This window comes from Clostridium sp. CS001 (genome assembly GCF_020443565.1).
GTDB lineage: Bacteria > Bacillota > Clostridia > Clostridiales > Clostridiaceae > Clostridium_AD.
Genome location: NZ_JAIZZN010000021.1, coordinates 1 through 57,671, shown reverse-complemented (window position 1 = coordinate 57,671; position 57,671 = coordinate 1). Strand labels below are relative to the sequence as shown.

Annotated in this window: 51 protein-coding genes and 1 pseudogene (1 of these 52 running past the window's edge); 11 read left to right on the top strand and 41 right to left on the bottom strand. The window is 34.2% G+C overall.

Annotated features, from left to right (window positions below; genetic code table 11):
• On the bottom strand, positions 1–880 hold the start of the coding sequence (gene abc-f / locus LGK97_RS13735) for a ribosomal protection-like ABC-F family protein (protein ID WP_226260320.1). The gene continues 983 nt to the left of window position 1, outside the view; only the first 880 of its 1,863 coding nucleotides appear in the window; its start codon is at positions 878–880; its stop codon lies off the left edge, out of view.
• A 783-nt stretch (positions 881–1,663) separates the two neighbouring features.
• On the opposite strand from abc-f, the gene LGK97_RS13730 reads away from it, so the two are divergent.
• Positions 1,664–2,299, top strand: a complete 636-nt coding sequence (locus LGK97_RS13730; protein WP_226260319.1) for a hypothetical protein — start codon at positions 1,664–1,666, stop codon at positions 2,297–2,299.
• Between the two features lie 164 nt (positions 2,300–2,463).
• Here the strand turns inward: LGK97_RS13730 and LGK97_RS13725 are convergent, their stop codons facing one another.
• Positions 2,464–3,594 carry a peptidoglycan-binding domain-containing protein gene (locus LGK97_RS13725; protein WP_226260318.1) on the bottom strand — a complete coding sequence of 377 codons (1,131 nt, stop codon included), beginning with the start codon at positions 3,592–3,594 and terminating at the stop codon, positions 2,464–2,466.
• 425 nt (positions 3,595–4,019) lie between these two features.
• On the opposite strand from LGK97_RS13725, the gene LGK97_RS13720 reads away from it, so the two are divergent.
• Positions 4,020–7,115: an EAL domain-containing protein gene (locus LGK97_RS13720; RefSeq protein ID WP_226260317.1), complete on the top strand. Its 3,096-nt coding sequence runs from the start codon at positions 4,020–4,022 to the stop codon at positions 7,113–7,115.
• 95 nt (positions 7,116–7,210) lie between these two features.
• Here LGK97_RS13720 and LGK97_RS13715 read toward each other — a convergent pair whose 3' ends face one another.
• Positions 7,211–7,372: a hypothetical protein gene (locus LGK97_RS13715; RefSeq protein ID WP_226260316.1), complete on the bottom strand. Its 162-nt coding sequence runs from the start codon at positions 7,370–7,372 to the stop codon at positions 7,211–7,213.
• 534 nt (positions 7,373–7,906) lie between these two features.
• On the opposite strand from LGK97_RS13715, the gene hisS reads away from it, so the two are divergent.
• On the top strand, positions 7,907–9,223 hold the full coding sequence (gene hisS, locus LGK97_RS13710) for a histidine--tRNA ligase (RefSeq protein ID WP_226260315.1): 1,317 nt from the start codon (positions 7,907–7,909) through the stop codon (positions 9,221–9,223).
• Positions 9,224–9,313: 90 nt separating this feature from the next.
• Here the strand turns inward: hisS and LGK97_RS13705 are convergent, their stop codons facing one another.
• From LGK97_RS13705 to LGK97_RS13690, 4 genes are all read right to left on the bottom strand, one after another.
• Positions 9,314–11,458, bottom strand: a complete 2,145-nt coding sequence (locus LGK97_RS13705; RefSeq protein ID WP_226260314.1) for a PAS domain-containing protein — start codon at positions 11,456–11,458, stop codon at positions 9,314–9,316.
• A 283-nt stretch (positions 11,459–11,741) separates the two neighbouring features.
• Positions 11,742–12,923: a cation:proton antiporter gene (locus tag LGK97_RS13700; RefSeq protein ID WP_226260313.1), complete on the bottom strand. Its 1,182-nt coding sequence runs from the start codon at positions 12,921–12,923 to the stop codon at positions 11,742–11,744.
• Positions 12,913–13,266 carry a hypothetical protein gene (locus LGK97_RS13695; RefSeq protein ID WP_226260312.1) on the bottom strand — a complete coding sequence of 118 codons (354 nt, stop codon included), beginning with the start codon at positions 13,264–13,266 and terminating at the stop codon, positions 12,913–12,915. Before LGK97_RS13695 ends, LGK97_RS13700 begins: the two co-directional genes overlap by 11 nt.
• A 153-nt stretch (positions 13,267–13,419) precedes the next feature.
• Positions 13,420–13,785: a YbaN family protein gene (locus tag LGK97_RS13690; RefSeq protein ID WP_226260336.1), complete on the bottom strand. Its 366-nt coding sequence runs from the start codon at positions 13,783–13,785 to the stop codon at positions 13,420–13,422.
• 203 nt (positions 13,786–13,988) lie between these two features.
• Here LGK97_RS13690 and LGK97_RS13685 point away from each other — a divergent pair, with 203 nt between their 5' ends.
• Positions 13,989–15,155 (top strand): AI-2E family transporter, encoded by a 1,167-nt coding sequence (locus LGK97_RS13685; protein ID WP_226260311.1) that lies wholly within the window; start codon positions 13,989–13,991, stop codon positions 15,153–15,155.
• Positions 15,156–15,187: 32 nt separating this feature from the next.
• Complete coding sequence (locus LGK97_RS13680) at positions 15,188–16,354, top strand: lipase/acyltransferase domain-containing protein (RefSeq protein ID WP_226260310.1); 1,167 nt, start codon at positions 15,188–15,190, stop codon at positions 16,352–16,354.
• A 62-nt stretch (positions 16,355–16,416) separates the two neighbouring features.
• Here the strand turns inward: LGK97_RS13680 and LGK97_RS13675 are convergent, their stop codons facing one another.
• The 5 genes from LGK97_RS13675 to LGK97_RS13655 all read right to left on the bottom strand — a co-directional run bounded on the left by LGK97_RS13675 (position 16,417) and on the right by LGK97_RS13655 (position 22,968).
• The gene (locus tag LGK97_RS13675; protein ID WP_226260309.1) at positions 16,417–17,862 is read right to left on the bottom strand and encodes a DEAD/DEAH box helicase; all 1,446 of its coding nucleotides are present in this window, start codon (positions 17,860–17,862) and stop codon (positions 16,417–16,419) included.
• A gap of 31 nt (positions 17,863–17,893) precedes the next feature.
• On the bottom strand, positions 17,894–20,038 hold the full coding sequence (locus tag LGK97_RS13670) for a diguanylate cyclase (RefSeq protein WP_226260308.1): 2,145 nt from the start codon (positions 20,036–20,038) through the stop codon (positions 17,894–17,896).
• 185 nt (positions 20,039–20,223) lie between these two features.
• Entirely contained in the window at positions 20,224–20,490 is a 267-nt protein-coding gene (locus tag LGK97_RS13665; RefSeq protein ID WP_226260307.1) for a hypothetical protein, read from the bottom strand.
• Positions 20,477–21,583: a hypothetical protein gene (locus LGK97_RS13660; RefSeq protein ID WP_226260306.1), complete on the bottom strand. Its 1,107-nt coding sequence runs from the start codon at positions 21,581–21,583 to the stop codon at positions 20,477–20,479. Before LGK97_RS13660 ends, LGK97_RS13665 begins: the two co-directional genes overlap by 14 nt.
• 470 nt (positions 21,584–22,053) lie before the next feature.
• Positions 22,054–22,968 (bottom strand): choline kinase family protein, encoded by a 915-nt coding sequence (locus LGK97_RS13655; protein ID WP_226260305.1) that lies wholly within the window; start codon positions 22,966–22,968, stop codon positions 22,054–22,056.
• Positions 22,969–23,379: 411 nt separating this feature from the next.
• Here LGK97_RS13655 and LGK97_RS13650 point away from each other — a divergent pair, with 411 nt between their 5' ends.
• The 3 genes from LGK97_RS13650 to LGK97_RS13640 all read left to right on the top strand — a co-directional run bounded on the left by LGK97_RS13650 (position 23,380) and on the right by LGK97_RS13640 (position 26,777).
• Positions 23,380–24,519, top strand: coding sequence for a 1-propanol dehydrogenase PduQ (locus tag LGK97_RS13650; RefSeq protein WP_226260304.1), 1,140 nt, complete (start codon positions 23,380–23,382; stop codon positions 24,517–24,519).
• Between the two features lie 297 nt (positions 24,520–24,816).
• The gene (locus LGK97_RS13645; RefSeq protein WP_226260303.1) at positions 24,817–26,010 is read left to right on the top strand and encodes a histidine kinase; all 1,194 of its coding nucleotides are present in this window, start codon (positions 24,817–24,819) and stop codon (positions 26,008–26,010) included.
• Positions 26,007–26,777, top strand: coding sequence for a helix-turn-helix domain-containing protein (locus tag LGK97_RS13640; RefSeq protein WP_226260302.1), 771 nt, complete (start codon positions 26,007–26,009; stop codon positions 26,775–26,777). The genes LGK97_RS13645 and LGK97_RS13640 overlap by 4 nt, the downstream gene beginning before the upstream one ends.
• Positions 26,778–26,888: 111 nt before the next feature.
• Here LGK97_RS13640 and cutC (LGK97_RS13635) read toward each other — a convergent pair whose 3' ends face one another.
• From cutC (LGK97_RS13635) to LGK97_RS13510, 26 genes and pseudogenes are all read right to left on the bottom strand, one after another.
• Positions 26,889–29,273 carry a choline trimethylamine-lyase gene (gene cutC, locus LGK97_RS13635; RefSeq protein WP_226260301.1) on the bottom strand — a complete coding sequence of 795 codons (2,385 nt, stop codon included), beginning with the start codon at positions 29,271–29,273 and terminating at the stop codon, positions 26,889–26,891.
• 250 nt (positions 29,274–29,523) lie between these two features.
• On the bottom strand, positions 29,524–29,808 hold the full coding sequence (gene eutM / locus LGK97_RS13630; RefSeq protein ID WP_226260300.1) for an ethanolamine utilization microcompartment protein EutM: 285 nt from the start codon (positions 29,806–29,808) through the stop codon (positions 29,524–29,526).
• 124 nt (positions 29,809–29,932) lie between these two features.
• Entirely contained in the window at positions 29,933–30,232 is a 300-nt protein-coding gene (gene eutM / locus LGK97_RS13625; protein ID WP_226260299.1) for an ethanolamine utilization microcompartment protein EutM, read from the bottom strand.
• A 20-nt stretch (positions 30,233–30,252) separates the two neighbouring features.
• Positions 30,253–30,903, bottom strand: coding sequence for a phosphate propanoyltransferase (locus LGK97_RS13620; RefSeq protein ID WP_226260298.1), 651 nt, complete (start codon positions 30,901–30,903; stop codon positions 30,253–30,255).
• A gap of 1 nt (position 30,904) precedes the next feature.
• Positions 30,905–32,476: an acetaldehyde dehydrogenase (acetylating) gene (locus tag LGK97_RS13615; protein ID WP_226260297.1), complete on the bottom strand. Its 1,572-nt coding sequence runs from the start codon at positions 32,474–32,476 to the stop codon at positions 30,905–30,907.
• 44 nt (positions 32,477–32,520) lie between these two features.
• Positions 32,521–33,150: a BMC domain-containing protein gene (locus LGK97_RS13610; protein WP_226260296.1), complete on the bottom strand. Its 630-nt coding sequence runs from the start codon at positions 33,148–33,150 to the stop codon at positions 32,521–32,523.
• Between the two features lie 31 nt (positions 33,151–33,181).
• Positions 33,182–33,883, bottom strand: a complete 702-nt coding sequence (locus tag LGK97_RS13605) for a cupin domain-containing protein (RefSeq protein ID WP_226260295.1) — start codon at positions 33,881–33,883, stop codon at positions 33,182–33,184.
• A 52-nt stretch (positions 33,884–33,935) separates the two neighbouring features.
• Positions 33,936–34,484 carry a BMC domain-containing protein gene (locus tag LGK97_RS13600; protein ID WP_226260294.1) on the bottom strand — a complete coding sequence of 183 codons (549 nt, stop codon included), beginning with the start codon at positions 34,482–34,484 and terminating at the stop codon, positions 33,936–33,938.
• Between the two features lies 1 nt (position 34,485).
• Positions 34,486–35,814, bottom strand: a complete 1,329-nt coding sequence (locus tag LGK97_RS13595; protein ID WP_226260293.1) for a 4Fe-4S dicluster domain-containing protein — start codon at positions 35,812–35,814, stop codon at positions 34,486–34,488.
• Positions 35,815–35,941: 127 nt separating this feature from the next.
• Positions 35,942–36,205 carry a EutN/CcmL family microcompartment protein gene (locus LGK97_RS13590; protein ID WP_226260292.1) on the bottom strand — a complete coding sequence of 88 codons (264 nt, stop codon included), beginning with the start codon at positions 36,203–36,205 and terminating at the stop codon, positions 35,942–35,944.
• Positions 36,199–36,504, bottom strand: a complete 306-nt coding sequence (locus LGK97_RS13585) for a BMC domain-containing protein (protein WP_226260291.1) — start codon at positions 36,502–36,504, stop codon at positions 36,199–36,201. The genes LGK97_RS13590 and LGK97_RS13585 overlap by 7 nt, the downstream gene beginning before the upstream one ends.
• Positions 36,505–36,519: 15 nt before the next feature.
• Positions 36,520–37,365: an ethanolamine utilization protein EutJ gene (eutJ, locus tag LGK97_RS13580; protein ID WP_226260290.1), complete on the bottom strand. Its 846-nt coding sequence runs from the start codon at positions 37,363–37,365 to the stop codon at positions 36,520–36,522.
• Entirely contained in the window at positions 37,347–38,021 is a 675-nt protein-coding gene (locus tag LGK97_RS13575; RefSeq protein ID WP_226260289.1) for an ethanolamine utilization protein, read from the bottom strand. The genes eutJ and LGK97_RS13575 overlap by 19 nt, the downstream gene beginning before the upstream one ends.
• 1 nt (position 38,022) lies before the next feature.
• Positions 38,023–38,481 (bottom strand): EutP/PduV family microcompartment system protein, encoded by a 459-nt coding sequence (locus LGK97_RS13570; RefSeq protein WP_226260288.1) that lies wholly within the window; start codon positions 38,479–38,481, stop codon positions 38,023–38,025.
• Positions 38,478–38,831 (bottom strand): BMC domain-containing protein, encoded by a 354-nt coding sequence (locus LGK97_RS13565; RefSeq protein ID WP_226260287.1) that lies wholly within the window; start codon positions 38,829–38,831, stop codon positions 38,478–38,480. The genes LGK97_RS13570 and LGK97_RS13565 overlap by 4 nt, the downstream gene beginning before the upstream one ends.
• Positions 38,832–38,874: 43 nt before the next feature.
• Positions 38,875–39,825 (bottom strand): choline TMA-lyase-activating enzyme, encoded by a 951-nt coding sequence (gene cutD / locus LGK97_RS13560; RefSeq protein ID WP_226260286.1) that lies wholly within the window; start codon positions 39,823–39,825, stop codon positions 38,875–38,877.
• A gap of 118 nt (positions 39,826–39,943) precedes the next feature.
• On the bottom strand, positions 39,944–42,493 hold the full coding sequence (gene cutC / locus LGK97_RS13555) for a choline trimethylamine-lyase (RefSeq protein WP_226260285.1): 2,550 nt from the start codon (positions 42,491–42,493) through the stop codon (positions 39,944–39,946).
• A 105-nt stretch (positions 42,494–42,598) separates the two neighbouring features.
• Positions 42,599–44,089, bottom strand: coding sequence for an aldehyde dehydrogenase family protein (locus LGK97_RS13550; RefSeq protein WP_226260284.1), 1,491 nt, complete (start codon positions 44,087–44,089; stop codon positions 42,599–42,601).
• A 54-nt stretch (positions 44,090–44,143) separates the two neighbouring features.
• Entirely contained in the window at positions 44,144–44,473 is a 330-nt protein-coding gene (locus tag LGK97_RS13545) for a BMC domain-containing protein (RefSeq protein WP_226260335.1), read from the bottom strand.
• Positions 44,471–44,758: pseudogene (locus LGK97_RS13540) on the bottom strand (BMC domain-containing protein); the annotation flags it as partial. The pseudogene LGK97_RS13540 and the gene LGK97_RS13545, both read right to left, overlap by 3 nt.
• Before the next feature lie 258 nt (positions 44,759–45,016).
• Positions 45,017–45,283: a hypothetical protein gene (locus tag LGK97_RS13535; RefSeq protein WP_226260283.1), complete on the bottom strand. Its 267-nt coding sequence runs from the start codon at positions 45,281–45,283 to the stop codon at positions 45,017–45,019.
• Between the two features lie 4 nt (positions 45,284–45,287).
• Complete coding sequence (locus tag LGK97_RS13530; RefSeq protein ID WP_226260282.1) at positions 45,288–46,370, bottom strand: hypothetical protein; 1,083 nt, start codon at positions 46,368–46,370, stop codon at positions 45,288–45,290.
• Positions 46,371–46,666: 296 nt separating this feature from the next.
• Positions 46,667–48,148 (bottom strand): pyridoxal-phosphate dependent enzyme, encoded by a 1,482-nt coding sequence (locus LGK97_RS13525; RefSeq protein WP_226260281.1) that lies wholly within the window; start codon positions 48,146–48,148, stop codon positions 46,667–46,669.
• Between the two features lie 28 nt (positions 48,149–48,176).
• Complete coding sequence (thrC, locus tag LGK97_RS13520; protein ID WP_226260280.1) at positions 48,177–49,415, bottom strand: threonine synthase; 1,239 nt, start codon at positions 49,413–49,415, stop codon at positions 48,177–48,179.
• Between the two features lie 258 nt (positions 49,416–49,673).
• Positions 49,674–51,431, bottom strand: coding sequence for a sigma 54-interacting transcriptional regulator (locus LGK97_RS13515; protein ID WP_226260279.1), 1,758 nt, complete (start codon positions 51,429–51,431; stop codon positions 49,674–49,676).
• A 168-nt stretch (positions 51,432–51,599) separates the two neighbouring features.
• Complete coding sequence (locus tag LGK97_RS13510) at positions 51,600–53,168, bottom strand: FAD-dependent oxidoreductase (protein WP_226260278.1); 1,569 nt, start codon at positions 53,166–53,168, stop codon at positions 51,600–51,602.
• A 163-nt stretch (positions 53,169–53,331) separates the two neighbouring features.
• Here LGK97_RS13510 and LGK97_RS13505 point away from each other — a divergent pair, with 163 nt between their 5' ends.
• Together LGK97_RS13505 and LGK97_RS13500 are read left to right on the top strand one after the other, a co-directional pair.
• Complete coding sequence (locus LGK97_RS13505) at positions 53,332–53,805, top strand: hypothetical protein (RefSeq protein ID WP_226260277.1); 474 nt, start codon at positions 53,332–53,334, stop codon at positions 53,803–53,805.
• Positions 53,806–53,826: 21 nt separating this feature from the next.
• Positions 53,827–54,315 carry a hypothetical protein gene (locus tag LGK97_RS13500; protein WP_226260276.1) on the top strand — a complete coding sequence of 163 codons (489 nt, stop codon included), beginning with the start codon at positions 53,827–53,829 and terminating at the stop codon, positions 54,313–54,315.
• A gap of 85 nt (positions 54,316–54,400) precedes the next feature.
• On the opposite strand, the gene LGK97_RS13495 is transcribed toward LGK97_RS13500, so the two are convergent.
• Positions 54,401–54,868: a spore coat protein gene (locus LGK97_RS13495; protein WP_226260275.1), complete on the bottom strand. Its 468-nt coding sequence runs from the start codon at positions 54,866–54,868 to the stop codon at positions 54,401–54,403.
• Positions 54,869–55,166: 298 nt separating this feature from the next.
• Here LGK97_RS13495 and LGK97_RS13490 point away from each other — a divergent pair, with 298 nt between their 5' ends.
• Complete coding sequence (locus tag LGK97_RS13490; RefSeq protein ID WP_226260274.1) at positions 55,167–55,988, top strand: EFR1 family ferrodoxin; 822 nt, start codon at positions 55,167–55,169, stop codon at positions 55,986–55,988.
• Positions 55,989–56,076: 88 nt separating this feature from the next.
• Here the strand turns inward: LGK97_RS13490 and LGK97_RS13485 are convergent, their stop codons facing one another.
• Positions 56,077–56,907 carry an Mrp/NBP35 family ATP-binding protein gene (locus LGK97_RS13485; RefSeq protein ID WP_319001567.1) on the bottom strand — a complete coding sequence of 277 codons (831 nt, stop codon included), beginning with the start codon at positions 56,905–56,907 and terminating at the stop codon, positions 56,077–56,079.
• A 158-nt stretch (positions 56,908–57,065) separates the two neighbouring features.
• On the bottom strand, positions 57,066–57,464 hold the full coding sequence (locus LGK97_RS13480) for a CoA-binding protein (protein ID WP_226260273.1): 399 nt from the start codon (positions 57,462–57,464) through the stop codon (positions 57,066–57,068).
• Positions 57,465–57,671 lie beyond the last annotated feature (207 nt).

Below are 57,671 nucleotides of genomic sequence, written 5' to 3'. Positions count from 1 at the left end.
TTAATTCCCTTACATTCTTCTGTATAGTCTTAATCTGCTTTTGCTGTTCCTTATATTGATGAAATTGTTCAAGCATATTTTCTTCCTTTTGACTGACATAAGAAGAATAGTTACCCCTGTAGGATATAGCTTCCATGTCCTCTACTTCTACAATCTTTGTTACTACGTTATCAAGAAAATACCTATCATGAGATACAATAATTACAATTCCCTTATAAGCTTTAAGATAGCCTTCAAGCCATTCAATTGAATCCATATCCAAATGATTTGTAGGTTCGTCTAGTAGTAATATATCAGGATTATCAATTAAGAGCTTTCCAAGCACTACTGTAGTTTTTTCACCACCGCTTAATAAACTAAAGTCTTTCTTCAAAAAGCTATCATGAAGCTTCAGTCCTGTGCAAATCTTGCTTAATTTTTCTTCTGTATCGTATCCGCCTTTAACTTCATATAATTGAACCAATTCACTATACTGTTTCAAAGCTTTTTCCAAAGTACTATCTTCTAAAAACTTCATTTCTTCCTCTAATTTTCGCATTTTACTCTCTATGATATGAACTTCCTCAAAAGCTAAGTTTAAAACATCAATAACCTTTAACCTCTCATGATACTGCGGTATTTGTTCAAGATAAGCACTGGTAGCTTCCCTTGGCATGTTAATAAGCCCTTCATCATATCCATAGCTTGAGGTTTGAGGGTAACCTGGATAGTAATTCATTGGTTCTATTCCCGCTATTAGTTTAAGAATAGTACTCTTTCCACTTCCATTTACACCTACTATACCAACTTTTTCTCCTGAATAAATTTGAAAGCTTATATCTTTGAGAACAAGTGTGGCATCCATATATTTTTTTACACCATTTAACGATAATTCAAACATAAAAATCCCTTCTTTCATCCATATTTAGAATTCAACACTTTATGGATAGGCAGAAAAAGCTCTTATCTACTATAATTTTTCAAAGTAATTTTAAAAATAAAAAAACCATAAGAAGATCCTCTCTTCTTACAGTCTGAAATACTCTATTACTACTATAATTTATTAAAATCAGATATACACAAAAAAAACCCTTAAAATATCTTATAAATTATAATGTTGAATTCCAGTAAAGTAAGTTACCTTCTAACTACCTCATTCCATAAAGAGCATAACAATAAAACCTAAATATAATTAGGCAAATTAAAACTCATTATAAAATATATATTAATTTAAAATTAATATTAGTAATTAGCTGGTGTCATAATTTACTTTCCCCCTTCAACCTTCAACATTTTTCTTTATTATATCACTTTTTATATTTTATGTAAATAAATTTAAATAATGCATTTTTTTATTTCTCTATACCCATAGCAAATTAAAACATATTACATATATAGTTTATTTAAACTGGCTAATAAAGTAAAACATACATTAAGTAGCAATTATAGTGATGTTTTAATTTTCTAGCTAAACTTAATAATTAATTGAATATATTAAAATAATTACAATTATGTTAAATATCATTGTACTTTCCTCTACCACAAAATTATTTTTTTCTATTGTATTATTCAAACTTCAATGTCTATTGAAAGTAATAATCTCTTCATTATCATAATTTGTAGCAATTTTTAGTTCACTACATACGATATTATGTAAATAAATATTATTGATGAGGTGTAATTATTGAAAACATATTTAGATAACCCTATGCAAGGTATGCCACAGATGAAGAGTATTCAAGGCATGTGTCCAATGATCAGTGGTATGGGAATGCCGCAGATGATGGATATGCAAATGATGTATCATTTGATGAGTATGCAAAGTATGTACCTTATGATGAGTATGCATGCCATGTACCAAATGATGAATATGCAAGGAATACATCCTATGATGGATACGAATGAAATGAGTCAAATGAAGTCTATGTCTATGCAAGATTATGCGAGGCAATTTCCTATTCCAATGCTAGTAAGCTTGGAACAACTCTCACCTAATCAAATTCAAATTAGTTACGATAGAGATGTCGATGTAAGGCTCGGAATGAAGCCAACTAATTACTGGGTCAAAGATACAATGAATGCTAGCCCCAAAGGTATAGCTACTCTTGGTAGCAATGATAGTGTGAATGCTGGAAATTCACTTACAAGCAGCCTGGTTAGAATAGAGCCAAAGAATAGCTCAGCAAAAACATTTATATTAACTTTCAATCGACCTATTCCTAGCGGATCAGAGTATATGCTAATAATTTGTTACGTAACAATTAAAGGAGCTCCTCCTTACAGTGGAGATAATGGCATGGCTATTTTTACTGGTAAATAACAAATATTAAATTAATATAATTTTCTCTTCATTAAGATTTGTTCTATGTTAATTGTAAAGAAATCAACCCCCATCTCCCTCTTTCCTTGTATGTACAAAGAAAGAGAAGATGAGGGCTTATTAATCTACTTACTATATATCTAAAAGTATAATTTTATAAAGACTTATTTAACTGGTATAACTACTTCAACACGATTCTTAAAGGCATCTTGAATCGCACCTAAGAAATCTCCATGAGGATCTCTAAGTGACATAGTAGCACCGGAAACCACATCTGCAAGCTCAGCCTTTTCTTTGTCAGTAAGTTTAGCTAATTTATCGAGATCATCTTGATTCGTTGTGGTAGCTTTTATTGGACGGCCAGCTGCAGTTGTATTTTTTGCAAACCACGCTTCTAATTCAGGGATAGTTTTACCAACAAAAAATGTTTGGAAGAAATCCATTTGCTTATACCACTCATTAGCTGGATTCATACCATAACTGTCTCCACGTTGACGCTTAGTTTGCCATCCATTAACTTCAGCTGCTACTGATTCCTTTGTATTTTTAGATATACCCGATACTTTCCCTGTATCATGGTCTGTTACATTGTATCCTTCTTTATCAGGCCATCCTGAAAAATGCGGCATTGATGCCCCATCATAATTTGGAGTGGAAACTTCGTAAGCATCCACATAAGCACTTAGAATTCTTCCATCTGCATCAAATCCAACATCTGCCATACTAATGGTAAAACTATAAACTGGTACCTTTTCACTATCAGCACCTGGACCGTTTCTAAATGCCACATTATGTCCTAATCCTTGATAAACCTTCAAAGCTGATGCAGTTGTTGTAGTTGTTGGCTTAACTGCTTTTGTTAGTGTAGCTATTTTTGCATTTAAACTTGCTACAGTACTTGGACCTACTACTCCATCACTCCTAAGACTATTTTGTTCTTGATAATTCTTTACGGCAGCGACAGTAAGCTTTCCAAAGCTACCATCAACATTAAGCTTGTATCCAACAGTATTAAGCGCATTCTGTATATGTTTAACATCATCCCCATATGATCCAAATGCAAGCATGCGAGTTATATTTAATGAAGTTACAGGCACACTAGATGTGGATATCTTTACTGGTGTTGGTGTTGCTGGTACTGGTTTTGTTGGTGCTGTTGGTACTGCAGGTGCTACGGCTGTAGCTGCCGAAACAACATCCACACCAAAACCTGCCTGACTTGTATTGACTACTACAAATGAAAGTGTCATTATCACTGTTAATGCATAGGCAACTGTTACTAATGTTTTTTTCATTTTTTTCCCTCCCTATTAATTTTGAAAAATAAAAACATTTTGTTGTACGCTTAAAAACGACAACTTAGTCTATCAATTATTAAACTTTAAAAATGTTTCACCAACAAAATCTTATATCTATATTGTACAAAATTTATATGTTAAATACAAGCATTAATGTAATATTGTTATATAAAGTATAATTTATCACATATGCTCTCATAATTATTCCATATAACTTTTTAAATTTATTCTATATCTTATAAGTTTTGCATTCTGTATATATTTAACTCAGGAAGAATTTACTTATTAAATTATTGGCTAGTGCCTATATATGCGTGATGTGATAAAATATACCTATTAAAACATTAATTCAACAAAAATTTTATTGATTATTCTACTTTAGAAATAATATTTTATTCCTAGTAGAAAGAAGGTGGTTAACAATGTCTTTATCATACATTTTTTCTTTAGTATTTTTCATTGCATTTGCAATCTATTTTATTTTTGGTATATACATACTATCAATCAATGCGAAAAGCATATTAAATCGACTTTTTTTTGCAGCATGTTTATCTCTTTGCATATGGTCATTTTGTTTTTCTATTGTCAATTCAGCACAAAATTATGAGACTGCTATATTTTGGCGTAGGCTGACTTCTCTTGGTTGGGGCACTTTATATAGCATCTTACTGCATTTTTTTCTCATTCTAACAGAAAGAAAAAAAATATTAAAGAATAAATTACTTTATGTTCTACTGTATCTTCCGGTAGTAGTAAACATTTTTGTTTTTGGTTTTAGTGCTATAGCAAATGAACAGTTCTCCATAATTAATACTACTGCAGGTTGGATTAACGTTCCAATAAGCACTCAGTGGAATTTGTATTTTAACCTATATTATGTAAGCTTCTCCACCTTGGGATTATGGCTCCTCTGGAATTGGGGAAAAATGTCGAAAGAACTAGTAAAGAAAAAGCAGGCTTACCTGCTTATCTCTGCCTTTGCCATCGCTTTGATATTAGGAACAATTTCAGACATGATCGTGAATGCATATATGTCATTCAGAATTCCTCAAATGGCACCTATTATTATTCTGATACCTGTAACAGCTATTTTTTATGCAATTAAAAGGTATGGACTAATGAATCATGAGAAAATTGATAAAGCTATACCAGGAAAGATATTGAGTAAGGTCAGCATGGGGAAATTTATTAAGATTATGTCTTTAGTATTTATTATTGGTGGAATGCTTAATTTTGCATCACAGTATTTTTTCTGTCTGACACATCCCAGCCTTAATTCTATTTTATTATCTAGTACTTTCTTTTTTATTATAGGGATAGCTCTACAATTTATTCACCTAATACCTATCAAAGCAGATTTTCAAGAGGTCTTTTTTATTACTATTGTGGTAATATCAATACTGATAATCACTATTAATTATATTCAAACTGCAAGCATTACCATGTGGGCGACACCTTTCGTTATTATTATGCTATCCGTTCTTCTCAATAAAAGGCTTATGTTTTTTGGGATGGGTATCTCAATTCTATCTATGCAAGTTTATATCTGGGTGAGGTTACCATCTGTAATGGTTCAGATTGACGGTTCAGATTATATTGGCAGAATTGGTATCTTAAGCATAACCCTATGGCTTGCTTACTTTGTTAATCGAATTTACATCCAGCGGCTTGAAGAAAATGAGAATCAATTTAAGTTTCAAGAGATGGTTTCAAAAATTTCGGCTAATTTTGTTACAGTGAATGAATCCAATTTGAATAAAAAAATCAATTATTTGTTAAAAATGAGTGGAGAGCATTTTCACATGGATCGAACTTATTACGTTAGTTTATCCCAGGAATTAAAAACCCTGGAGTGGTGTAATGAGGGTATCAAACCTGAGATTGATATTATTGAATCTATGGTGAAAGATAAATTTCCATTGTGGGTAAAGCATCTTAAAAACAGTGAAGTAATGTACGTACCAGATGTGGAAATGATAACACTAGAAGCTAGTGAAGAGAAATCATTCTTAAAATCTCTTAATGTTAAGTCACTAATAATTTTTCCTATAAATAGGGAAGATCAAAACCTAGGTTTTTTATTTTTTACATCAATTGGGGATACTATACCCTTTAGGGAAGACTATACGGAATTAATGAAAATATTAGGAAATTTATTGTCAGATGCACTGATAAAAGTGAAAGCTGAAAAAGAAATTAGCTATATGGCTTATTATGATTCATTAACAACACTGCCCAATCGTAAATTGTTTGAAAATCACTTAGAACAATCAATCCATTTAGCCAAACGCAGTGAAACAATTATTGGCGTGATTTTTATTGACTTAGATTCTTTTAAAACAATAAACGACACAATTGGACACTTTGGTGGTGATGAGATATTAAAGCAAGTAGCCCGCAGGTTATCTGGGTGTTTGCGGAGCTATGATACAGTTTCTCGGTTTAGTGGTGATGAATTTTTAGTTCAGGTTACTCAAATTTACAAAGTGGAGGATATTCAAAAGATTGCGGTTAAAATTATAAAGTCCCTTGCAAAGCCTATGAATGTTAACGATCAGGAATTCTTTATTACTGCCAGTATAGGTGTTGCTGTATTTCCTAGAGATGGTGAAGATTTTGAATCATTGATAAAAAATGCCGATTTGGCGATGTATGCTGCAAAGGATAATGGTAAAAATCAGTACAGATTATGTTCCCCAGATATGAAAGAGGATTCTTTGAAAGAAATGATGCTGACAAACAAACTATACAGGGCACTGGAAAGAAATGAGTTTGTTTTGTACTATCAGCCACAGGTGAGCATTTTGACTAAAAAAATCATTGGATTTGAAGCCTTACTTCGTTGGAATAATCCAGAGCTTGGAATGATTTCACCAGCCACCTTTATCCCATTAGCAGAGAAAACTGGGTTAATAAAACCAATTGGACAATGGGTACTTGAGACAGCATTTCATCAGAGTAAGACATGGCAAGGAATGGGTCTACCACCTTTGCGAATGTCGGTGAACGTGTCTACTGAACAATTCAGAGATCGAAAGCTAATTAGTATTGTTAGGAAAATACTAAGTGAAACCGGACTAGAGACTAAATATATGGAACTAGAGATCACTGAAAGCACTGCGATAGAGGGAGAAGACTATATCATTGAGATGCTGCATGCACTAAAAGATCTAGGCATACTTATTTCCATTGATGATTTTGGAACTGCATATTCGTCTTTAAGTCGACTAAAAGAATTGCCTATTGATCAATTGAAAATTGATATGCAATTTGTACGGGGAATTTCAGTTGGCAATAAAGATGAAGCCATTGCAAAAACTATTATCCAACTTGCTAAAAATTTAAAACTTAATGTAATCGCCGAAGGAGTTGAAACAGACGCACAGTTTGAGTTTTTTAAAAAGCATAAGTGTGATGAGATCCAAGGCTTCTACTTTTATAAACCTATGCCTGCATCGGAAATAGAACCACTCCTTTTTAATCAGTTTAGATTGGCGACACTTGAAAGATTACAATAAAATTTGGGGGAGTAGATGACTTATGACAAAGTCTAAATCTACTCCCAATATTGGCACTTCTGGTTATCGTTTTTGTGAAGATACCATCTACTTTATTACTGTGCATACTTACCATATAGTCCTTGGCCACCTGATGATGCACTTTGATTTCCGTGACTTGGTGCTCTCTTAGTGTTTTTTTGATTTGCAGATTTTGCTTTCTTTTCTTCAATTACTTTTTTCATTAGTTCCATGTTTTTGCTTACATCACTTTTCATATTTTTACCTTCTCTTTCTTTATTTTCACATCTTCTTAAAAGATTTGTAACTTATAAGTTAATATTCATAGCTAATTCTTTTAATTTATAGTGTGTTGTTTTATCAATCTATTATACCCCAAAAATAATTCTTTGAGTAGCACCTATTAACTAATACTTTTAAATAATTATCTGCAATGCTACAATATTAACATTACACAAAAGTTGAATATCGTTAATTCAAAGGTCTTGTGCTTCGCATATTGGCAAGAGCTGTTGTACATTTTATCACTTTAATGTCTTGAAGTATTTATTTATATGTAGTATAATTGTGAAAACACTTTGGAGGAATACTATGAATACTTTTAATAAATCAAACAATTTAATGTACCATCATCATCTTTAAGGTTTGGTTTATGGTTTGAAAAAATACCATAGATGCAAGCCTGTTGCTATTTAAAGTAACTGTATCTATGATGATGGAAAGTAACGCCGACTATCACTCACGTAGGTACATCACTTACGTGTTTTTTATATTTAGAGGAGGAATTAAAAATGAACAATCAAATTGTAAAACCATCAATTTTACCTGGCTTTATGGAATTATTGCCAGCGGATCAAATTCAATTTAATAAGTTATCAGATGCAATAAGAAAAACTTATGAAAGCTTTGGATTTATGCCCATTGATACACCCATAATAGAGAAATCAGAAATTCTACTAGCAAAGGGTGGCGGGGATACTGAAAAGCAAATTTATAGATTTTTAAAGGGTAGTACTGATTTGTCCCTAAGATTTGATTTAACTGTACCCTTAGCAAGGTACGTAGCTCAAAATGTCAGTTCTTTAACTTTCCCCTTTAGAAGATACCAAATTGGTAAGGTATATAGAGGAGAGAGAAATCAAAAGGGTCGTTTTCGTGAATTTTATCAATGTGATATTGATATTGTTGGAAATAATAGTTTAAGCATTTTAAATGATGCAGAGATTCCTAGCATTATTTATTCAATATTCCACAACCTTGGCTTTGAGGATTTTACCATAAAAATAAACAATAGAAAACTTTTAAATGGGTTCTTTGAAGCTTTAGAAGTTCAAGGTAAATCAGAAGTTTTAATTATTATTGATAAGATAGATAAAATTGGAGTAACAGCAGCCATTGATGAATTACTTAGCAGTGGCCTTAGCAGAGAAGTTGTGGATAAGATTCTTGAATTTATTAATATCAGTGGAAGCAATGAAGATATCTTATTGCAGTTGAAGAATTTAAACATTTTAAACACAAACTTTGAAGAGGGTCTAAGTGAACTTTCAATCGTTACTAAATACGTAAAATTATTTGGTGTTCCTGATGATAATTTAAAAATAGATTTAAAAATATCCAGGGGTCTTGATTATTATACTGGAACCGTTTATGAAACATTTTTAAATGAATACCCTTCTATTGGTTCTGTCTGCTCTGGTGGACGATATGACAATTTAGCAGAGTATTATACAAAGCAAAAACTACCAGGAGTAGGAATATCAATTGGACTCACTAGATTATTCTATCAATTAAATGAAGCTGGCTTCTTTAAAAGTGATGCTAGTACTTCTATAACAAAAGTGCTTGTAATACCACTAGATAATAATATTGATTATGGAATTTCTCTTGCAAAAGCTTTAAGGGATAAAGGCGTAATCACAGAAATCTATCTTGAGGACAGTAAAATGGTAAAGAAACTTGGATATGCAGATAAACTAGGTATTCCTTTTGCAATTTTAATAGGTGAAAGAGAAGCTCAAGATAAAACTGTTACAATAAAAAACATGTCAACTGGTGAGCAAATAACTGTTGGTTTTGATGCAGCTTATGAAATTGTTAACGTATAATTATAAAATAAGATAAAAGTGAACAATATAGAAAAATGCCGGTTAAGGTGATTAGGTCACACGTTTAGCCGGCATTTTGTATGTACTCTTTTAATCATAAATATCTGAAAACTCCACATTCATCTTTCCAATAAATCTATCCTTATGCTCATCTTCATTAACATTATATAATATACATTCTTCACTTGTATCATATTTAACTGGAAGTTCAATAATAAATTCTGAGCCCTTGCCATATTCACTTATCACATTAATACTCCCACCATGCATCTCAACAAGGGATTTCGTTAAGGATAAACCAATTCCACTCCCCTCATTCTCTCTGGTAAATAGTTTTGAAACTTGTTTATATCTTTGAAATATTATATCCTGATTTTCTTCTTCAATTCCAATACCATTATCTTTAATGGAAATTACAACAGTAAACATCATATTATAAATATTTATATGAACAGAATCTCCAGTAAATTTTATAGCATTTGATATGACGTTTAGCATTATCCTCTCAATCATATCCACATCACATATTATTGGCATTTCTTCTACATCTGTGGAAAATGACAAGTTAATGTTCTTTTGCTTTGCATAATCCGATACTGACATTGAAATTGTCTTTATTAGACTTACAATATCTTGCTCGCTAAATTTGGGTTCATAAAACCCGGCATCAACTTTTGTTGTATCAATTAAATTATTAACCAATCTTAACAACCTCATACAATTTCGTTTCATAGCCTTTAAATGCTTTGAACTTTTTTCTTTATCTAAATAAATATCATTTTTAAGATATAGCTCAAAGAGTTGGACCCCTGCCAATGTTACGTTAATAGGGGTTCTAAGTTCATGTGACATATTAGCAATAAACTCACTCTTATTAAGATTAGCTTTTTCTGCAATTTCTTTTGCTTTTTTTAGCTCTTCTTTAATTTTTTTTCGGGAAGTAATATCTTGAAGCACTCCATAACGAAAAGATGGTTCTAACAAATTCCCTTTTACTGATGTAAATCTATTAAGAAACCATTTATACTCACCATTTTTGCACAAAAATCGGTACTCTATTTCTTTTGCGGCATAATTTCTTGCGTCTGCTCCTTTTATACACTTAAACACATTATTAAAATCCTCTGGATGAATCAGACTAAGGACATTGTCCTCGCTCATTACTTTATACTCCTCAAGAGTATACCCTGTTAATCTTTCAATGGCAGGGCTAATATAATCATATGTATCACTTACAAGATTTCTTCTATAAAATGCATCCTGAGAATGTTCTAGAACATTAGAAAATCGTTCTTTAGATTCTCTTAGTTCCTGTTCCATTAGCTTACGAGAATTAATATCAGAATGTGTACCGGTTAATCTTAGAGGCTTTCCATCTTCGGTCCAACTTATAATTTTGCCCTTACTAAGTATCCATTTATAAAATCCATCTTTTGCAAGAAGTCTATATTCACTCTCGTAAACTGGAACTAATCCGTCTAAATACATGTTTAACTTTTGGTAAGCAGCCTCCTTATCATCGGGATGAAGTAGATTGTCCCATTCGCTAAATGAATTTTGAATCTCAGTTTCCTTATAACCAAGCATTCCCATCCATTCCTTGGAACAAATCATTTCATTGGTTCTTGCTTTCCAATCCCAAACACCATACCCACTGCCCTCCAGTGCAAAGGTCAGCCGTTCTTCATTTACTTTTAGCTCCTCCAGGATTTTCTTACCTTCACTTATCTCTTTTTCAAGGGTAACATTAATTTCTTCCAACTTTTTCATATTAGCTTTATTCTTTTCTTCTAGTTCATTATTTCTTTTAACTATATCTTCTTCTATTTTCTTCCTATCAGTTACATCATGAATAATAGAATATAATAATTGCCTACCATTATGAATTATGGGTCCACTGTGAACTTCTACATCTCGGATTTCACCATTTGCTCTTCGATGTTTAAAGTAAAAGCAGTCCTTTTGCTTTCTAGCGGCGAATTTCATTTCCATAGCAAGTTCATCTACTGAAAGTCCATTAATGTCACAAACTTTTAATTTTATAATTTGTTCATAGTCATATTGATAAAAAGTACAAGCAACTTCATTTGCATCTACTATCTCCCCTGTTTCCGGATCAATAACAAGTATTATTGAATGATTAATTTTTAAAAGCTCCTTGCAATAAGTATTTGTACATTCATATAGGTCAACGTTCCCATCACTTCCTACTTCTATAAAATTGCCTTTATTCATAACTTTTACCCCCATAACCCTCTAAAAAAAATTTTATGTTGTTTTTCTTTAACATGATACTTATACATATAATTCAATTATATCCAAGTTATATATTTATTCAATACAAATTTAATATATAGTGCCACCCAGGTGGCAAGTGGCAAGTTTAAAAATATAGTTCGCAATCATCACCAATAAAATAAGGATTAAATAAGTATATTCCTTATTTAATCCTTATTATGTTCATTTATGATTTTTATCGCCGAAATCATAGTGTCAGGCTCTTAATTAATTTTATAATTTACTTCTTTAAAGTTACGATTTCACCAGATCTTTCTAATGCGTTTTTTGCAACAACAGGTCCGATTATTGAATATATAAATGTAGAGCATAATATAATAACACGAAGTTGCAATGCATACTCTGGTATAATATTTCCGGCAACTACAATCAGTCCTAAGGCAACCCCTGCTTGAGGCATAAGTGTTGGTCCCAAGTATTTACATATTTTTTCTTCTTGCTTAGTAACCCTTCCGCCAATAAAGGCTCCAGCTATCTTCCCAACAACGCGCATAACAACATACAAAAGTCCAATCACACCGATTCCACTAAGAGCTGATATTTCAAAGCCAGCTCCTGAAATAACAAAAAATATCATGAAAACCGGTGGAGAAAATGAATCTGTAATTTTAACAATACTTTCAATATCATCATATATGTTTACAAACACGCCACCAAGTGCCATGCAGGCTAGTAATGGAGAACCATAAAAGAATTCAGCTAACCAATAAGTAATTAAGATGAATGCAATAATAAGACAAAGTCTATTTGATGATTTTTTAAACCATCTAAATGTCAACTTCATAATAATACTTAATACTCCACCCAAAATAAAAGATATTACTACTCCATATACAGGCGTTAATATTGATAAAACAATATTAGTGCTGAGACTTGATGACATCATCTTCACTATAGTGGTTGCAAATCCAAACCCTATAAGAGCAACAGCATCATCAATAGCAACGACACTCATTACCATTGAAGTTAATGGTCCTTTAGCTTTGTATTGATTTATAACCATTATAGTTTGAGCTGGAGCAGTAGCTGCTGCGATTGCTCCTAACAATATTGAAAGCTTTGTATCGAAGCCAAAAATAATTAAAGTTACAGTTACACATATAATGGCTCCAACAGATTCTGCAATAGCTATTATAATAGGTGCGATTCCTACTTTTTTAAAGTAGGTTAAATTAAACTCACTTCCTATTGAAAACGCTATAAACCCTAACGCTATATTCGATATAACAGAAAATCCGTTAACAATATTTACAGGAATAAAGTTAAAAAAAGATGGACCCAATAAGAGGCCAGCAATTAGATAACCTGTTACATTTGGAAGCCTTACAAGTTTGGCAAGCCTTCCAAAAATTATTCCAGCAAATAGTATTATGGCAACTTCAATGATTATTTTACTTTCCAATTTTTCTAATCCCCTTTGTAAAATCAATTGGTACGCTAAAAACTATACCAGTATCCTTTAGCGTAAGGTCACCAACAACAGATTCAATAGCGCTGACTGCTTCCTCTAGTTGCCATTCATGGATAACAGTAAGTACTATTTTGCTTTTTTCTCTTTCAGGATTTAAAAATGCTCTAAGCGACCCCAAAAATGGAATTTCATCTTCATCATGTTCGTGGCTTAATAGTCTAGCCATCCCTATACTTTCTATAACAGTGGCACCACTAATGTTTCTTCGTGCAAACTCAGTTAAAACTTCATCTAATTTCTCTGTTTTGTTTAATATTAAAAATAATAGTTTCATATTTCCTCCTTGCTTTTAACTTTAATGAACCTAACATATTAATTATAGTACTAATCTATCTATTATACAAATTAGGCTGTTTGCTTTCAGCATGCCCTACAGCATATACCCAATATATTAAAAAAGAGGAATATGAAAATGTATTTAAAATATTTAACTTGTTTTTATCTTGTATATAAAATAGTAATACTTATATGCTATTAGAATTATAATAAATATCTTTACATATTTAGAGTCTAAAATAATTAATGGAAACAGTAACATAATGTCTGCAAAAACTAGTACTGAAATTTTTTTTCTTAAAGGCATAGATCTATTGTCTATAAATGATTTCAGGTTATTCTTATATAATTTCGTTCCTTTAAACCATTTGTCAAATCTTTCAGATCCTCGAACAAAACAAAAGGATGCTAAAAGATAGAACGGAGTAGTTGGCAGTATTGGTAATACTATTCCTATAGTACCTAATATAAATGATATTACTCCTACCAATATATAAATTAACTTCTTTAACCTAATCATAATTACACCGCTCTCTATTTGTTATTCTACTTTTTTAAGTAGTTTATATATATTATAATATAAATCTTCCTAATAACCAAAAAATCACGACTTATATTGACTCTATTCCCAAATACGTGGTAAATTAAAGGTATATTAAAATATTGAATAACATATTAAAAATAAATTTAAAAGCAAACTAATTGCGAAGGGATAGTAATATGAGAATAGATAAACCTTTATTGAAATACTGCTTGTATGCAACTGGAACCGTTCTTCTGATTTACATGGGCATAATAATCTTTAATAATATAGGTGCCATTTTTTCTTTATTATCAAGTATAATAGAAAAAACTCTTACACTTATGAAACCACTTATTATAGCACTTGTGATTGTATACTTATTGAAGCCAGGTGTGAAAAGTATTGAAAACTTATTAGAAAATAAAAGAATATTTAAAAAAGCATCTACCAGAAGAGCATTTGGTATTTTAGGAGTGTATGCACTGGTAATCGCTATTTTTATAGCTGTTATTAGTGGAATATATATTATGATTGGTGGAAAACTTTCTAACAATGTAACTATAGCTAATATGACAGAGTACCTTACCCAATATTTAAAAAACTCAACACTTTCAGTTAGCTTTATTAGCGAAAAGTTGCAAGGTTCAAATCTCTCTATTCTAGGAAACTTAAATGATAAGATTGCTCAAGTTGTAAGCTATATCCAGTCGTACTTTTCTGCAAGTGTTGGTGCAATGACAAATTCCATTGTATCAATAAGTGGTAATATAGTTACATTCTTTATAGCTATAGTATTAAGTATTTATTTAATGCAGGACTCTGAGTACTTTGCTGATCTATGGAGTAAAATCTTTAATCTTATATTTAGAACAAGCTCAACAGGAAATAGATTGACCGAAATATTACATACTGTAGATGATACGTTTCATAAATATATTAAAGGTCAATTACTTGAAGCTTGTATTGTTGGAGTACTATCAGGTGCTGTATTGTATTTTATAGGAATAGATTATGCTTTAATAATAGGAATTATTGCTGGTATTTGCAATATGATTCCCTATATCGGACCTGTTGTAGGAACTGTTCTTGCAATAATTATGTCTCTACTGAGTGGACAACCTATCACAGCTTTATGGGCAACCATTGGAATGATTGTAGTTCAACAAATTGATAATAACTTTTTAGCACCTAAAATTGTTGGAGATAGCGTGGGGCTTCATCCTGTATTCACTATGCTTGCAATTATTATAGGTGGAAATTTAGGTGGACTTATAGGTATGCTAATTGCTGTACCTGTTGCTGCTTCTTTTAAGATATTAATTAGTAAATGGTATACTTATCATATGGAACAAACTGCTCCATAAAGAAATACTATATAATTATGAGGTGACCTTTCTTGAAAAGAAAATTATGTAACTTATTATGCTTTGTTTTTCTACTTAATACAGTTCTTCTTAATTTCCAAATTAAGAATACTTTTGCAAATGAATTATACAAACCTAATGATAAAGAAGTTGTAATCTTTATACCCGGCATAATGGGTACAGAACTTTATTATGACTCAGAAAAAGTGTGGCTACCAAGCACTAAGTCCCTAAAGTCTATTTTAAAAGGTTCTGCCTCCTTAATTTGTGATAAAGATGGAACTCCATTGCTAACGGATGTCCAAATAGGCTCGCCTTTAGCTGATTCTTCAACTCTATTAAAAGAAACACTTGAGAATACCGATAAATATAAGGTCCTTTTGTTTGGGTATGATTGGAGAATTGATAATAGTATTAACGCAGATAGATTAAAAGAATTTATTGATATCAATACAGCTAATGACCAAAAAGTATCAATCATAGCCTACAGCATGGGTGGACTTGTTACAGCAAAATATATTGCCAATGGTAATACTGAGAAAATTAATAAATATATTTCTATAGGAGTACCCTATTTAGGCGCACCAAAGGCATTCTACATGTTAGAAACAGGAGATGTTGATGGTTTTAGTAGCAAAATCTTAAATAAAACTATAAAATATGAAATTTCAAATATGCAACCTTTATATCAATTGCTTCCTACAAAGCAATATTTTGATAATAAAAATAATTATTATATTAGTACAAATATAATTACTAATACAAAATCTTCAAAGGAAAGTACTAAATTACTTATAAAATCCTTTAGTGAAACTGAAAATTTTATAATCTATAGAAAATTTTCACCGCATAGTAAAGATCATTTAAAGAAAGCTGAAGATTTTCATAAATCTTTAGAGACAATTCTGTTTAAAGATAAATATGCATTAGATTGTATAGATTCATACTTTATCATAGGAAATGGCCAAGCAGGTACTATAGAAAGAATAGAAGAAAAATTTGAAATGAAGAATTCTATACCTAAATTTAAGAATTGTATTATTTCATCTAATTCTCAGGGAGATGGTACTGTTCCAGTATATAGTGCAAATGTTGGCGGAAGAACTAATCCAAAAAAAACTTTTTTTGTGAGCGAAGAGCATTCGGAGTTATGTAATAACGAGAATGTAATTAATCAAGTTTTAAATATACTAAAGTAATGCTTATCCTAAGTAGCAAGTAGAAACTCTGTCTCTACTTGCTACTTTTTTATTTATTACATTTATATATCCACTTTACTTACCGTACGCACCCTACCCTTAATAGGTGTGTTTTGTAACTCCTTAAACACCATCTCGCCTTTATTGTTTAATATTTCTACAAATGTAGATATATCAACTATATTGATGATTCCTATATCATCTTTTGTCATATCTTTAATATTGCAAAGCGCACCTACAATATCTGCTGCCCTCATCTTTGTTTTCTTACCTGCATTTATATGCAATTTCATAATTTCTTTACTTAGCTCAGCACCTTTTGCTTCTTTAACTTCAGGTCTTGTATTCATTTTGTCCTCAAATTCTTCTTTAGCATCATTTACGATTTCCACCTTTGGTGCTTCCTTTAAAACAATCTCTTTGCCGATGTAGTCATGTATATCATTTAAAAATCTATTTTCCCTTTGTGTTACAAAAGTAACTGCATGACCTAACTTTCCTATACGCCCTGTTCTTCCTATTCTATGAACATAGCTTTCCTTGTCTTCTGGTATATCATAGTTAATTACAAGGGTAATGTTATCTATATCTATGCCTCTAGCTGCAACATCTGTAGCTACTAAATATCTAAAATACCCTTTCTTAAACCCGTTCATTATTCTAAGTCTATCATCTTGTTCCATTCCACCATGTATTTTTCTACAAGTGTACTGAAGCTTAGACAGCTCGCCATAAACCTCGTCTACCTTTTGTTTTGTATTGCAAAATATAATGCAGCTATCTGGGTTTTCTATTATGGTTATATCTCTTAAAAGCTTCATTTTATCCCGTTCATCTACGTCATATCTTTCTTGGCATATGTTATCTGCTGCTTTATTTTCTTCCTCTATTTCAATATGTATAGGGTCTTTCATGTACCTATTACGTAAAGTCTCTATATCCTTTGGCATGGTAGCTGACAATAATATGGTTACCCGCTCTTTAGGTAAGCTATTTATTATTGTTTCTATTTGGTCTACAAATCCCATATTAAGCATTTCATCAGCTTCATCTATTACAAGGTACTTTATGTTTGATGTATCAAATGTGCCTTTATCAATATGATCTATAACACGACCAGGAGTTCCAACCACTACATGTGTTTTTTGTTTAAGCTCCTTTTTTTCATTATAGAAAGGTGACTTTCCATAAACTGCAGACACTTTAAGTCTTTTAAATCTCCCTATGTTAAAAATATCTTCTTTGACTTGGATAGCAAGCTCCCTTGTTGGTGTAAGTACCAATGCTTGAGGTTTATTTTCTTCCCAATCTACAAGCTGGCAAATAGGAATTGCAAATGCTGCTGTCTTCCCACTTCCAGTTTGAGACTTAACCACTACATCCTTTTGCTTAAGTACAACAGGTATAACTTGTTTCTGAACCTTTGTAAAATCTTTAAAATTCAACATACTAATCGCCTTTAATAACTCGCTGCTTAATTTATAATCCTTTAAATTTTCTTTTATCATTTGGTCATCTCCTTCTGCTTTAAACCCTATCTTATAATGTGTTCATTCTGCCTTTGATCCTACTTTTATCCTCATACATTCTTTTGTCAGCAAGGGCAATTATATCATCAATATCTTCCTTCGAACAGTTTCTTGTAGCATAACCGAAAGCTGCAGACATTTTAATACTTTTATTTTCACCAACCTCTATGCTTTTCTTTTCAATAATTCCTTTAACCTTTAATATATTCTCTACCATCTGCTCCTCATTTGTGCTTTCTAATATTATATGGAATTCATCTCCACCCATTCTCAAAACCAGGTTACATTTAGGAAAAGCTTCTTTAAGAGTGTCTGCAAAACATTTTAATAATTTATCACCAATAATATGTCCATAATTATCGTTAACTTTCTTTAAATCATTTACATCAGAAACAATTATTGTTTGAGGGTATTTCCAAGTATCTAGTTTATCCTTAACCTTATCATTATAGTAGTTTCTATTATAAACATTTGTTAATGCATCTGTATATAAAAGATTCTCCCTCTCCCTCAAAGTTGATGTTTTAGTCTTTTCTCTTGTTAAATCTCTAAATACCTTAATTGCAAATACTATTATAATGAGTATTAAGATAGCTAACCCTAGAATTATAAAAATAAGATTTCTATAATTCTGGTTGGTTCTCTTATGGGGTATTCCAGCGTACCCTACATTAAATAACTCATCTATATCCATAAGAGGTATAATCTTATCCATTATACTTGCAAGTTCAGGGCTTTTCTTTGAAATTCCATAATATAAATAGGAATCTGTGCTTGTAGTACCCTTTTGAACAATATCATATAACTGCATATCTTCAAAATAAAAACGAAGTACACTTGGATTTTCTATAAGATAATCAGCTTTTCCAGTGCTAACTAACGTTAATGCCTCTTGAATATTGTTAGTTTCTATAATGTCTACACTAGTGAGGTTTTTTCTCAGATATTCCTCATGCCAGAACCCTTTTATAATAGCAACCTTTTCCCCTTCAAGCCCAAAAACATCTTTAACATCTTTGACTCCTACTTTACCCGCAATTATATCTCTTTCTGTACTGTAAGGCCTTGGGTATAATATATTTTTTACTCTTTCCTCAGTTTTGGCAATATTTAAAACGTCTATTTCGCCTTTTACAAGCTTTTCAGAGAGTATATCAAAGTCATCATAAACATACTTAAACTTTATGCCGGTTTTAGCCGATATCTCTTTTATAATTTCCCCACTTATGCCTCCATAAATACCATCCTTATAATAATCAAAGGGAAGATAATCCTTTGTAATACCTATGGTTGCTTCACCTTTATTCTTAATCCAGTTTCTTTCACGCTCTGAAAGATTCATAATCTTCATGGTATATTCAATTTTGCTTTGGTCCATGAGCTTTGGCAGAGTTCCATTTAACAAATTATTAAGCTGCTTGTCTAATATTTCCGCAAGAATCTTATCTTCTTTCCTTGTAGAAAAGGTTCTATCAGAGGTTATTTTTTCTATCTTAAATGTATATTTCAAATTAGGAAAATCATAAATAAAACTATATACCACATCGCCACCTGATACTATAAATGCATCAATTTCATTGCTTCTTAATGCCGAAATTAGATCTTCTTCAGAGTTATACGCTTTCTCTTCATACTTTATATTTTTATAGACTTCAGGCAACAGTTCCATCACAATATCATTTTTAAGAAACCCTACTGCTCTTTTATCAATGTCACCTATTGTATGTATATCTCCATCTTTTTTAGATATAAGTGCATAAGGTACTTTACTTACAGGTATTGTAAAGGTCATGATTTTTTCTCTTTCAGTGGTTTGGTTTGCTCCAAAAAGAATATCCACACTGCCATCTTGAAGCCCTAAATAAACCTCACCCCAAGTCTTTGATGCTTCTAACCTTATGTTTATCCCTAAGTTTTCATTGATAGTTTTTATTAAAGGAATTAAATAACCCTTTTCTTTACCATTATCTTTAAAATATTCATCTCCAGAATATGGGTCAATGCCCAGAATTAAAATCCTTTTTTTATTTTTAGTTATCCACTGTTGTTCTTCACTAGTCAATGATACCGTGTTATTTGAAGTGGAGAATGTAAAATTTTTAGAAGAAAATAGTATAATTAAAACAAATAAGAAAGTTCTTGTAAAATTCTTCAATATTATCACACTCCAAAATATTCTTCTACGTTAATTCTAAAAAGGTAACATAAAGTTCAATTAATTTGTTATATTATAGTTCTATAAATTAGTTGAAATCCCTTTAAAAATTTAAAAAAAGTGCCACCCACATGGCAAGTGCATGTTACTAACATGTCACTTGCCACGTGGGTGGCACTAGTAGATTAATCTTTAATGTATTTATTAATTGTAGCTGCACCGTCTCCGTTTGCATGATAGTAAACTTTTAAGACATCTGCCTTATCCATTTCAAATCTTGTCTCTTCTAGAAGACCATTAGCTTCGGCAGTCATTAAAGCTGCGATTACATCATTTCTGTTAAGGGCTTTAAATTTACCATATTCACCCTTTAAAGCTTCTATAACATCTTCTGCACAAGCTTCTTTAACTTTTGTAAAATGTTTTAAAATTGCATAGTTAAGCGCTTTCATACTTATTTACCTCCTTCTTTCTAAACAAATCCATTGGATTCATAGAAATTACTAAGATACCAAATACCATTAATATAGCAGCTACCCAAGCAATAGGAGGTAATGACCAACCTTCTATACCGCTAAATACACCAAGTATTATCCAGCAACAGAATGGTCCCCAAAAGGAGTAAGTACCATTACATGCCATACCCAAAGCGGCACCACACATACTGTTACCCTTATACCAGCTCATATACGAAACGAATGCGCAAAGACCAGCTATGGCAAACCAAATCATAGAAGGGCCACTTGTAAATGCCTTTACAACAAGATCAGTTGAAATATTAATACCGCCTGCCATCATACCAAAGATAGGAATTAAAATAATTAAGTTTGAAAGACCTGATATTGTCTGACGTATAGTAATGCCGATTTCAGAGTCAATCATAGATGTTCCGTAACCAGCTACGCAACCCTCAAAACCCCAACCAAGAGCAGCTATGAAAGCGATACAAACACCAAGGAACATGCCTTTTGGTGCATCTCCACCAATGCTTGTACTACCAATCATAAAACTAGCAACAACACAAATAGCAATACCAAACATCATACGTTTAGTTAATTTTTGTTTATATAATAATCTACCTAAAATAGCACCAATAGCCGGACAAAGAGCAGTAATAGGAATAACTATGGAACCAGCCATTTGAAGACCAACAACATAGGCTGTGCTGGAAATAGGGCCTCCTATAAGAGCAGCTAAAATCATTACACGACCTGGAGTAGTATTAATGCATCTAAAGAAATCTGAAAGCTTACCTTTAATTGCTGCATAAAGTAATGCCCAAACAGCGCTACAAGTATCATTTACCGCACTGCCAATTGCTCCTAGTAAATATGTAACAGCAAAAGCAGATAACCCAGCTGTATTAATACCATACCAGTCACCCCAAACTCCCTTAGTCATACCTAGTGTCAAAAATGCTGAATAAAATCCATACATAAGTCCTGAAAATAAAGCAATTGAGATACCCTTTTTGTAAAATTGTGATGATAACTTCTTTTTAGCAGTAACTGCCGAAGCACTAACTGCTATCGCCTCTTTACTCATAAACAAAATCCCCCTCTTTGAATTTTTTTAATGTATTAGCTTTAAATTATAATTTATAATAACCATGTTTCTAACATGGCCATTAGAAATTTTCTTTCATGACCTTACGTACCTTTAATTCTTAGGATTTAACTTTGTGGAGAAAGGAATGAGAAACCGTTTTCCCAAATAATTCTTACCTTTAACTTACAATTTCACCTATTATAAATATAACTTAATGAGGCGCTTTTTCATGGCATAAAATGCAACTTTTTACTGCATTATATCCGACACTCTTTTGAAGTTTTTGTACTATCGTTACTTTATTGCACAATAGCTTGTTTCAAATGATACAGCACTATTCTCACTTCATTTTTAAGCATAAAAAACACACCCCATTGAATGAAAATAACTAAAATAGTTATTTCCATTCAATGGGGTGTGTCTAAAATATAAAACCACATTTTCTACATGGCCAGTTATATAGCTACCTAATCTTTTACCATATCAAAAATAGAATACTCTGATGAAACAGTGATTGCCTTTACATTTTTTTGAAAACGCTCGTATCTAACACTGCAGTAGTCCAGAAAATCATCACCACTATAGTGTCTAACCATGGCCCATACCATCCAAAGCAAATCCTGTGCCATCATATAGCATTTTATTTTTAATATTTCCTCGGGTGAGGGCGCTTGCTCATAGTAATCTAAAAGAAGATATTCAATTGCTTCTTTGCTCAATCTGGATTCAAGAATATACGAAGCTACATCCCAACTTGGGTCATTCATTCCAGAATATTCCCAGTCTATAAGGTAGGTCCTTCCATTATCATCAGTTACAAAGTTTTCGGGCACTGTGTCATTATGACAGGGAACAGAAATTATATCTTTTATATTCTCTTTCATAAAATCAATTAATTGATCCTTTAATGCAGCATAATCAAAGAAAAAACCGCCCTTAAGCTTTTGAATAATCTTTTCATATTTATCAAGTTCCTTTTCCCAATGGAATGAATTGGGGAAGTCTTTTAGACTAGAATGAGTTCTTTTCATTAGACCAGAAACAGCCCTCAAATTTGTGAGAGAGCTTGGATCTGTCTGAGCAATATTTTTGCTGTTTTTAATATACACACTGATTTTTATTCCACTAATTTCATCAAAATAAACGCACTTGGAATTCATACCAAACTCCGAGGCGATGCGATTGTTCTCTTTTTCAACTTTTCTGTCGATCATAAGTTCTGTCATTCCGCCCGGTTGACGAACAACATAATCTGTACCTTTAATATCTATAAGGTAATTATAATTTGTAAGTCCACCTGCAAACCTTGATTTATCGAATACAACACTATTATCATTAAAAACCATACGCAATTTTTCTTGTACTAATTCTTCTATTTTCATCAATAATTCCACCACACATATTCCAATCTATTACTTTCTTTAATTCTGAAGTTCACTTTACTTTAAGCGTTTATCTCATTTCCTACCATGGTTCTTTAATATTAAGTATCGATTAATATTAAGTATCGATAGTCTATCACACTGATTCCTAATTGTAAAGTATATTTTCCTTTAAGAACTATTAAATATATTGATATTATAGCATATTTTTATTTTAAAGAAGAAAAAAATTAGAAAACTATAGTTTTAAAGTAGCCATAGTTCAAGAAAAACAATATTGTACAATTTCAAATTTTAACTTAATACAATAGTGCTAAAACTATATATTAAATCTGCAATAAACTAATTGTTCTACATGATATCATGTATTATGAGCTTTACTGTAGCATCAAAGAATAGGAGGTATACATAATGGAAGATAAGTTTAAATTGAAGTCAACTGTCTATTTTAATAAGGAATCTATGCAACTTTTAGAACAGATTAAAGGTTCCCGAGCATTCATTGTCTCGGATTCTATAATGGAAAAGCTAGGATATCTTCAAACTGCAGTAGATTACCTAACCAAAGCAGGAATAAGCTCCATTGTTTTTTCTGGGGTACGCCCTGATCCGGATGTTAACGTAATTACAGAGGGTCTAAAGCTATACGAGAAAAGTGATGCAGATGTACTTGTTGCACTTGGGGGGGGTTCTGCCATCGATACAGCAAAGGGAATTTTGTATTTTTCTTGGAAGTTAAAAAGTGCAGCTGGTGACGAAGTTAAAAAGCCACTGTTTATTGCAATTCCATCCACAAGTGGAACAGGTTCAGAAGTAACAGATTTTACCGTTATTACTTCTGAGGGTTCAAAGGTGGTAATAGTAGATGAATTTATTGCACCAGATATTGCGATACTTGACTCTACATGTATTCAGCATGTTCCCCATCGTGTGGTTGTAGATACAGGTATAGATGTTCTAGTTCACGCTATCGAAGCCTATGTTTCCACAAGTGCAACGGACTTTACAGATGCTCTTGCAGAAAAAGCAGTCAAGCTAATCTTCGAAAATATTGAGACGCTTTACAAGGACCCTAAAGATCCAAATGCCAGAGATCGTGTTCAAAATGCTTCCTGCATGGCTGGAATGGCATTTACAAATACAAGTCTTGGTATCAATCACAGCTTGGCACATGCCTTAGGAGCTACTTTTCACATTTCCCATGGTCGCTCCAATGCAATTTTACTTAGTGCTGTGATGGAATACAACTCCGACTTAAGGGGAAGCGCCAACAGTTATGCTGCTCAAAGATATGCAAAACTAGCAACCATTCTGCAACTTCCAGCCCGTACACCTCGTGAAGGAACTGTGAATTTCATACAGGCTGTGGACAGACTAAAGAAAGTTCTAGGAGTTGAAACAAATATTCGTGCGCTTGGAGTTGATCAGAAGGAATTTGAAAATGCTTTGAAGCCTATGTCTGAGACAGCCATATTAGATCGTTGTACTCCAACTAATCCAAGAAAGCCTTCTAATGAAGACCTAATTGGTATTTATCAAAAGTGCTATTAATAAGTTTCAAAATAATATTTTGTTCTACTAATGAGACCTAGATTTTCTAGGTCTTTATTTGTTTTATTTAGATTGCATAAATCCCAAGAAAGGCTAAAACCAAAAACCTGTGTTTTAGGCTGTTTTTGGTCAAAATCCCTATCAAACCATAATATAGATTGTTTACTATTGTACCTTTATACATTATAATAGAATACAAGCCATGCACAGATTCGAAAGATAATTATAGTCCATAGAACTTCGGCTATTGCTTTCTTTTGAATATAAATTACATGGCGGAAAAGGTGAATTAAAAGCATGAATAAAACTAATAATCTGCTGAAAAAATTAATAGCCTCTAATATTTTATATACACGATATATGAGTATTTTATCTCTGTCCGATCTACCTTTATTTTTAGTAGATACAAATGGGGATATTTTGTTTGAGTTTATTCCTTCCCCTGACTTTTGTACATATGTATGTCAGGAAAATAAGGGTCAAGTATGCCCCGATTACAAATGCAGACTAAATTCCAGTGGGCAGAATAGATTTGTCTGCCATTATGGTCTTGAAAACATACTGTTCCCCATCATATTTCAAGGTGAAATTTTGGGTTATATAGTTGGAGTACAGTCATATTTAGAGGAAAATGAATATCAGAAGCACATGATTGAAGTTCAATCCTTAAAAAAAGATATAAGTCCAGAATTTATTGCAAAATCTATTTTATCTCTTAAAACAGTGGAATCAAATAAAGTTAAAATACATGAGCAATTGTGTGGCCACATTGCCAAAAATATTGCCCTTGACTTGTCCGAAAGCATTAGTCATGAAGATTCAGATGCCATAAGGTTATCCATTGAAAAGGAAATGTTAGAGAAAAAAATCATAGATTTAGAGGGGAAAAACATGGCTCTTACCATCAACCCCCATTTCCTATTTAATACCTTAAATTGTATTGCGCGTATAGCGTATTTTGAGAATTCCCAAACAGAGGAACTTATATATTGCCTTTCCGATTTGCTACGTTACAATTTAAAGCAAAATAATCAGCTTCACACCATCGGTGCTGAAATTGACAACATTAAAAAATATTTATTTATCCAGAAGGTAAGATTTAAAAACCGTTTGGTATATGACTGCATCATCCCTGAGAATATAAATGCTTATAGAATCCCCAACATGGTGATACAGCCACTTGTTGAAAACGCTGTTATTCACGGCATAACACCAAAACGGGACGGAGGCAAAATTAGCATTTATGCGGAAGAATATAAAAATGAAATTGTTATTTCCATTATTGATAATGGAAATGGTTTCCCAAAGGATGTTTTGCAAGACATACAAAAATTCGAAAATAAATCGGGTCTAGGGTTTGGAAATACAAATAAACGTTTAAAACGGTATTACGGAGAACAATATGGACTTAAAATAGTAAAGTCTGATTATAGCGGAAGTACCGTTACTATCACCATTCCCATCCAACCTATTGCGGGGTTATTACCATGAATGTAGTTTTGATTGTAGAAGATGAAATACTAGAACAAGATTTTCTCAAAACAATTGTACTTGAGGATCTTTCTCCAGAGGATACTCTGCTGACCTGCGAAAGCGGAGTTCAAGCCGTAAAACTAGCAAAGCAATATCGACCGAATATTATCATAATGGATGTGATGATTCCTGAAATGGATGGTCTAAGTGCTATTCAGGAGATTCGAAAATTTCTTCCGAGTGTTTGTATCACAATTTTATCCGCCTATGCAGACTTTCCAAATGCACAGAAAGCCATTAAACTTGGAGTTTTTGAGTATCAGTTAAAGCCTATAAAGCCCAAAGTCTTCAAAGAAGTTTTTCATAGAATGCTGGACTCTGTAACCGAATATTCTGTTCCCTTGGAGGAAAAGTCTGAAAATACCTTCATAGAACAAACTGAATATCAGCATAACTTTATTGAGGACTCTGTAAAATATATTAAAGAGCAATTCAAAGAAAGATTAACTTTGGAAATGGTGGCATCTAAAGTGTTTATGAATCCTAAATATTTCAGTCATGTTTTTAAAAAGGAGATTGGAACCTCCTTTACAGAGTATGTAATTAATTTGAAAATTCAATATGCCTGTAGGTTACTGGAGACAACCAATTATCCTGCTTACCGTATTTCAATTGAATGTGGCTTCTCAGATCCCTCTTATTTTAACAGGGTATTCTCCGCCAAGATGAATATGACTCCAAACATTTATAGAAAATATTCGTATACAGCAAAACTGAAAGATTGAATGGTTTGGACTTAGGCGTTACAACATTTCCTTCACCTATAAAAAGAGACTACACAACAATATTTGTGTAGTCTCTTTTTACCTTATTTAACTATTAGTTGTATCATATATTTACTCTATTACTGTACGACTAATGATTTCATCTTGTACTTCCTTGCAAAGTTCAACAAAAAAAGCACAATATCCAGCAACTCGTACAATAAGGTCTCGATATTCTTCTGGGTGTGATTGGGCTTGTAGTAATGTCTTGGTATCCACACAATTGAATTGCATCTGAGCATTGCCCAGAATGGAGCCAGTACGCAACAGGGTAATAAGTCCCAACCTACCCTCGGAAGTATCTAAAGAATTACTAGTTATTTTAAAGTTATGAGCCATGCCAAGACTCATTGATTCAACATTAATCTTGGATACAGACTTTATGACTGCAGTGGCTCCTTTTTTATCAGCACCTTGAGAAGGGCTCATTGCATCAGAAAGTGCTACACCTGAAAGGCGACCATTGGGTGTTGCTCCAATCATGCCTCCCAAAGGCGTATTAAATGACTGGGACAGAGTGCCATGGATTTGTCTTGCATAAAGTGACTTATGCTGATTAATTCTTTGTTCTGTATAATCGATAATGTCCTTGGCAATGAGATCTGCATAGTCCACGTCATTACCATATTTAGGTGCCTCAATGCAGTCACGCTGTATTTGTTCGTACCCTTCCCAGTTAGCGTCAAGGGCTTTTTTAATATCTGCAAGCGTATATTTTTTATCATCATAAACGAGTTTTTTAATCGCAGCCATGCTGTCCACATAGGTACCCAGTCCTGCGAATATTGTTCCTGGTCCTTCATAAAGAACAGCTCCACCAGCTGTTACATCTTTGCCTGTTTGCATGCAACCGTCAACAAACAGTGACATATAAGGAGAAGGCGTAACATCTCTGAAAACTTGCTGCGTCAGAACTGTGCCTCTAGAATTCATATCTAGCAGATAGTTGAGCTGCTGCTTCACAGCAGCATCAAATTGTTCATAAGTTGTCAATTCCGCAAGCTTTCCGGTGTCTAACCACTGTTTGTCTCCGTAAGACTTAAGACTGCCACGATTGAACACCATTTCAATGGTAATAGGCCATTGTGTAAATCCACCGGCTGTCCACTGGTGGATACGTCCGGATTTTTGCGGTTCCACACAACCCATAAGGGAATAGTCACGAGCATCTTCAAAATCAAAGCCTTTCCTAAGCATCATTTTGATATGTGCATCATCAAAATGGCATGCAGGCATACCTGCGCCGGACTTGATAACATCTACAATTTTTTCTAAATAACGCTGTGGAGACTGATTGTGAATACGGCAGGCAAGTGATGGCTGGTAAACCTTAACTTTTTCCACAGCATCCATAACCAGATATGTTAATTCATTGGTGCCATCTCCACCCTCACGTTTTTGTCCACCTACACACATGTTGATAAAAGGCATATATCCCGCAAAGTATTTCGCAGTCGCTCCCGGTGTATACCAAATCATTTCTGAGCATTTGATCATGAAACAACCCATCAATTCAAAAGCCTGCTGCTGGTTAAGTCCTCCGGTTTCAATATCTGAATCATAGCAAGGTAACACATACTGGTCAATACGTCCAAGTGATGTACTACATTGATTCTCTTCCATCAAAAATAGTGACTGTATTGTCCAAATGGCCTGCAATGCTTCGTGAAATGTTTCCGGTGGATTACCTGGCACTCGGGCATTTACCTCTGCGATCTTTTCAAGCTCTGATTTGCGCTTTGGATCTTGTTCCTTTTCAGACATTTCCCGTGCAAAGGCTGAAAGACGAGCGGCATATGTAAGAATTCCCTCACAGGTTTCTATTGCCGCTTGATAAAAGTCAATTTTATCCTTGTCCTCAATTTTGTCAACGGATAAGCCGGCAAGACAAGTTTCAGCTTCAGCTTTAACTCCGTAAATGCCCTTTTTGAAAAGAATAATATCATAACCTGGACTTGTATCCCCACCACCGCTGGTAATATGATAGGTCAAATCACTTATGCACGCTTCGGCACCGAATTCCCACAAATCTTCGGTGCGAAAAGCTTTTTCACATTCCTCCGCTAGAGATTTACCTTCCCAAAAGGGGAACAATTCCTCCCGCATAGTCTTCTTGTCTTCTTCACTGATGAAGTAAGGATCCTGTGATCTTGTGCTGATGGTGTCAAGTTCATCACGAACCCACTTCCATGCGGTATCTGGAGAAAATGCACCGGCACGCGGTTTGCCGCAAGGGTGTCCGACTATAAGTTCATGTTCTTGTATAAGCATTGGTGCAGTTTCGCATGCTAGCCTGAATCCTTTGGCCCTAAGCACGTTTCTTGGAAGGTCCGGGTATTTTTTTGCAATTTCGGTATATGCCAAGGCACGATTAATGGTAATACTTGGTTTGACATTTAAATATGCTTCTTTCAGAAGCTGAAGTCGTTCAGGTAGATATGAGTTTTTCTGTATCATAATATTCCTCCTGTAAAAACTTGGGTACTTTCAAGATTCACTTCATGTAAATACCTTCCATAATATATTCAGCTACCTAGCCGTCAATTCTTTTACGCTTACGATAATTATACAAAAATAGGACTGTTACACCCTAAATACTCTTTATTTGTGCAGAACAGTCCTAAATTTTCTAAACAAGCATTATTTAAACAAGCATTATCTTAATAATGTAGTTTAAATGACAAACTTCAATTTACTTTATATTTTATTATTTAATTGTTGTTTTAGGAAGAATACCTTCAACTTCAACATGTGGACGAGGGATAACATGAACAGAAATAAGTTCTCCAACGCGTTGAGCTGCAGCAGCACCAGCATCAGTTGCTGCCTTTACAGCACCCACGTCACCTCTTACCATTACTGTTACTAAACCACCACCAACAAATTCTTTACCTACTAAATAAACATTTGCTGCTTTAACCATTGCATCTGCTGCTTCAATAGCCCCAACTAACCCTTTTGTTTCTATCATTCCTAATGCATCTTGTTTCATTTTTATTCCTCCTAAATTTTTATTTTATAATTATAATTTAATTGTAAATAACGAGATTCATAGTATTTGTTTCTTTTTTCTCAATATGACATTCTAATTCCAAAATATCATTTGCTAGCAGATACTATATTAGTTCTTCTTCCTTCTTTGTTGTTCTTGGAAGAATACCTTCAACTTCAACATGTGGACGAGGGATAACATGAACAGAAATAAGTTCTCCAACACGTTGTGCTGCAGCAGCACCAGCATCAGTTGCTGCCTTTACAGCACCTACGTCACCTCTTACCATTACAGTTACTAAACCACCACCAACAAATTCTTTACCAACTAGGTAAACATTTGCTGCTTTAACCATTGCATCTGCAGCTTCTATAGCTCCAACTAACCCTTTTGTTTCTATCATTCCTAATGCATCTTGTTTCATTTTTTATTCCTCCTAAATTTTTATTTTACAATTATAGCTTTTGATAATGAATTAATATTCATAGCATTTGCTTCTTCTGTGTCTATGTGACATTCTAAAGCAGACGCATCATTTGCTCTAACGGCCACATTATTGTAAATGCCTCCGCGTGGTCCTTCAAATTGAATAGATACCATCTGTCCATCATGCACGCCAATGTTTTGTGCATCTTTAATTGTCATATGAATATGCCTTTGAGCAACAATTAGACCTTCCGTAGTCTGAACAGATCCCTTTGGTCCAATTAATGTGATTCCAGGTGTTCCACTTAAATCTCCTGATAGCTTAGGTTGTGAAGCTACTCCTAGCTTAAAGGAATCTCCTGTGAGAACTTCCACCTGTGTCTTGTTACGTATTGGGCCAAGAATTCGAACCTTTTCTATTGCTCCCTTTGGGCCACATATTGTTACCATTTCTTTACATGCATACTGTCCTGGCTGTGACAAATCTTTAAATTTTGTCATTTGATATCCTTCTCCAAACAAACTATTCAAATCCGCCTGTGATAGGTGAATGTGGCGATTGGATACCCCAACTGGAATTTCGTACATATTCTCTTTCCCTTCTACTGAATTCAAGTTTGATTGAGCCGCCTCCAGTAAAAGCTTTAGGACAGCATCATACTTTTCCATTTTAGTTGGCTCCCTTCATTGCGCTTACTAGTTCGCTTACCAGTTTTAGAAGCTTTTCATTATCAGTACAATCATTCTCAACTTCAGATGTACAAGCAGATACAGATGCTGCTGCATATGAGTCAGGACTTATAGAATAGCATCCTGCTCCCTTTTGAACTTCACAGTTACCAGAAAGTTCAGTATGATTGAAAGTTGGATCAGATGAAGCTAATGTACTGCAATCCTTAGTGCCGTATGCAACTCTCTTTATATTAATCAAATGCATTGGACTAACATTTTCTGAAACAGAACTTCCTCCCCATGTACCACAACCTAGTGTAAATGAAGGTATAAGTCCTGTGCTTGCACCAGTACCACCTTGACTCCCACCAGTATTAACCAAAATACGAGATGCTGGTTTTTTAGCAAACTTCATTACCATATCTCTATCTTCTGTATGAAGACTCATAGTGTGTCCTATACCATTCTGAAGCAATTGAATACTTAGATCACATGCCTCATGCCAATCTTTAGCTGTATAGAAAGCAAGTACTGTTGTCAATTTTTCGTAAGATAGTGGGTAACCAGCCCCAACACCTTCCTGCCTACCTATAAGAACCTTCGTTCCTTCTGGAATTGAAATCCCTGCAGCAGATGCAATAACTTGAGGGGATCTACCTACAAATTTTGCACTCATAGTGTGTCCATCATTCTTAAACAGTAACTCACAAACTTTTTCAGTTTCTTCTAAGGTCATAAAATATCCGCCTTGCTTCTTGAATTCAGCCACTACAACGTCATGGTTGCATTCTTCAACAATTATAGACTGTTCTGATGCACAAATAGTCCCATAGTCAAAAGTCTTGCTTGCAATAATATTCTTAACTGCTTGCTCAACTTTAGCTGTTCTTTCAATATAAGCTGGAGAGTTACCAGCACCAACACCCAATGCAGGTTTTCCTGAACTATAAGCAGCCTTTACCATTCCAGGGCCGCCAGTTGCAATAATCAAAGCAACCTCACTACATTTCATTAACTCATTTGTAGCTTGTATAGTTGGTATAGAAATAGTTCCAATTATATTGGCAGGAGCTCCTGCCGCTACCGCTGCTTCATTCATAAGGTTTATAGCCTTAACTGTACATTTTAATGCAGCAGGATGTGGCGAAAATACAATTGCATTACGTGATTTAATTGCAATTATAGCTTTGAAAATAGCAGTAGATGTTGGATTTGTAGAAGGTACAATACCCATTATAAGTCCAACTGGCTCCGCAATATCAATTACCTTTTCAACTTCATCTTCGCGAATCACACCAATAGTTTTCATATCTTTAATGGCATTATACACACTAGTAGACGCCATATGGTTTTTATAAGTCTTATCCTCAGCTTTTCCAAACCCAGTTTCCTCAACAGCCATCTTAGCTAGGCACACCGCATTTTCCTCCGCTACTTTAACCATGTTACATAGAATCTTATCTACTTGTTCTTGCGTATAGTCAGCCATCTGATTAGCTGCGATCTTTCCTAATCGTGCAAGATTTCTTGCTTCTTGTACTGAGCGTAAATCCTTATCAAAATTCTCCAATTAATTCTCCTCCATTCTTTTTCTCATAAAGTTTTATAACTGCGTTAATTATTTCCGTAATATTTTCTAAACTCTGTAAGTAGAAGCATTTTATTAGCTTTAGAAACTCTTCTTCCTGCTATACCAAAGTTTTTATATTGACGAGCTAAATTTCGAAGTTCTATAACTTTAAACTTGCTTAAAATCTTAATAGCCTCTTCCAAACCATATTCAGATACTATCTTATCTACAGCTTCCTTATTATAGAATTCATGCAAATCAGTTTCTAAAAAAGTATCTTCAACTTCAACTTCCACAGGAACTTCTTTATTGACTTCTTCACTGATTTCAATTTCCTGCTTCTCTTCTGTTTTCGTTTCTACTGGCTGAATAGTTAATATATCTTCATTTTTCAGCGGTACTGCTGATAAAATTATCTTGTCCAAGTCTTCATGTGGCCTCGGAATAATATGTTGCGAAACAAGTAATTCGCTATTTATCTTTCTAACTGCTGCTTCACCAGCCTCTACAGCTGCTTTCACTGCACCAACATCTCCAGTTACAACAATAGAAACAAGACCTCCGCCTACATATGTCTTTTCCAAGAGATTAACATCTGCCGCCTTGAGCATAGCATCTGCACTCTCAATAGCTGCAATGAGTCCTTTTGTTTCGATTAACCCAAGTGCCTGCATTGCCTAACCTCCTTAACTTTCATCAACAGTTCTAATGTGTAACATAGAATGCTTTCATTTTGTTAGGTGAACCAAATGCTAATTTAGTTGCCTTAGGGAAGAATACTGAATCTCCAGGATTTGCAACATAAATCTTTCCATTTACTGTTACTGTAAGTGTACCTTCAGCAACACAGTATATTTCTTCGCAAGTAGTTTCCCAGTCGAAAGTACAATCTTCAATTGTAATAAATCCTGCATTCATTGAGCAACCATCGTTGGCATTTATAATTTCTTGGTAGAATACCTTATCGTTTGGATTTCCAGTATCAAGAACTTCCATTTTTACTGAATTACCACGAACTATCTTTAAACCACAGTCATCAATTTCAGCAATATAAGGCTTGTCAGAAACAGAATCAAGAATTCCAGTTAAGAGTCCTTTGTCCATCATAGCTTTAAATACTTTATAAATCATATCAGCGTCGATTCCACCCTCACAAGCTTTTGCAAGATCAGAAGCAATTCCTTCACAAGAATTCTTTTCCTCACAAACCTTTAAAGGTTCACAAGCTTTTTCTTCACAACAATCCTTTGCTTTGGATACAGGGTCATCTGTAGAAAACTCTATTCCACAAGCGCTAGCTGCATCTTTCGCTGACGGAGTAATAATTGTATCACTATCAATATATAACACCTTTTGCCCTTGCTTTTCTGCATTTTCAATATCTTTTACACTAATCAATCTTTTCATTACTTCACATCCTTTTATTTATTGCTATAGTCATTAAAAACATCTTTTTATATTAAAACAAAGATGACAATAGTCTGTCAGATGGGGAAGCTATAATCTCTGCATTTACCAACAGACCTTTTTCTTCTGCAATAGCCTTTCCTATTTCAATACCAGTTGAAACTGCACCCACATCACCAGTAAAAGTAAAGAATGACTTACCACCTAGTCCATTTCCCAATCGGAGTTCTAGCGGCTGTAAGTCAGCAGCTTTTAAGATTGCATCAGCAGCTATAACCATAGTTGCCAAAGAGAAAGATTCCATAATTCCTAGTGCCTGAATTTCATCTGGCATTGTTGTACCTGTGATTGCTGGAAATACTGCTGGGCTGACATTTGGTATAACAATGGAATCAACCAAAAATTCTTCTGCCAATTTTTCACCAAGACTAACTGAATCTTGAACTGATGAAACATCACCCTGAACAATAACTATATACTTTCCGGGGCAAACAGAACTGGCTGTAACTATTTCTACATCAGCAATTTTTAACATCTGATCTGCTGCATATATACCACGGGCAATACTTGTAAATTCAAGCATTCCTATTGCTATTGACATATCAGTCCCTCCTTATTGCAATAAAATCATTTCCACTTTCCACAACCGTCCCTCTAATACTTGCATGAATTGCAGCACCCAAACTATCTTCAGGAATTTTGCCTATTAACTGTCCCAATTGCACATGATCACCAATATTAACAACTGACACTGCAGGTGCTCCTACATGTTGCCTTGTTGAAATATGTACTAATTCAGGTTTTATTTCAACTTCCGTCATAGGAGCCGGTTTGTCAAAATCACGTAGTCCCAGTCTAGCCACAAGACGCTTACTTGGAACCAATCGATATCCACGGTTTTTGCTAGGAGTGAAGTCTGACTGCATTGTCTTATACCTTATATTCTGCTTTGCCAATTTCTCTTTAAAATAGAGGTTTGCAGATTTCGGATAAAGTCCTACTGGACAAGAGAATAATTCACATAAATTACACTGACAACATAGCTGTGCACTTTTTTGACCTTCAACATCTGTTAATGCGTAATTTAAAGCTGTCATCATCTTGTGTGGTTGCACATTGTGTCCAAGGAGATAGCGCGGACACATATCCGTACACATGCGGCACTGCTCACAGGAAGCTCTATTAACTTTTCTTGCCTGTTCTATATTCATAGATTTCTTACGAATAAGAGAATGCTGTTTTTTCAAAATTATAAATCCCTTATTTTTCTTTGTAATATATCCATAGATATCACTCATAACAGGACCCATCATAGGCCCACCATCAATAACTGCATAGTCATCAAAATTTTCTATACCGCTCTGCTTTAACACATCTATAATAGGCGTGCCTACAGGAACCTTAATGGTAAGGCTTTTAGGTATATCTCCTGCAACTGTGATATATTTTTCTGTGACTGACTGACCCAAAGAAGCATTGTAAATATTTAATGCAGTTTCTGTATTTACTACTACACATCCAACCTGAATTGGTATACCCATTTCAGGAACAACTCTGCCTGTAAGTTCATAAACTAAAACTTGTTCATCACCTACAGGATAAATATCCGGAAGCTCTTTCACTTCAACAAAATCACTTAGCTGCAATATCTCAATTCGATCTCTCAAAATAGAAATAACTTCTTTATGCTTTCCTTTAACCCCTATAAGAGCTTTACTTGCGCCGACAAACTTTCCAGCTAATACAAAGCCTTTAATTATCTCCTCTGGAAATAGTTCCATCAACTGCTGATCCACCCTAAGTAGTGGTTCACATTCAGCTCCGTTAAGAAGTATATATTCTGGTTTCGATGCTAGTTTTACATGAGTAGGAAACCCTGCACCCCCTGCACCAATAACACCGCCTTCCCTAACTATATCAAGAAGACTCATTCTAACCCCTCCTGTAGTTCTCTGGGGTACAAAACAATTATCAATTGTTTTGCCTCCTGTAGTTCTATGAGGTACATAAGAATTATTAATTCTTACGCCTCCAATAGATCACTGAAACACATAAAATTTATTCGACATCGCAATCGTCATCAATGATTCCGATAACAACTGCATCAACTGGGATATCATCATCTCCAAGCATTCGGCGAGCCGATGAGCCTGTGCATACAATAACCCTATCTCCAATACCGGCACTGATGATATCTACAACAATCAAACGCTGGCCAGCACTTGTGCCACCGATTACTTCTGCAAGCATAAACTTTAGCCCATTGAGTGATTCTGCTTTTCTTGTTGCCCATACACTATCAATCAGTTTCGCTATTAGCATAATTCTTTCTCCTTTTTCATGCTGTGTTTAATCTCCTCAATGGCAGATTCAACAGATGAAGTATCACCAAAAATCGCAATCATTATCATGTTTTGAGGACAGCTTCCTCTAATATCTTCTACTGTGACACCAACAGCTTTTTCAGCAATATCCGCCGCACAAATCATCTCTATCATTCTTCCTTGCACAAGCCCAACTGCATCAAAACAAATTGCCTCTTTGTTAACACCTGCTCCCATGCGCCTCATTAGAATATCTATAGTACCTGCTGTAGGGGATTTAATAATTCTAAACTCCATATTCAATCATCCCTCCTAACTTATACTTTCCTGTGTACAACTAAGTGCAATTCCCAAGGGAGTTACAAACATAGGATTTTGTGGCTTATGAGTATAAATTCCTGTTTGCTTTTCTATAATTTTTTCAATACCAGTTAGGCAACATGTTCCACCAACCAAACATATTTCCTTAACATCATAACCTTTAATATGCTGATTAATTATTGATGCAATCTTTTCAACTACTGGCTTAAGTACCGGTAACATCTCCCTGTGATTTTCAGGATTACGCTTGTAAATTTCTGCCTCTGCAAAGTCAATTTTATATGCACCAGAAACAACTAAGGAGAAATGAGTACCGCCTGTTGGCTCATCTGCAACATAAATAACTTCTCCATTCTTTAGAATTGAAATTCCAGTTGTTCCACCGCCAACATCCACAACTGCACCCTCTTGAATTTTGAGGACATTATTGGCAGCAGTAGATTCATCAAGCACATTTGTTATTTCAAAACCAGCAGCCTGAACCACATTCTTAACTGCTCCTGAATCCAAAGCATCTGTACCTGGCGGAATTGCAGCCGCTGCATATATGAGTTCTACTCCTATTTTGTGTTCAATTTCCTGTTTAAGTTCTTTAACAATTTTAATTGCACCGATATAATCCACAACCATACCATCTCGAACTACGTCTGCATATCTATAAGCACCTGCCACAGGTTTGTAGTTTTCATCCAAAACTGCTAATACAACACATGCCGTACCTAGGTCGACTCCTGTATAGTAAACAGAAGATTTACCCACAATGGGGTTTTTCACTACATTCTCAAAATCCCGAACAAGTTGATCACAGCATTCAAAATTTAACTTTTTCCCTGACATTCTTTACCTCCTAAAACCGAACAAATCATTTGCGACAAAGTATTAATAATTTGATTAACCTTCCCAATAACTTCTGTGCATAGCTGCTCATCACTGCCCTCATATAGTTCTAAAACAATTGGTTCAATTTCGCGAAGATCACAGCGTAACCTGTGTAAAATTATAATCTTTCTTCCCTGTTTAAGTTGCATATGAGCCTCAGTGATTTCAAAGCAGTCATCCAAATCTTCAGAAAAATTTTCTGCATTTATCCCTGCGCATTCCTCTAAGCTAAGGTTTTCAACTAAGCCTTTATCATCTATATAATTCCTAATTAAGGAGAACTGTTTATCTAAATTAATAAGACTCTGTGCCAAAGAAACATCCCCACTTAAAAGCTCTTCTGCTGAAATAAGAAACAATGCTTCCGTGGACTTCATCTTACTTTGAAGTTTCTTCTTTTTCCAATTGTTCTTTCTCCCTAGTAATTCCGCTGCTGGCTCTTTATTTACAGTACTTTCCTTTGCAGCAGAACCATTATCTAGCATATTAATCCTATGATCTGATAGAAACTGACGTGCTCCGGGCGTAAGCCTTGCTCCTGGTTCTATCTCATAAGTTGTAAAAGGTTCTTTTCTATTTAAATCCCGTAAATCATTTTCGGTGATAAATTTCATCTTAGTCCCCCTTTACTCTTTTTTCAAAAGTAAATAAATATTCTTTCAAAGCATCTATGCCTACCCCAGTAGGAACACTAATTTTATAATAAGGCTCTGATGCTCCTATGTTCCTAAGCTGCCTTAAGCATAAATCCTCATTTTCTGGCATTAAATCAATTTTCGTTATTACACCAACTACAGGGCACCTAAATGCCTTGGCAAAACCAGGGGAATAGATGTTACCGCACCTTGATTGATCAACTAAAATTAAAACATGTGATGCATCCTGTGCAGCTGCAATTAAATGTTTGTACATCCATGGATTTTCAATATAAGAACCTGGAACATCTATAGTATTTTTTCCATAAATCATATCCTGTGTTTTCCTCAGTGGTCCATGATAATCATTAAGTATATTAATCAATGTGGTCTTACCGCAATTTGTGGGTCCTATTACCATTACACGCTTCTTTCTCATGTTCTTGTAATAGGAGCTATGGTAAAGTCCAACAAATTTTTCAATGTATCATTTACTGCTCTTAGTGCTGTTTCAACGCTCTGAACATCACCAGTAATAATTAAAGATCCAGTAAAACGATCTAAAAATCCAATTTCAACATCCGCCGCTTTTGTTGCAACATCAGCTGCAATAATAGCTACTTCATATGGCGTTATAGTTAAAATTCCAATTGCACCTTTATCGTCTATACCCAAGCGCTCATAAATATCCGGCATGGGTGAAGCAATTACATGAGCGATTGTAACCTGTTTTCCAGGTACTGATTCTTCTATGACACGTTGCACAGCTTTTCCATCAACTGTTCCCATAAAAGTTACCTCTCAATCTATTTTCTATTCTAACAATCATATATCAGTGTTTGATAACCATAACTGGAAAATCATATTTTTTAATCCAACTCTCAATGATGTCTAATTCATTGCTACTTAAGCTTGGATCTCCCTGTATTGGGTAATCCATTTGTAATTGTGTGTACTTATTTACACCTAATTTGTGATAAGGAAGCAAATCTATACCTTTAAAATTTTTGTAATCACGGAAAGGCATTAAAAAGTTAATTACCCTTTCAATTTCATCCTGACTATCATTTATCCCTTTTAAAAGGGGCATTCTTACCTTAACGTTATAACGCTTTCGAAGAAGTTCCTTCAAGTTTTCTAGTATTCGCTCATTGTGCACTCCCGTCAACTGGTAGTGCCTTTGGGCATCAATGTGTTTAATATCAAAAAGGAATAAATCAGTGAACTCAGCAACCTTAAGCACTGCTTCTAATTTTGCATAGCCACATGTTTCAATAGCAGTATTAATTCCTTCTTGCTTGCATGCCATAAGTAAATTTGCAGCGAACTCAGGTTGCATCAGTACCTCACCGCCACCTAATGTAACGCCACCACCTGAAGTATCATAAAATGCAATGTCCTCTTCAATAATCTCCATAAGCTCAGAAACAGTTTTTACCTGACCCACAATGGATAATGCAGACTCAGTACAAATCTCCTCACATTTACGGCAACCTATACAATCAATGCTATTCATAACCTCATGTTTTAGCCCTTTTGACATAGTATGGATAGATACTGGGCAAACAGTAGCACAAGCACCACAATCAGTACAAGAGTCTCTTTTGAACATAACCTGATATTTTCGTTCAAGTCCTTCAGGATTGGCACACCACTTACAACGTAGTGGGCATCCTTTAAAGAACACCAATGTCCTTACTCCCGGTCCATCATACATATTGTATTTTTGCACATTGAAAATCAATGCTTTTCTTTCAATTGTAGCTACATTCGAATTGCTCATAACATCTAATCTCCCGTTCAAATAAATAGTTTAACAGCGCCCGATTCTCTAACACACCTTATATCATAGGAGAATCGGGCGCCAGATAAATCATTTTAAAGCCAATAGAATAGTCTAATTAGAAATGTGTCAGCATAGTTCTGCTGATAATTTCGTCTTGAACATCCTTGCAAAGTTCAACGAAGAATGCACTATAACCTGCTACACGAACAATCAGGTCACGATACTGCTGTGGATTCTTTTGTGCTGCAATTAATGTATCATTATCAAGATAATTAAACTGCATTTCTCCATTTCCAAAAACGCAGGCAGTACGAAGTAATGTAAGAATACCCTCTTCGCCTTCTGGTGTATCAAGTAGTCCAGCCATAAGCTTAAAGTTGTGAACCATACCTATGTTCATAGTGTCACAAGCCATCTTAGAAACAGATTTTATGATAGCAGTTGGTCCTTTGAAATCTGCACCTTGAGTTGGGCTAATACCATCGGATAATGGTGTCCAAGCATCACGGCCATTAGCAGATGCACCAAGTAACTGACCAAAAGGTGTATTGTTTGAAATAGATAAAGTACCATGACTTAGAACTGAATAAAGAGTCTTGTACTTTCTGTGTTCTCTCTCTGTAAAGTTAATCAAATCAGAAGCGATCAAATCTACATAATCATCGTCATTACCGTACTTAGGAGCTTTTAGGCAATCACTTTTCATTTGCTCATATCCCACAAATTCAGCTTTTAATCCTTCATTAAGTTGCTTCAAAGTATACTTTTTATCATCAAATACTAACTTCTTGATAGCAGCCATAGAGTCTGTATGAGTAGCTAGTCCAGACCATATTACACCAGGTCCGAAGTTGTACATAGCGCCACCGGCAGAAACATCCTTGCCACTTTCCATTGTACCCTCATACATAATAGACATTAGAGGCTTTGGAGCTAGATCTCTGTGTACACGTTGAGAAATAACAGTAGCTACACTTGACCATTTTGTAATATATTTGATTTGTTCCTTAACTGCATTGTCAAACTGTTCATAAGTTTTGAAATTATCCAAGTCTCCCATATCAGGACAAACTTGCTTTTTATACCATAGAGGAACTCCGTGGTTTAGAACCAATTCTATACATATAGGCCATTGAGTATAAGCAGTTGAAGTCCACTGATACAACCTACCTGATTTCTGAGGTTCAACACAACCCATAAGACAATAGTCACGAGCATCTTCTATAGAAACGCCTTTTGATAACATCATCTTTATATGAGCATCGTCAAAATGACAAGCAGGGAATCCCATACCAGCACGAACAACATCAACAATTTTCTTCAAATACTTCTTAGGTGACTTGTTGTGAATACGTGTAGCCAAAGATGGTTGATAAATCTTAACATGACGAACAGCATCCATTAATAGGTAAGTCAGGTCGTTTGTTGCATCAAGGCCATCACGAGTAACTCCGCCAACACACATATTTACAAATGGCTGATACCCTGCAAAGAACTTAGAACCACCTTCACTTGTAACCCACATCATCTCAGACATTTTAATAAGCATGCTACCAGCTAATTCAAATGCTTCAAACTCACTCATACGGCCTTGCTCTATATCTGCCTTGTAGAATGGATACATATATTGATCAACACGACCGATAGACATACCTGTTTGGTTCTCCTCAACTAGAAGCAGTGATTCAATAGTCCAAACGGATTGAATTGCTTCCCAGAAAGTACGAGGCTTATGTGCAGGAACCCATGCATTTATTTCGGATATCTTCAGTAATTCTGCTTTACGCTTAGGGTTTGTTTCCTTTGCAGCTAACTGTGCTGCATGATCAGATAAACGCTTAGCATAAATCATAACTCCTTCAGTAGTATCAATAACAGATTTATAGAAATAGATTTTCTCGATATCTTCAGGATTTTGGTAATCTAATTTTGCCAAATGATCTTTTGCTTCCTGCTGAACATCAAGCATTCCTTTTTGCATAAGGATTACATCATATCCAGGGTTTGAATCCCCACCACCATTTATTGCATGGTAAGAGCAATCTGAAACATAAGATTCACCAGATAGTTCCCAAAGGCCTGCTTCACGATACTGATCTTCACAGTACTCATCAATAGATTTTCCTTTCCAGAAAGGGAAAAGTTCTTCACGCATAAACTTTTTATCCTCTTCAGATATATAAAAAGGATCTTGAGCACGTGTTCCAATAGTATCAAGTTCATCTTCCATCCATCTCCATGCAATATCAGGTGAACAAGCTCCAGCACGAGGTGCTCCACAAGGTGCTCCTACAATTAGTTCATCATCTTGAATTACTAAAGGTGCTGTTTCGCAAGAATATTTGAAGCTTTTACCACGGAATATACTTTTAGGCATTCCAGGATTTTCTTTTGCAATCTTAGTAATGGCACGAGCACGATGAGTTGTGATTGTAGGTGTCCATGTCATATAGTTATCTTTCAGTCTTTGAAGACGCTCTGTAATTCCATTTGGAACTTTTCCATCATTATCAGAAGCTGCTACATAAGTTCCAGCATCTACTTCATCTTTTTTTGTAATTTCTTTTGAAACTCCTTCAAACATCTTCATTAAAGATGCTCGTTCTTCTGCAGACATACTTTTAGTGGCTTCTGCAAATTTACTTGAAAATTCACGAATATCCATAATTCTTACCCCTCATTCTTTCATAATTATTTTAGATTTTGTATTTAATATTTGTTTTTCAAAATTTACATCTATTATTTATCATTCTATATACACATCAATATGCTATTTAATCTCTTGGAGAGCTTTTTTTAAAATCTCCTGCAACATCTGTATGTCCTCTGAATTATACTTGGGTTGCTCTTTTGTGGTTGCCAATGGAGTTTTTTCTCCTGAGTTTACTCCATCAATAATATCCTCTATCTTCCGAATACCATATCCTACTTTACGTATATAAATAAGGTTCATTGGGGAAACATTATCAGATGTCATGCCTTGTCCCGCCGATCCACTTCCCAAAGTTAAAGCAGGAAATAAATCAGTTGTAGCACCCATGCTACCAAAGGAAGCAGGTGTATTAACAAGCACCCTACCAACAGGTTTCTTTAATGCAAACATGCGAATTACATCTTCATCTTTTGAATGCATAACAAGGGTGTGTCCGTGCCTCTCACTTAACAGTAGCTCAATGCACTTTTCGCAAGCATGCATCCAATCCTCTTCAATGTAATAAGCCAATACTGGGCAAAGCTTTTCCTTAGAATAAGGATTAGTCTCAGAAACATATTTCTGCTGAGAAATCAGAAGTACTGTGCTGCTAGGAACAGAAAAACTTGCTCTTTTGGCCAATTCCTGGGCGGATTTTCCCACCATTTCTGAGTCCAAACTTCCATCAGAAAGGTAAAAGAGAGAACCAAGCTTTTCTGCTTCTTCCTCTGTCATAAAATATGCACCATTACTTTGTAGTTCACGTTTTACATCAGCTTCAATACATCCATCTACAACAATAGATTGTTCCGCTCCTGATACAATCCCATTATCAAAGGTTTTACTAGCAATAATATCCATAGCAGCTTGCTTAATGTCAGCTGTACGTTCAATAAATGCTGGCCCATTACCAGTTCCACCATAAATCACAGGCTTTCCAGATTTATATGCTGCTTTAAGCATTCCAGGCACACCTGTATTCATAATCAAGGAAGTTGACTTATGATTCATTAACTGGATTGTCCCAGAAGGTGTCACAGTATGTAAATATGAAAGTGCTCCTTCTGGAAGTCCAGATCTTTCCGCTACGCTAATCATAATATCAAGTGCCTTGCAAATTGACTTCTTCGCTCTAGGATGGGGAGAAAAGATAATGGCATTTCCGGACTTGATTGCAATTAACGTCTTGTAGATGGTAGTTGAAACAGGACTGGTTGCAGGACATAAAGCAATAATTACACCCATTGGTACACCTATGTCCATGGTTTTGCTTTGGGTGTTCTCGCTAATAATGCCTACACAACGCATTCCTCGAAGTACGCTGGGTAAATGCTCACAAGCAAATCGATTTTTAATATATTTATCCTGCCATTTACCATACTCAGTTTCATCAAATGACATAATGGCAAGTTCACGGGCATACTTTCCGATTTCTTCTGCCATGCATTCAACAATCTCATCTAGTTTTTCCTGTGGAAAAGTTGCTAACAGTTTTTGCGCTTCACTGGCATTTTCGGAAATAATTCGAGATTCTTGTATGGAGAGCAAATCATTGTCAATAATATTCATTTCTGACTCCCCTTTTCATTTTCATTAACTAAGTGCTGTTATTTCAGCCATATCTTAAGGATTTAAAGTTTCAAGTGAATAAAGTCCAATGATCTTTTCAAGGTCTTGATGCGGACTTGCAATAACAACTGAGCTATAAACTTCTGCGCCCATATCTGTTACAGCTTTTATACCAGAATCTACAGATGCTTTACATGCCCCTACATCTCCACGAACTAACACAGAAATATATCCAGAAGCTACGTTTTCAAAACCAATCAATTCAACATCTGCAGCTTTACACATTGCATCTGCAGCCTCTAAAGCGAAAACTATACCAAATGTTTCTATTAAACCTAAAGCTCTATATTTACCCTTCGATGATGTTTCCTCTGTATCAGCCAGTTGATATACTGAAACAATGTCTCCAATATCTTTAATTGGACGAGGCATAACATTTTGTGCTGTTAATGTACCTATTGCAGCTGCTGCAGTTGCTCCTGCTTCTACAGATGCTTTAACGGCACCAACATCACCCTTTACCATAATTGTTACAAGAGTGGAACCTATGTTTTCATATGCTACTAGGTCAACATTCGCAGCCTTGAGCATTTGATCCGCCGCCTCAATTGCGGGAACCATCCCTAATGTTTCAATAACCCCTAATGCCTCTTCTCCATAATACCTCACTAAATATTCCTCCTTTTATATTGTCTTTATGATTTTCTTGTAAAACGTTTTCTATAGCAATCTGTTACAATCAAAATACTATCTGATTTTATGTTAATAATAACTTAACGGGACAATCTTTAATGGCATAAAGTACGGTATTTTACAGTATTATATCCACCATTTTTTTGATGTTTTTGTACTATCGGTACTTTCTTGCACTAATAGTACAAACTCCCCAGTTAAAGTAGCATAAATCACTAATCCTTAATTCAATTATTAATCCTTAATGTAATTGTTAATTGTAGCTGCACCTTCATCATTTGCATGATAGTACATCCTTAGATTACCTGACTTATCCATATCAAAGCTTTTTTCTTCAAGAAGTCCATTGGCTTCTGCTGTCATTAAAGCTGCAATAATATCCTTTTTATTAAAGGCTTTGAAGGTAGCATATTGACCTTTTAAAGCTTCCATCACGTCGTCTGCACATGCTGATTCAACTTTTGTAAAATGTTTTAAAATAGCATAATTAAGTGGTTTCATAGAATTACGCCTCCTTTTTTTTAAATAAATCCATTGGATTCATTGAGATTATTAAAATACCAATTGCCATTAATACAGCACAGAACCAAGATATAGGAGATAATGTCCAACCTTCTATACCAAAACCAACACCAAGTATTAACCAACAGCAGAATGGACCAAAGAAAGAGTAAGTTCCGTTTGTTGCCATACCAAGCGCAACACCAGTCATACTAGAACCTTTGTACCAAGCCATATATGAAAGATAAGCACAAAGACCACTAACAGCAAACCAAATCATAGCACTACCACTTGTAAATGCTTGTCCAATAACTTGGAATGAAAGACCTACGTTGCCACCTACCATAGCTATAATAGGAATAAATATAATTAAATTTGAAAGTCCTGATGTTGTCTGACGAATAGTAATACCAATCTCTGAATCTACCATTGATGTACTATAGCCAGCTATACAACCTTCAATACCCCAGCCAATAGCAGCTATAATAGCAGCTATAATGCCTACTACTGCACCCTTTTGTGCACCACCAGTAATACTTGAGATACCAATTAAAGCACTTGCAGAAACACAAATAACAATACCTAAAATCATACGTTTTGTTAATTCTTGTTTGTATAAAATTCTACCTAAAATAGCACCAATAGCTGGGCAAAGGGCAGAAATCGGAACAATAATTGAACCAGCTGACGCAAGACCAATAACATAAGCTGAATTGGCAATAGGGCCACCCATAAGTGCAGCTAACATAATCATGCGGCCTGGTTTAGTATTAAGAGTTCTAAAGAAATCTCCTAGTTTACCTCGAACTCCTGCCATAATTAGTGCCCAAACTGCACTACAAGTATCATTTACACCACAGCCAAGAGCACCAATAACGTATACAAGGGCAAATGAAGATAAACCAGTTGTATTTGCACCAAACCAATCTCCCCAAATCCCCTTTGTCATAGCTAATGCTAAAAATGCTGAAAATAATCCATATGAAAATCCTGAAAATAAACCAATTGTAATTCCTTTTCTAAAAAATCCTGATAATAACTTTTTTTTAGCTGCTACTGCAGTGGAATTAGCTACTGCTTCTGACATAATATTACCTCCATTATTTTTGTTATTTTGCTAAAAGACCTTATTCAAATAAAGTCTTTCAGATTCACTTAATGTTAATAATACATGAACAAAGGGCTTTTTTATGGCACAAAGTACGTCATTTTGTCGCATTATGTCTGTGGTTTTTTTAAAATCTTTGTACTATGGTTATTTTATTGCACTATTAGTGCCATCCACGTGGCAAGTGGCATGTTTAACATGCCACTTGCCACGTGGATGACACTTCATAAAAAATACCTGTGATTAAATTAATCACAGGTATTTTGAATATTATTTTACTTTAATAATCCAGTTCTTTCATTAAATTGTTCGATAAGTTTATCTAGTTCTGGTCCCATCTGGTGTAATTTCCCCCAATAGTTATCATAATCATACCATTGTGCATTTAGTTCATCCAACTCATATTGTTGTTGTTCAATCCAAGTGTAATACTTAAGGTTATGAATTCTTTTTTTACCTTGGTATGTTAGTTCTTCCATACTATCTGTTCTAAGACCTAAAACACTTCTATTATGATCTATAGCTGAATCAAATGCGCTATATTTTCTTCCTCTTTCTACTTCCATCTCTTCCATTCTTGATCCATACATCTCAGCAGAATCCGTAAGAACAGTCATTACCATATCATTTTCAGTTAACTCATAATACTTCGCAAATTTAATGCACATTAGAATATTTGCTGCACCAGATATACCCACATATGCAAGTTTAGAAATTAACTCTTCTGAAATACCTTGCTCCTTTAAGTACTCCTGACCTGATGGTTCATTAAAGAGTCTAAACATAGCCAAAGCATCATTGTCATCTATAGCCATAACCATATCTGTATTTTTTACATTATGAATCCAAGGAATATGTTTATCGCCAATACCTTCAATTCTATGATCACCAAAACCATTGTTAAGCATTGTTGGGCATTGAAGCGCTTCACCAACTGCAATTTTAGCATTTGGATATTGATCTTTTAAGAAGTCTCCACTTCCAAGTGTACCTGCAGAACCTGAAGTTAAACATACACCAGCTAGTCTTCCATTTTCACCAGCTTCAGCTTTTATAATGTCATTCATTGCATTTCCAGTTACTTCATAATGCCATAAATGATTACCAAGTTCACCAAATTGGTTAAATATCACAACATTATCTCTAGTTCTTCTTAGTTCCCACGTTTTGTCATAAATTTCTTTTACATTACTTTCACAACCAGGAGTTGCAATAACTTCTCCAGCAACTTTTGATAACCAGTCAAAACGCTCTTTACTCATATTTTCAGGTAATATGGCAACTGCTTTGCATCCAAGTAATGCAGAGTTATATGCTCCACCACGGCAATAGTTGCCTGTTGATGGCCAAACTGCTTCATGAAAAGTAGGATCAAATTGTCCAGTAACTAGTTTTGGAACTAGACATGCAAAACTTGCCCCAACCTTATGACATCCCACTGGGAAGTACTTTCCAACCATAGCAAATATCCTTGCTTTAACCCCTGATATTGATGAAGGAATTTCTATATAATTTGGAAGGTCATTGTACAATCCTCCTTCTTTTACAGGTTGGTTCTTCCAAGAGATTCTGAACAAATTAACTGGGTCAACATCCCATAAACCTGTTTTTTCAAGTTTCTCTTTGATTTCTGCTGGTATCTTACTAGGATCTTTCATTTGAGCTAGTGTTGGGATAATAACATTTCTTTCCTTAGCACTTTCTACGGTTTTTTTAAGTTGTTCCTCATTGATAGTTAAATCTATTAAATTCTTCATTTAAAACCCTCCTCTTAATATATGAATTTTATTTATTCTCTTCTAAATAATCAATAAGTACATCTAGGTCTGGTTTAATTTTTTGCGGTTTTGAAACAGCCATTTGAGCTGATTTTACATCCTTAAGTCCGCTACCTGAAACCACAAAAGCCACACTTTCATCTCGCCTGATAGTTCCTCCACTTGCAAGTTTCATAAGTCCTGCAAATGCTGTTACGCCAGCTGGTTCACCAAATACTCCAGTATGTCTTGCAAGAACTGTCATGGCATTTAATATTTCTTCATCGCTTACATCTACTGCAATTCCATTACTTTCATTTAACGCATTAAGAGCCTTGTACCCATTCCTTGGTATTCCAACGGAAATGCTATCTGCTATTGTTCTTGGAGGAATATAATCAAATTCCTTTTTATTACTTCTAAAGGCTCTATTCACAGGATTTGATCCCTCTGCTTGTACTGATACCATTACTGGTAGCTTGTCTATTAATCCAAGTTCATAGAACTCCTTAAAGCCCTTCCATACTCCTGCAATAGAACACCCATCCCCAACGGACATAATTACCTTATCAGGCACTTTAAAATCAAGTTGTTCACATATTTCAAAAGCTGCTGTTTTTTTACCCTCAACCAAATAAGGATTAATAGCACAACTCCGGTTATACCAGCCAAAGTGATTTACAGCTTTTAAGCAGAAATCAAATGCTGTATCATAATCTCCATCAACTAAAATTACTTTGCTTCCAAATACTAAAAGTTGAGCAAGCTTTCCTTCTGGTATTGTCTCAGGGACAAAAATATAATTTTCAATACCCATACAGGCCGCAAAACCAGATACTGAAGATGCTGCATTCCCTGTAGAGGCAGCGCATATTACATTCTTTTTAAGTTCTATAGCTTTTGCAACACCAATAGCTGAAGCTCTATCCTTAAAAGAAGCAGTAGGATTTCTCCCTTCATCTTTAACATACACATTTTTTATATTTAGAAGTTCCTCTAGCCTGCTAGACTTATACAAAGGCGACATCCCTATTTGAAGGGGTGCTGCTCCTGTTAATCCCTCCAAGGGAAGAATTGGAAGGTACCTCCATATATTGTTATCTTTATTTTCTTTTAAGTATTCTTTAGTCAATTCCTCTTTAACAATATCCATGTTATAAATAACATCAAGAGTACCTTCTGTGCCACAGTGTGGGCAATTATACATAACCTCTTCACCTACAACACTGCCACATTTGGAACATTTTAAGTGCTTAATTTTTTTCATAACCTCACCTCTTTTTTATTTATATATATTATTGAAATTAATGAATACATTGTAATAATGTGCTTGCTTTTACTATTATTAAAAGCAATAATCGTGCCAAAGTTCATGTACCTATAACCGTGTGGTATCAATACCTTGGTAGTTTATTTACCTTAAAATATAAAGGCTCTATTATCATAATGATAATTTTTATCATTATGATAATAGAGCCTTCATGTGCTTTTCAAGTACTTAAGAGCCTTAATCATTAACAATTTATCATTTTGATAAATTGTATTCTTCAATTTTTCTATATAAAGTCGCTATGCCTATGCCAAGCTTCATTGCAACAACTTTTTTTTCTTGGGTGCTTGTACCATATTTTTGCAAAGCATTGTTTATTGCATTTTTTTCAAGATACTTTAGTGTATATGTTTCATCCTCATTATTAATAACATTCATTTTATTATATACAATACTTTTAGGTAAAATTTCTTTTGTTATTATTCCATCTGTACCCATCATATTAATAATATATTCTATAGCATTCTCAAGTTCGCGTACATTGCCAGGCCATTCATAGTTATTAAGTATCTGCCATATTTTCTCTCCTATCTTTATATCTGAAAATTTTTTATTAAATAAGTTACAGTATTTCTCAATGAAGGTTTCTATAAGTAACTTTATATCTTCCTTTCTTTCCCTAAGTGGAGGTATTTCAAGAGGTATTACATTTAATCTATAGTATAAATCTTCTCTGAATCTGTTTTCTTTTATGGCTTTTACTAAATCCTTATTTGTTGCTGCAACTACCCTGACATCAATATCAATAGTTGTATTAGAACCTATTCTTGTAATACTTCGTTCTTGAAGCACTCTTAAAAGTTTAGCCTGAAGATATAGAGGCATATCCCCTATCTCATCTAGCAATATGGTCCCTTTATTTGCAAATTCAAACTTGCCCATTTTCCCCATAGGGTCTGCACCTGTAAAAGCTCCTTTTACATATCCAAAAAGTTCACTTTCCAGAAGCATATCTGGAATAGCTCCACAATTTATAGCAATAAAAGGCTTGTCCTTCCTGTCGCTTTCATCATGTATAGCTCTTGCAAACATCTCCTTTCCAGTACCACTTTCTCCAGTTATAAGCACTGTAGAAGTTGATTTCGCAATTTTCTTAACATCTTGTTTTAACTTTTGAATTTGCGTAGATATACCAAAAATATCCTTGCTTTTTATCGCTTTATTAAAATCAGTAAAACTTGATAACTTTTCTTTAAACTTTCTTGAATCTTGAAAGAAAAACATACTATCATATTCTGATTCATTAAATCTTATAGGGTATATATTCCCAATAACAAAGAAAACCCCTTTATCTATCATTAGTTTGTATTCCTGAAGGTTAAAAACACTATCACCGCTTATCTTAATTTGCACTTTGTGATTTGTATAATTTCCCGATAAATTTAGTTCCTTTAATCCATTTTCATTTATATGAGTAATGCAATTGTTTTTATTTAGTATAATTACCCCTTGCTCTGTTTTATCAACAACAAAATTGAGAAGTTGTAACAATGATTGTATTTTTACCTTTTCTCTTTTTTCATAAGCAGTGCTACTTATAAACTCAGATATCTGCTGAAGGAAAGCCATATACACATCAAAGTTAGCCATTAAATGTTCCTTCTGATTATCGTTACTACATACTAGCCCAATAACCCCTATAGTTTCTTCCTTAAGTTTAATAGGTGTACTCATTTCAAACTTTTCTCCACAAAGCCCTTTCTTGGGACAATGTATACAAAGTTCATCTTTTCCTGGTTCGTATATAATCTGTGACCTACCAAACTTTAGGACGCTTTTATAAGCATTTCCTTCCTCTGATATATCTACACCTATTTTATCTTTATAAATGCCTGTACCTGCTACTCTAATTAAATTATCATCTACTATTTCAACCTCTACTTGAAGTATCTGTGATAAAATATTTGCATATTTTGTTACTGCTTCTTGTATGTCCTTTAATATTGAGTTCATTAGTAGTCACCTCTATTGGCAAATTATAGATTCAATAACAATTATACTCCTGCCTTAAGTGAGTTACAATAAAAAAGCCACTGAAGATGAAGTTCACCTAAAGCGACTAAAATTATTATATTTAAAATAGATTCTTTATCTCAGTTATAGTAAAGTTATGCCCACCCATTAAAATATATTGGCATCTAGCTTATTCTTTCCTTCTCCTAAATGCTTTAAAGGTTTAAATGCAGGACCTTCAACATTGTCACCATCATAGCTAAATCTAGATCCATGACAAGGACAATCCCAGGTTTTTTCTGCCTCATTCCAAACCAGTTCACAACCTAAGTGAGTGCAAGTTATATCTACTATGTGTAGCTGACCTTGTTCATCACGGTATGCCCCAACTTTTTCGCCATCTATATTAATTACCTTTGCCCCACCATTTTTAATATCTACATCACTAGGAGCTGGGGTAATTTTACCCACTATGAGTGCCCCCGCTACTTCCAGATTTACAGATGCTAATTTTGCACCTGATGCAATGATATCAAATCTAGATGGATTATATACAGGAGCCCAACAACTTTCTCCCGTTATAATTAAATCCGTTAATATTCTTGCAGCAGCTGTGCCATTAGTCATTCCCCACTTCTTAAAACCTGTGGCTACCAATATGTTGTCGGTTTTGGATGTAAGATAACCTACATAAGGAACTTCATCTACAGTACTATAGTCCTGTGTGGACCATCTATATAACACATCCTGCAAATTAAAGGTTGTCTTTGCAAACTCACATAAATTCTCATAGTGTATATTTGTATGTTCTTCACTACCTGTTTTGTGGTGTTCACCACCTACTAGAACAATTTCACCATCTTCATGTTTTTGAGAACGTAGTGAACGACCTGGGTCTTCTGCATTTATAAACATACCTTCTGGAAACTTATCTTTAATTTTAACTCCCAGTAAGTAGGATTTTTCTGCATACATCCTTGCAAAATACATTCCCATACCGTCATAACAAGGAAAGTGAGAAGCAATAACAACTTTAGATGCTGTTACTTTTCTTCCATTGCCGGTTATAACTGTGCAATTTTCTCCATCTTCAATATCAACCACCTTAGTTGCCTCAAAAATGTAGCTTCCGTTACCAGGTATATCTTTAGCTATTGACAACAAATATTTAAGAGGATGAAACTGAGCTTGATTATCAAATTTTATAGCAGCCTTTACATCAAAGGGGAGTTCAATTGTTTTTTCATAAGATGCCTGAATACCAAGACTACATGCAGCCTTTACCTCATCTTCAATTTTTTCTATATAGTCTTCAGATTGAGTATAAATATATGCAGACTTATAGCAAAAATCACAGTCAATACCCTTTTTCCTAGCTAAATCTGCAATGAAATCAATAGATGATTCATTAGCATCTGCATATTGTCTTGCTTTTTCTTCTCCAAATTTGGATATGATTTTCTTGTAAATTAAACCATGCTGCGAAGTTATTTTGGCAGTAGTATAGCCTGAGGTCCCATGGGTAATTTTATTAGCTTCTATTATAGCTACTTTTAATCCTTTCTCTTTTAATAAAAATGCTGTGGTTATACCTACTATACCGCCTCCAACAATAGCAACATCAACATCTATATCCTCCTCTAAAGCAGGATAGTCTTCTTTCTTCGTAGATGCAATCCAATAGGGTTCATGAATACTAGAAAAAACATCTAGATTATATAATTTTGAATCCTTCATTTTCAACCTCCAGTTTTAAATTTGCCAAGTATAATATTAATGTTTAGTATATCCAAAACTTATATATTATATAAAAGCAAGCTAATGTTTTAGATAAATTTAAATAGCACAAATCTTCAGCGAGCCATATACTGTATTATAAATACTTTAAGGAGTTAATTTTATGTTTATTGATGATGACTATATTAGATTTTATGACCCAACATATATGGATGGAGTAGACTTTGATGATATCCCATTGGAATGTCCCTATAGACAAATGAATCCTTTCCCATTCTTCCCCGGTGGACCACAAGGCCCTAAGCAAGGACCTCCAAATTTCCCAGGATCACAAGGGCCACAAGGTTCCAAAGGATCACAAGGCTCCCAAGGTGGACCATCTCAGCCACCTCCAAGCTTTACACCACAGCAGCCTAAATCACAACAATCTGGTCCTAGTGCCAAGTTCATAGACTCAGGAGCAATTAGACCTTGCACCTTTAGATTCGTATATATTTGGCCAAGGAGGGGTAGGGGATTCTGGGCATGGTTAACATTTGTTGGCCCTAGATCTGTAGCTGGTTTTAAATGGAGTGGAAATAGATGGAGATATTTCGGAATGGATTTGAGACAAATTGATAGTTTCCAATGTTTCTAAAATAGGAATGGAGGCACAAAAATGAGGTTTATGTCGATGCAAGGTTTTATTACAAGTATTGATGATTTTTGGACAAATTCAGATGAGGAAAACTTAGGATGTTATAAAATAATATCTTTAGAGGATAGCTATGGATCAGTAGTAAATTTCGTAGTGGCACCAACGACTTATTTTGTAGATCACGTAATGCTTAGAGTAGGAGATCTGGTAACTGGATTTTATGATGCAAATGCACCTGTTCCTTTGATTTTTCCGCCACAATTTAGAGCAATTGTTATGACAAAAAATTCGCCATATCAAAATGTAAAAGTAGACTTTTTTAACAGTGAGCTGGTTAGTAGTGATAATCAATTAAAGTTAAATACTGACCCCCAAACTCCTACAGTACTAGAAAATGGTCAAAGCTTTACTAATAACCCTGCAAATCGTAATCTAATTGTTATTTATGGAGCTACCACCAGAAGTATACCCGCTCAAACTACTCCATATAAAATTATAGTTATGTGTTAAATCATCATCTGCGATGCTGCAATATTAACAACCACAAAAAACTGCTGAGCGTGCTTCAGCAGTTTTCTTTTATATAAATAAGATATTATTGTACGTTATACATTCCTTTGCTTTCCATATACTTGAATATTGCTTCTCCGTGTTTTTGCTCTTCCTTTTGTATATGATTTAGTACATCTCTCACTGCAGTATCTCTAAATTCAAAAATAGTTGTATTATATGCTCCTGAAACATATTTTTCTGTCATTAATAAATCTGTACACATATCTTTATCAGATAAACTAGCTCCAGATGATTGTGTGCTATTCATATTTTGAGTTGAATTTTGATTTTGCTGTTGCTGCTGATTCATATCAGGAATGGTTCCACTTAACAATTGATTTATACTATTAAGGTGACTTCTTTCCGAATTTTCGTTAGCCTTACATATTTCTTTTAATTGAGCATCTTTAGCTTGGCACCCATAATTACTATACTTCTCAATGCAAAGCTGCTCATGACTTTTTTGATCCTCTAGTAACATTCTTTCCTTTTGTGATAAAGTTATGTTCATAATCCTAACCCTTCCTTTATTATTTATTTTATGTTCTTTATAATATGTTGTAATGCTGGATAACAGCCTTTGTTATCTTATGATTTATTGTGTGTATCTTTTATTTTTTTATACTACAGAGATATGTAAATATACTACTTTGTATAACACTTTGTTATTTCTTCCATTATAATAAGTTTAAATAGGACTAACTATGATAGAATATTATATGGGTAAATTTCTATATTAGCATGAAAATACCCATGACGAGGCGATAATGATTTTTTTACAAGGCAGCGTGTCTAAAGGGGGAATACCTATGGTTATTAAAAAAGTTAGTGCAATGTATTTTAGTGCTACAGATACAACTAAAAAAGTGGTATGCACTATTGGAGAAATAGTTTCACAAAATATTGATAAAGATATATCCATAAATAACATTGATTTTACATTAGCAAAAACTCGTGGAAAAGCAGTATCATTTACCAATCAAGATCTTCTTATTATAGGAGTTCCAGTCTATGCAGGCAGAGTTCCTAATGTTTTATTAAAATATTTAAACACCATTACGGGCAATGGCGCATTAGCAGTTCCTGTGGTTGTATATGGCAACAGAAATTATGATGATGCATTAATTGAACTGAAGGATATCCTTGAACTAAATGGTTTTAAAGTTATTGGAGGGGGTGCCTTTATAGGCGAGCATTCCTTTTCTAAAACTCTTGCCAAAAACAGACCTGATGAAGATGATATAGATATTGCAGAGACCTTTGCAAATCAAATATATACAAAAATAACAACTCAAAATAAAGTTCAAACTGTAGTTGTAAATGGAACTATTCCTTATAGAAAACACTATATTCCTAAAAACAACGCTGGTATTCCTGTTGATATTAGAAAGGTTACTCCAAAGACAAACAGCAATTGTAATGATTGTAAACTCTGTGCACATATATGTCCTATGGGCTCAATTGATTTTCAAGATGTATCTAAATTAAATGGAATTTGTATTAAATGTGGAGCTTGCATTAAAAAGTGTCCAATGAATGCAAAATATTATGATGACGAAGATTATTTAAGGCATAAGCATGAATTAGAAGTTGATTTCACTTATAGGAGGGAACCCGAATTATTTATATAAAGTACTAAATATAAAAAAATAACAACACGAGCTGTATTTAATACATCTTGTGTTGTTTCTTACATCTACCGGCTATAATATCTTTATATTATCTATCTAAGTCTTTTATTATATCGTTTACTATAGGACTTAGAATTAATTCAAGACTCTCATTTAAGCCTTCACACCCATCCTCTGATAAATTGCTTATACTATTTAACATAGGAAGCTCTGCTAAAAGTTTTAAATCCATTTCCTTTAAAAAATCATCTGTACCTTTACTATTAAAAAGCTTTATTACTTTATCGCAATCAGGACACGTTATATAGCTCATATTTTCAATAACACCTAACACGTTAATATTCATTTTCCTAGCCATTTTCACAGCTTTTGATACTATCATAGAAACAAGATCCTGTGGTACTGACACCATTACTATTCCATCAATTGGTATAGACTGCATTACTGTTAGTGCAACATCACTTGTTCCTGGTGGCATATCAATTACTAAGTAATCAAGCTCTTCCCAAAGAACATCTGTCCAAAATTGCTTAACTAAATTTGAAATTACAGGCCCCCTCCAAATTACAGGGTCCTCCTCATTCTCCGTTAAGAAATTTAGTGACATAACTTTTATGCCATGACAACTTTCAACGGGCATAATTCCGTACTCATTGCTCATTGCCCTTTTACCTTTTAAACCAAGAAGTCTTGGAATGCTTGGTCCTGTTATGTCTGCATCTAATACTCCCACGCTATATCCAAGCTGTTTTAAATGTTTTGCAATAAGAACAGAAATTGAAGATTTTCCTACTCCACCTTTTCCACTCATAACTCCTATAATCTTTTTCACATTGTTTAAAGGATTATTTTCAATCATACAAGTTTCCTTATCCTTTGAACATCCATCATTTGATGGACACGTACTACACTCTGACATGAAATCATCTCCCATATATGTATCAGCATTTGCCATTTTCTATTTTTATATTACGCCTCTTTTTTATTATTGTCAAATGCCATTAACGAAAAAAATAGCTGCAGATTAAAATCTTTAGCTATTTTATACATCACTCTATAACACTTAAAAATACTATTTTAAATCTTGCCCAGTTCTACGTATAAACATTCATGGAAAACCATATTCAGTTCATTCTTTTTACCCTTATTTAAAACCTCTGGATTATAAGTTCCTGGTTGAAACCATACATTTTCTATTTTACATTCCACAATTTCATCTAGAGCATTTAATGCTACCGTAGGGTTTACTATAATATTTACCGCATCAACCTTCTCTGGCAATTCTTTTAATGAATGATAAATCTTAAGTCCATTTATTTCATCATATTTTGGATTTATACCATAGACTGTATAACCTTTTTCTTTAAGTTGCATCAATATCTTATATCCAAACTTACTTTCATCTGGTGATGCTCCAATTAATGCCCACTTTTTCATTTTAACCATTTCATCTCTTAGTACTTTTATATCCTTCATGTATAATCCCTTCCTCTCTATATTATAAATTACTCTCGATATCTCGCTCATTCTCAGAATTTCATTATTTAAAAAAGAAACCCCCTTGGTATATATTGAGCGTTCACGGAAACTCCTTAGCCCCTGTGATTACTCATTTTTAATTTCATTGATTTTTGTTGTTTCCCCCACTTTTTTTGCATAAAACACTTGACAAGTCTCTAGAAT

Bases quoted from the DNA above. Each gene is read 5' to 3' on its own strand.
- LGK97_RS13645 (WP_226260303.1), top strand. From the start codon at position 24,817: ATGAATAAAACTAATAATCTGCTGAAAAAATTAATAGCCTCTAATATT.
- LGK97_RS13505 (WP_226260277.1), top strand. From the start codon at position 53,332: ATGTTTATTGATGATGACTATATTAGATTTTATGACCCAACATATATG.
- LGK97_RS13570 (WP_226260288.1), bottom strand. From the start codon at position 38,481: ATGAGAAAGAAGCGTGTAATGGTAATAGGACCCACAAATTGCGGTAAG.
- LGK97_RS13600 (WP_226260294.1), bottom strand. From the start codon at position 34,484: ATGTCAATAGCAATAGGAATGCTTGAATTTACAAGTATTGCCCGTGGT.
- LGK97_RS13650 (WP_226260304.1), top strand. From the start codon at position 23,380: ATGGAAGATAAGTTTAAATTGAAGTCAACTGTCTATTTTAATAAGGAA.
- LGK97_RS13640 (WP_226260302.1), top strand. From the start codon at position 26,007: ATGAATGTAGTTTTGATTGTAGAAGATGAAATACTAGAACAAGATTTT.
- LGK97_RS13490 (WP_226260274.1), top strand. From the start codon at position 55,167: ATGGTTATTAAAAAAGTTAGTGCAATGTATTTTAGTGCTACAGATACA.
- LGK97_RS13480 (WP_226260273.1), bottom strand. From the start codon at position 57,464: ATGAAGGATATAAAAGTACTAAGAGATGAAATGGTTAAAATGAAAAAG.
- LGK97_RS13485 (WP_319001567.1), bottom strand. From the start codon at position 56,907: ATGTCAGAGTGTAGTACGTGTCCATCAAATGATGGATGTTCAAAGGAT.
- cutD (WP_226260286.1), bottom strand. From the start codon at position 39,825: ATGAGCAATTCGAATGTAGCTACAATTGAAAGAAAAGCATTGATTTTC.
- LGK97_RS13705 (WP_226260314.1), bottom strand. From the start codon at position 11,458: ATGAATAAAGGCAATTTTATAGAAGTAGGAAGTGATGGGAACGTTGAC.
- LGK97_RS13720 (WP_226260317.1), top strand. From the start codon at position 4,020: ATGTCTTTATCATACATTTTTTCTTTAGTATTTTTCATTGCATTTGCA.
- hisS (WP_226260315.1), top strand. From the start codon at position 7,907: ATGAACAATCAAATTGTAAAACCATCAATTTTACCTGGCTTTATGGAA.
- LGK97_RS13495 (WP_226260275.1), bottom strand. From the start codon at position 54,868: ATGAACATAACTTTATCACAAAAGGAAAGAATGTTACTAGAGGATCAA.
- eutM (WP_226260300.1), bottom strand. From the start codon at position 29,808: ATGAAACAAGATGCATTAGGAATGATAGAAACAAAAGGGTTAGTTGGG.
- LGK97_RS13610 (WP_226260296.1), bottom strand. From the start codon at position 33,150: ATGCAGGCACTTGGGTTAATCGAAACAAAAGGACTCATTGCAGCTATT.
- LGK97_RS13575 (WP_226260289.1), bottom strand. From the start codon at position 38,021: ATGAAATTTATCACCGAAAATGATTTACGGGATTTAAATAGAAAAGAA.
- LGK97_RS13515 (WP_226260279.1), bottom strand. From the start codon at position 51,431: ATGAACTCAATATTAAAGGACATACAAGAAGCAGTAACAAAATATGCA.
- LGK97_RS13550 (WP_226260284.1), bottom strand. From the start codon at position 44,089: ATGAATATTATTGACAATGATTTGCTCTCCATACAAGAATCTCGAATT.
- LGK97_RS13565 (WP_226260287.1), bottom strand. From the start codon at position 38,831: ATGGGAACAGTTGATGGAAAAGCTGTGCAACGTGTCATAGAAGAATCA.
- LGK97_RS13510 (WP_226260278.1), bottom strand. From the start codon at position 53,168: ATGAAGGATTCAAAATTATATAATCTAGATGTTTTTTCTAGTATTCAT.
- LGK97_RS13525 (WP_226260281.1), bottom strand. From the start codon at position 48,148: ATGAAGAATTTAATAGATTTAACTATCAATGAGGAACAACTTAAAAAA.
- LGK97_RS13725 (WP_226260318.1), bottom strand. From the start codon at position 3,594: ATGAAAAAAACATTAGTAACAGTTGCCTATGCATTAACAGTGATAATG.
- LGK97_RS13685 (WP_226260311.1), top strand. From the start codon at position 13,989: ATGAGAATAGATAAACCTTTATTGAAATACTGCTTGTATGCAACTGGA.
- LGK97_RS13695 (WP_226260312.1), bottom strand. From the start codon at position 13,266: ATGAAACTATTATTTTTAATATTAAACAAAACAGAGAAATTAGATGAA.
- LGK97_RS13660 (WP_226260306.1), bottom strand. From the start codon at position 21,583: ATGAGTAAAGAGGCGATAGCAGTTAGTGCTTCGGCAGTTACTGCTAAA.
- LGK97_RS13675 (WP_226260309.1), bottom strand. From the start codon at position 17,862: ATGATAAAAGAAAATTTAAAGGATTATAAATTAAGCAGCGAGTTATTA.
- thrC (WP_226260280.1), bottom strand. From the start codon at position 49,415: ATGAAAAAAATTAAGCACTTAAAATGTTCCAAATGTGGCAGTGTTGTA.
- LGK97_RS13715 (WP_226260316.1), bottom strand. From the start codon at position 7,372: ATGAAAAGTGATGTAAGCAAAAACATGGAACTAATGAAAAAAGTAATT.
- eutM (WP_226260299.1), bottom strand. From the start codon at position 30,232: ATGAAACAAGATGCATTAGGAATGATAGAAACAAAAGGGTTAGTTGGA.
- LGK97_RS13530 (WP_226260282.1), bottom strand. From the start codon at position 46,370: ATGTCAGAAGCAGTAGCTAATTCCACTGCAGTAGCAGCTAAAAAAAAG.
- LGK97_RS13535 (WP_226260283.1), bottom strand. From the start codon at position 45,283: ATGAAACCACTTAATTATGCTATTTTAAAACATTTTACAAAAGTTGAA.
- LGK97_RS13665 (WP_226260307.1), bottom strand. From the start codon at position 20,490: ATGAAAGCGCTTAACTATGCAATTTTAAAACATTTTACAAAAGTTAAA.
- LGK97_RS13655 (WP_226260305.1), bottom strand. From the start codon at position 22,968: ATGAAAATAGAAGAATTAGTACAAGAAAAATTGCGTATGGTTTTTAAT.
- cutC (WP_226260301.1), bottom strand. From the start codon at position 29,273: ATGATACAGAAAAACTCATATCTACCTGAACGACTTCAGCTTCTGAAA.
- LGK97_RS13500 (WP_226260276.1), top strand. From the start codon at position 53,827: ATGAGGTTTATGTCGATGCAAGGTTTTATTACAAGTATTGATGATTTT.
- cutC (WP_226260285.1), bottom strand. From the start codon at position 42,493: ATGGATATTCGTGAATTTTCAAGTAAATTTGCAGAAGCCACTAAAAGT.
- LGK97_RS13590 (WP_226260292.1), bottom strand. From the start codon at position 36,205: ATGCTAATAGCGAAACTGATTGATAGTGTATGGGCAACAAGAAAAGCA.
- LGK97_RS13595 (WP_226260293.1), bottom strand. From the start codon at position 35,814: ATGAGTCTTCTTGATATAGTTAGGGAAGGCGGTGTTATTGGTGCAGGG.
- LGK97_RS13605 (WP_226260295.1), bottom strand. From the start codon at position 33,883: ATGAAAAGATTGATTAGTGTAAAAGATATTGAAAATGCAGAAAAGCAA.
- LGK97_RS13585 (WP_226260291.1), bottom strand. From the start codon at position 36,504: ATGGAGTTTAGAATTATTAAATCCCCTACAGCAGGTACTATAGATATT.
- LGK97_RS13620 (WP_226260298.1), bottom strand. From the start codon at position 30,903: ATGGAAAAGTATGATGCTGTCCTAAAGCTTTTACTGGAGGCGGCTCAA.
- eutJ (WP_226260290.1), bottom strand. From the start codon at position 37,365: ATGTCAGGGAAAAAGTTAAATTTTGAATGCTGTGATCAACTTGTTCGG.